The organism is Streptomyces tagetis (assembly GCF_018069565.1).
GTDB lineage: Bacteria > Actinomycetota > Actinomycetes > Streptomycetales > Streptomycetaceae > Streptomyces > Streptomyces tagetis.
In genome coordinates this window covers 57,672-115,342 of record NZ_JAGPNL010000012.1, presented here as the reverse complement: position 1 = coordinate 115,342, position 57,671 = coordinate 57,672, and the positions used below count along the sequence as shown (strand labels likewise).

At 73.3% G+C, this 57,671-nt stretch carries 47 protein-coding genes and 2 tRNA genes (2 of these 49 cut by a window edge); 41 read left to right on the top strand and 8 right to left on the bottom strand.

The window, feature by feature from the left end:
- The 5 genes from J5Y05_RS30455 to obgE all read left to right on the top strand — a co-directional run.
- Nucleotides 1–2,010, top strand: part of the annotated coding region (locus J5Y05_RS30455; RefSeq protein ID WP_210876529.1) for an Rne/Rng family ribonuclease (this coding region is incomplete at its 5' end). Its footprint begins 1,524 nt before the window's first position; 2,010 of its 3,534 annotated nt are in view.
- 201 nt (nt 2,011–2,211) lie between these two features.
- Nucleotides 2,212–3,297, top strand: coding sequence for an iron-containing alcohol dehydrogenase family protein (locus J5Y05_RS30450; protein ID WP_210876528.1), 1,086 nt, complete (start codon nt 2,212–2,214; stop codon nt 3,295–3,297).
- 173 nt (nt 3,298–3,470) lie between these two features.
- Entirely contained in the window at nt 3,471–3,791 is a 321-nt protein-coding gene (rplU, locus tag J5Y05_RS30445) for a 50S ribosomal protein L21 (RefSeq protein WP_004931419.1), read from the top strand.
- 14 nt (nt 3,792–3,805) lie between these two features.
- Nucleotides 3,806–4,060, top strand: coding sequence for a 50S ribosomal protein L27 (gene rpmA, locus J5Y05_RS30440; RefSeq protein WP_006132816.1), 255 nt, complete (start codon nt 3,806–3,808; stop codon nt 4,058–4,060).
- A 132-nt stretch (nt 4,061–4,192) separates the two neighbouring features.
- The gene (obgE, locus tag J5Y05_RS30435) at nt 4,193–5,629 is read left to right on the top strand and encodes a GTPase ObgE (protein ID WP_210876527.1); all 1,437 of its coding nucleotides are present in this window, start codon (nt 4,193–4,195) and stop codon (nt 5,627–5,629) included.
- 389 nt (nt 5,630–6,018) lie between these two features.
- Here obgE and J5Y05_RS30430 read toward each other — a convergent pair whose 3' ends face one another.
- Nucleotides 6,019–8,229: a bifunctional glycosyltransferase/CDP-glycerol:glycerophosphate glycerophosphotransferase gene (locus tag J5Y05_RS30430; RefSeq protein ID WP_210876526.1), complete on the bottom strand. Its 2,211-nt coding sequence runs from the start codon at nt 8,227–8,229 to the stop codon at nt 6,019–6,021.
- A 528-nt stretch (nt 8,230–8,757) separates the two neighbouring features.
- Entirely contained in the window at nt 8,758–9,747 is a 990-nt protein-coding gene (gene rfbB, locus J5Y05_RS30425; RefSeq protein WP_210876525.1) for a dTDP-glucose 4,6-dehydratase, read from the bottom strand.
- A gap of 195 nt (nt 9,748–9,942) precedes the next feature.
- On the opposite strand from rfbB, the gene proB reads away from it, so the two are divergent.
- The 5 genes from proB to J5Y05_RS30400 all read left to right on the top strand — a co-directional run bounded on the left by proB (nt 9,943) and on the right by J5Y05_RS30400 (nt 15,132).
- On the top strand, nt 9,943–11,049 hold the full coding sequence (gene proB / locus J5Y05_RS30420) for a glutamate 5-kinase (RefSeq protein ID WP_210876537.1): 1,107 nt from the start codon (nt 9,943–9,945) through the stop codon (nt 11,047–11,049).
- 133 nt (nt 11,050–11,182) lie between these two features.
- Nucleotides 11,183–11,707: a DUF8830 family protein gene (locus J5Y05_RS30415; protein ID WP_307854162.1), complete on the top strand. Its 525-nt coding sequence runs from the start codon at nt 11,183–11,185 to the stop codon at nt 11,705–11,707.
- A gap of 275 nt (nt 11,708–11,982) precedes the next feature.
- A complete protein-coding gene (locus J5Y05_RS30410; protein ID WP_210876523.1) occupies nt 11,983–13,269 on the top strand; it encodes a glutamate-5-semialdehyde dehydrogenase in 1,287 nt (428 codons plus the stop codon).
- A 133-nt stretch (nt 13,270–13,402) separates the two neighbouring features.
- On the top strand, nt 13,403–13,978 hold the full coding sequence (locus J5Y05_RS30405) for an SCO2584 family spore wall biosynthesis protein (protein ID WP_210876522.1): 576 nt from the start codon (nt 13,403–13,405) through the stop codon (nt 13,976–13,978).
- 86 nt (nt 13,979–14,064) lie between these two features.
- Entirely contained in the window at nt 14,065–15,132 is a 1,068-nt protein-coding gene (locus J5Y05_RS30400) for an SCO2583 family membrane protein (RefSeq protein WP_210876521.1), read from the top strand.
- A 509-nt stretch (nt 15,133–15,641) separates the two neighbouring features.
- Here J5Y05_RS30400 and J5Y05_RS30395 read toward each other — a convergent pair.
- Entirely contained in the window at nt 15,642–16,796 is a 1,155-nt protein-coding gene (locus J5Y05_RS30395) for a M48 family metallopeptidase (protein ID WP_210876520.1), read from the bottom strand.
- Nucleotides 16,797–16,939: 143 nt separating this feature from the next.
- On the opposite strand from J5Y05_RS30395, the gene J5Y05_RS30390 reads away from it, so the two are divergent.
- The 10 genes from J5Y05_RS30390 to J5Y05_RS30345 all read left to right on the top strand — a co-directional run bounded on the left by J5Y05_RS30390 (nt 16,940) and on the right by J5Y05_RS30345 (nt 22,337).
- Complete coding sequence (locus J5Y05_RS30390; RefSeq protein WP_210876519.1) at nt 16,940–17,101, top strand: hypothetical protein; 162 nt, start codon at nt 16,940–16,942, stop codon at nt 17,099–17,101.
- Between the two features lie 144 nt (nt 17,102–17,245).
- Nucleotides 17,246–17,401 carry a hypothetical protein gene (locus J5Y05_RS30385; protein ID WP_210876518.1) on the top strand — a complete coding sequence of 52 codons (156 nt, stop codon included), beginning with the start codon at nt 17,246–17,248 and terminating at the stop codon, nt 17,399–17,401.
- 96 nt (nt 17,402–17,497) lie between these two features.
- The gene (nadD, locus tag J5Y05_RS30380) at nt 17,498–18,187 is read left to right on the top strand and encodes a nicotinate-nucleotide adenylyltransferase (protein ID WP_210876517.1); all 690 of its coding nucleotides are present in this window, start codon (nt 17,498–17,500) and stop codon (nt 18,185–18,187) included.
- Between the two features lie 17 nt (nt 18,188–18,204).
- Nucleotides 18,205–20,043 (top strand): LCP family protein, encoded by a 1,839-nt coding sequence (locus J5Y05_RS30375; protein WP_210876516.1) that lies wholly within the window; start codon nt 18,205–18,207, stop codon nt 20,041–20,043.
- 104 nt (nt 20,044–20,147) lie between these two features.
- Nucleotides 20,148–20,594, top strand: coding sequence for a ribosome silencing factor (gene rsfS, locus J5Y05_RS30370; RefSeq protein WP_210876515.1), 447 nt, complete (start codon nt 20,148–20,150; stop codon nt 20,592–20,594).
- Nucleotides 20,591–21,262, top strand: a complete 672-nt coding sequence (locus J5Y05_RS30365) for a histidine phosphatase family protein (RefSeq protein WP_210876514.1) — start codon at nt 20,591–20,593, stop codon at nt 21,260–21,262. Before rsfS ends, J5Y05_RS30365 begins: the two co-directional genes overlap by 4 nt.
- Before the next feature lie 123 nt (nt 21,263–21,385).
- Nucleotides 21,386–21,458, top strand: a tRNA-Ala gene (locus tag J5Y05_RS30360).
- A 199-nt stretch (nt 21,459–21,657) separates the two neighbouring features.
- Complete coding sequence (locus tag J5Y05_RS30355; protein ID WP_210876513.1) at nt 21,658–21,831, top strand: hypothetical protein; 174 nt, start codon at nt 21,658–21,660, stop codon at nt 21,829–21,831.
- A 3-nt stretch (nt 21,832–21,834) separates the two neighbouring features.
- A complete protein-coding gene (locus J5Y05_RS30350; protein WP_019523121.1) occupies nt 21,835–22,068 on the top strand; it encodes a hypothetical protein in 234 nt (77 codons plus the stop codon).
- Between the two features lie 196 nt (nt 22,069–22,264).
- Nucleotides 22,265–22,337: transfer RNA gene (locus tag J5Y05_RS30345), tRNA-Ala, on the top strand.
- A gap of 65 nt (nt 22,338–22,402) precedes the next feature.
- On the opposite strand, the gene J5Y05_RS30340 is transcribed toward J5Y05_RS30345, so the two are convergent.
- Both J5Y05_RS30340 and J5Y05_RS30335 read right to left on the bottom strand, forming a co-directional pair.
- A complete protein-coding gene (locus J5Y05_RS30340) occupies nt 22,403–24,016 on the bottom strand; it encodes an NADH-quinone oxidoreductase subunit NuoF family protein (RefSeq protein WP_210876512.1) in 1,614 nt (537 codons plus the stop codon).
- Nucleotides 24,013–25,260: a ferric reductase-like transmembrane domain-containing protein gene (locus J5Y05_RS30335; protein WP_210876511.1), complete on the bottom strand. Its 1,248-nt coding sequence runs from the start codon at nt 25,258–25,260 to the stop codon at nt 24,013–24,015. Before J5Y05_RS30335 ends, J5Y05_RS30340 begins: the two co-directional genes overlap by 4 nt.
- 577 nt (nt 25,261–25,837) lie before the next feature.
- Between J5Y05_RS30335 and leuS the strand changes: the two genes are divergently transcribed.
- The 11 genes from leuS to holA all read left to right on the top strand — a co-directional run bounded on the left by leuS (nt 25,838) and on the right by holA (nt 40,327).
- Entirely contained in the window at nt 25,838–28,726 is a 2,889-nt protein-coding gene (gene leuS / locus J5Y05_RS30330; RefSeq protein ID WP_210876510.1) for a leucine--tRNA ligase, read from the top strand.
- Between the two features lie 236 nt (nt 28,727–28,962).
- Nucleotides 28,963–29,715 (top strand): hypothetical protein, encoded by a 753-nt coding sequence (locus tag J5Y05_RS30325; protein ID WP_210876509.1) that lies wholly within the window; start codon nt 28,963–28,965, stop codon nt 29,713–29,715.
- A gap of 72 nt (nt 29,716–29,787) precedes the next feature.
- Nucleotides 29,788–30,633: a DegV family protein gene (locus tag J5Y05_RS30320; RefSeq protein WP_210876508.1), complete on the top strand. Its 846-nt coding sequence runs from the start codon at nt 29,788–29,790 to the stop codon at nt 30,631–30,633.
- Between the two features lie 951 nt (nt 30,634–31,584).
- The gene (locus J5Y05_RS32080; protein ID WP_372450541.1) at nt 31,585–32,334 is read left to right on the top strand and encodes a ComEA family DNA-binding protein; all 750 of its coding nucleotides are present in this window, start codon (nt 31,585–31,587) and stop codon (nt 32,332–32,334) included.
- Between the two features lie 332 nt (nt 32,335–32,666).
- On the top strand, nt 32,667–35,276 hold the full coding sequence (locus J5Y05_RS30310) for a ComEC/Rec2 family competence protein (protein WP_210876535.1): 2,610 nt from the start codon (nt 32,667–32,669) through the stop codon (nt 35,274–35,276).
- Between the two features lie 449 nt (nt 35,277–35,725).
- On the top strand, nt 35,726–36,910 hold the full coding sequence (locus tag J5Y05_RS30305; RefSeq protein ID WP_210876507.1) for a helix-turn-helix domain-containing protein: 1,185 nt from the start codon (nt 35,726–35,728) through the stop codon (nt 36,908–36,910).
- A 158-nt stretch (nt 36,911–37,068) separates the two neighbouring features.
- Complete coding sequence (locus J5Y05_RS30300; RefSeq protein WP_210876506.1) at nt 37,069–37,263, top strand: hypothetical protein; 195 nt, start codon at nt 37,069–37,071, stop codon at nt 37,261–37,263.
- A gap of 5 nt (nt 37,264–37,268) precedes the next feature.
- Complete coding sequence (locus tag J5Y05_RS30295) at nt 37,269–37,679, top strand: DUF6415 family natural product biosynthesis protein (protein WP_210876505.1); 411 nt, start codon at nt 37,269–37,271, stop codon at nt 37,677–37,679.
- A 334-nt stretch (nt 37,680–38,013) separates the two neighbouring features.
- The gene (locus J5Y05_RS30290; protein WP_210876534.1) at nt 38,014–38,895 is read left to right on the top strand and encodes a YceI family protein; all 882 of its coding nucleotides are present in this window, start codon (nt 38,014–38,016) and stop codon (nt 38,893–38,895) included.
- Nucleotides 38,896–38,937: 42 nt separating this feature from the next.
- The gene (locus tag J5Y05_RS30285; RefSeq protein WP_210876504.1) at nt 38,938–39,183 is read left to right on the top strand and encodes a hypothetical protein; all 246 of its coding nucleotides are present in this window, start codon (nt 38,938–38,940) and stop codon (nt 39,181–39,183) included.
- A gap of 154 nt (nt 39,184–39,337) precedes the next feature.
- A complete protein-coding gene (holA, locus tag J5Y05_RS30280) occupies nt 39,338–40,327 on the top strand; it encodes a DNA polymerase III subunit delta (RefSeq protein WP_210876503.1) in 990 nt (329 codons plus the stop codon).
- Between the two features lie 376 nt (nt 40,328–40,703).
- Here holA and rpsT read toward each other — a convergent pair whose 3' ends face one another.
- Nucleotides 40,704–40,970, bottom strand: a complete 267-nt coding sequence (gene rpsT, locus J5Y05_RS30275; protein WP_210876502.1) for a 30S ribosomal protein S20 — start codon at nt 40,968–40,970, stop codon at nt 40,704–40,706.
- A 232-nt stretch (nt 40,971–41,202) separates the two neighbouring features.
- On the opposite strand from rpsT, the gene lepA reads away from it, so the two are divergent.
- The 4 genes from lepA to hemW all read left to right on the top strand — a co-directional run bounded on the left by lepA (nt 41,203) and on the right by hemW (nt 49,005).
- On the top strand, nt 41,203–43,071 hold the full coding sequence (lepA, locus tag J5Y05_RS30270) for a translation elongation factor 4 (protein ID WP_210876501.1): 1,869 nt from the start codon (nt 41,203–41,205) through the stop codon (nt 43,069–43,071).
- A gap of 318 nt (nt 43,072–43,389) precedes the next feature.
- The gene (locus tag J5Y05_RS30265; RefSeq protein WP_210876500.1) at nt 43,390–45,270 is read left to right on the top strand and encodes an AMP-dependent synthetase/ligase; all 1,881 of its coding nucleotides are present in this window, start codon (nt 43,390–43,392) and stop codon (nt 45,268–45,270) included.
- A gap of 285 nt (nt 45,271–45,555) precedes the next feature.
- Nucleotides 45,556–47,745: a SpoIIE family protein phosphatase gene (locus J5Y05_RS30260; protein ID WP_210876499.1), complete on the top strand. Its 2,190-nt coding sequence runs from the start codon at nt 45,556–45,558 to the stop codon at nt 47,743–47,745.
- Nucleotides 47,746–47,772: 27 nt separating this feature from the next.
- Nucleotides 47,773–49,005 carry a radical SAM family heme chaperone HemW gene (hemW, locus tag J5Y05_RS30255; protein ID WP_210876498.1) on the top strand — a complete coding sequence of 411 codons (1,233 nt, stop codon included), beginning with the start codon at nt 47,773–47,775 and terminating at the stop codon, nt 49,003–49,005.
- 101 nt (nt 49,006–49,106) lie between these two features.
- Here hemW and J5Y05_RS30250 read toward each other — a convergent pair whose 3' ends face one another.
- Both J5Y05_RS30250 and J5Y05_RS30245 read right to left on the bottom strand, forming a co-directional pair.
- Nucleotides 49,107–49,907, bottom strand: a complete 801-nt coding sequence (locus J5Y05_RS30250) for a DUF3097 domain-containing protein (protein WP_210876497.1) — start codon at nt 49,905–49,907, stop codon at nt 49,107–49,109.
- A gap of 34 nt (nt 49,908–49,941) precedes the next feature.
- A complete protein-coding gene (locus J5Y05_RS30245; protein WP_210876496.1) occupies nt 49,942–50,667 on the bottom strand; it encodes an MBL fold metallo-hydrolase in 726 nt (241 codons plus the stop codon).
- Between the two features lie 162 nt (nt 50,668–50,829).
- Between J5Y05_RS30245 and hrcA the strand changes: the two genes are divergently transcribed.
- From hrcA to J5Y05_RS30215, 6 genes are all read left to right on the top strand, one after another.
- The gene (gene hrcA, locus J5Y05_RS30240; protein ID WP_210876495.1) at nt 50,830–51,846 is read left to right on the top strand and encodes a heat-inducible transcriptional repressor HrcA; all 1,017 of its coding nucleotides are present in this window, start codon (nt 50,830–50,832) and stop codon (nt 51,844–51,846) included.
- Nucleotides 51,847–52,986 (top strand): molecular chaperone DnaJ, encoded by a 1,140-nt coding sequence (gene dnaJ / locus J5Y05_RS30235; protein ID WP_210876494.1) that lies wholly within the window; start codon nt 51,847–51,849, stop codon nt 52,984–52,986.
- Between the two features lie 95 nt (nt 52,987–53,081).
- Entirely contained in the window at nt 53,082–54,167 is a 1,086-nt protein-coding gene (locus tag J5Y05_RS30230; protein WP_210876493.1) for a nitronate monooxygenase, read from the top strand.
- The gene (locus J5Y05_RS30225; protein WP_210876492.1) at nt 54,164–54,916 is read left to right on the top strand and encodes a 16S rRNA (uracil(1498)-N(3))-methyltransferase; all 753 of its coding nucleotides are present in this window, start codon (nt 54,164–54,166) and stop codon (nt 54,914–54,916) included. Before J5Y05_RS30230 ends, J5Y05_RS30225 begins: the two co-directional genes overlap by 4 nt.
- A 657-nt stretch (nt 54,917–55,573) precedes the next feature.
- Nucleotides 55,574–56,290: a hypothetical protein gene (locus J5Y05_RS32520; RefSeq protein ID WP_210876491.1), complete on the top strand. Its 717-nt coding sequence runs from the start codon at nt 55,574–55,576 to the stop codon at nt 56,288–56,290.
- Nucleotides 56,287–57,671, top strand: partial view of a S41 family peptidase gene (locus J5Y05_RS30215; protein WP_210876490.1) — the 5' end (the start) only. 1,819 nt of this gene lie beyond the right edge of the window; only the first 1,385 of its 3,204 coding nucleotides appear in the window; it begins with the start codon at nt 56,287–56,289; the stop codon falls past the right edge of the window. Before J5Y05_RS32520 ends, J5Y05_RS30215 begins: the two co-directional genes overlap by 4 nt.

Sequence of the window (57,671 nt, the reverse complement as noted above, 5' to 3'; positions counted from 1 at the left end):
GGCGTCATCGTGCGCACCGCCGCCGAGGGCGCCAGCGAGGACGAACTGCGCCGCGACGTCGAACGCCTCCAGGCGCAGTGGGAGGAGATCCGCAAGAAGGCCAAGGGCGGCAACGCCCCGACGCTGCTCTACGGCGAGCCGGACATGACCGTCCGGGTCGTGCGGGACATCTTCAACGAGGACTTCTCCAAGGTCGTCGTCAGCGGCGACGAAGCCTGGCAGACCATCCACGGATACGTCTCCCACGTCGCGCCGGACCTCGCCGAGCGGCTCTCCCGCTGGACCTCCGAGGTCGACGTCTTCGCCACGTACCGGATCGACGAGCAGCTCGCCAAGGCGCTGGACCGCAAGGTCTGGCTGCCCAGCGGCGGTTCGCTGGTGATCGACCGGACCGAGGCGATGGTCGTCATCGACGTCAACACCGGCAAGTTCACCGGCCAGGGCGGCAACCTGGAGGAGACGGTCACCAGGAACAACCTGGAGGCGGCCGAGGAGATCGTGCGCCAGCTCCGGCTGCGCGACCTCGGCGGCATCATCGTCATCGACTTCATCGACATGGTGCTGGAGTCCAACCGGGACCTGGTGCTGCGGCGCCTGCTGGAGTGCCTGGGCCGCGACCGCACCAAGCACCAGGTCGCCGAGGTCACCTCGCTGGGCCTGGTGCAGATGACCCGCAAGCGGGTCGGCCAGGGCCTGCTGGAGTCCTTCTCGGAGACCTGCGTCCACTGCAACGGCCGGGGTGTCATCGTCCACCTCGACCAGCCCTCCGCCGCGGGCGGCGGCAAGCGCCGCAAGCGGGCCCGTGCCGGGGCGGCCGAGCAGCCGCACGAGCACGAGGCCGTGGCCGGCGTCGAGACCGGCCCGACCGCGGAGCAGGAGGCGGAGAGCGAGGCCGAGCCGGCCGCCGAGGCGGCCGAACCGGTCGCCCTGCCGGCGCCCGACTTCAGCGCGGACGAGGAGCTGTACAACAGCGCCGCCGAGGCGGAGGCCGCCGCGACCCGCGGTCGTGGCCGGCGCCGGGCGAGCCGGCGCGCGTCGGCCCCGGCGGGCACCCCCGCCCGGGAGGCGGCGGCGCGGGCGGAGCGCCCGACCGCGCAGGACGTCACGGCCGCCGAGGAGGCGGAGCGTCCCGTCCGGCAGGAGCCCGCCGCCGAGGCGCTGGCCGAGCCGGCCGCCGTCGAGGACGCGGTCGTCGAGGCGCCCGCCCCCGAGGCCCCTGAGGCTCCCGAGGCTCCGGCCGCCGAGGCCGCCCCGAAGGGCCGTACCCGGCGCCGGGCCACCCGGAAGGCCACCGCGCCGGCCGGTTCGCCCGCCGGGTCCGAGGCCGCCGTGGTGACCGTCGCCGAGACGCCGCAGGCCCCGGCCGAGCCGGAGGAGGCCCCCGCGGCGTCCGAGGCCCCGGCCGAGCCCGCCGAGGAGGCTGCCCCGGCCGCCCCGGAGGCGTCCGAGCCGGCCGAGAGCGCGGCCCCGGCCCGCCCGCGGCGCCGGGCGGTGCGCAAGCCCACCACCTCCACCGCGTCCGAGGAGGCGGCCGTCGTGGTCGTCCCGTCGGCCGCCACCCCGGAGGCGGAGACCGAGGCGGCGGCCCCGGCCGCCCAGGCCCCCGCCGAGCCTGCGGAGGCCCCCGAGGCCGCCGCCGAGCCCGCGGAGCCCGCTGCCGAGGAGGCCACCGGGGCCGAGGAGGCCGCCGGGGCCGAGGAGCCCGCTGCCGAGGAGGCGCCGCCCGCCAAGAAGGCGGCGGCCCGCAAGACGGCCAAGAAGGCCACCGCGAAGAAGGCCGCCACCAAGAAGACGACCGCCACCAAGACGGCGGCCAAGAAGACCGCGGCGAAGAAGGCCACGGCCAAGAAGGCGGCGAAGACGACGACGGCCAAGACCACGGCCGCCAAGACGACGCCCGCCAAGACCGCCACCAAGAAGGCCACCACCAAGAAGACGGCCGCCAAGAAGACCGCGGCGGCCGAGAGCCAGGCACCGGCCACGGTCACCGCCACCGCCGACGAGGGCTGACCCGCCCCGCAGGCACCACCGTGTGGCCCCGTCCTCCCGAGGACGGGGCCACACGCCTTCCCGGACAACTTCCCGTGCCTTCCCGGCCACCCCCGCACCCGGACGGGGTCCCCCACGCCCGCGAGCGGCCATGATGACCCCTTTGGCGCCGGCGCCCGGCCGACGCCGCACGCGGGCGAGACGCCCCGGGACGGAGGCGCGGTGCCGGTCCTGTCACGGCTCATCCCCTCACCGGTCGCCGTGCACATCCGCCGCGGCGCCCTCGACGACCTCCCCGACCTCCTCGTCGACCAGCGCATCGCCCCCTCCGGCCGGGTCGCCGTCGCCGTCAGCGGCGGCTCCGGCACCGCCCTGCGCCGCCGGCTCGCGCCCGCGCTGCCCGGCGCCGCCTGGTTCGAGACCGGCGGCGCCGGCCTCGACGACGCCGTACGCCTCGCCGACCGCACCCGCGCCGGCCACCACGACGCCATCGTCGGCATCGGCGGCGGCCGGGTCATCGACTGCGCCAAATTCGCCGCCGCCCGCCTCGGACTGCCCATGGTCACCGTCGCCACCAGCCTCTCCCACGACGGGATCTGCTCCCCGGTCTCCGTCCTCGCCAACGACGCCGGACACGGCTCCTACGGGGTGCCCGCGCCCGTCGCCCTCCTCGTCGACCTCGCCGTGGTCCGCCAGGCCCCGCCCCGCTACGTGCGCTCCGGCATCGGCGACGCCCTCTCCAACCTCAGCGCCGTCGCCGACTGGGAACTCGCCCACCGGGTCCGCGGCGAACGCGTCGACGGCCTCGCCGCCGCCCTCGCCCGCCAGGCCGGCGAAAGCGTCCTGCGCCACCCCGGCGACTGCGACGACGACGCCTTCCTCACCGTGCTCGCCGAGGGACTGGTGCTCTCCGGCATCGCCATGACCACCGCCGGCCACAGCAGACCCGCCTCCGGCGCCTGCCACGAGATCGGCCACGCCCTCGACCTGCTCCACCCGCGCCGCCCCGCCTGCCACGGGGAGCAGGTCGGCATGGCCGCGGCCTTCGCCACCCACCTGCGCGGCGAAACCGGCCGCGCCCGGCTGATCGCCCGCACCCTGCGCCGCCACGGGCTGCCCGTACTCGCCCGGGAACTGGGCCTCGGCGACGACGAGTTCGTCCGCGCCGTCGCCTTCGCGCCGCGCACCCGGCCCGGCCGGTACACGATCCTGGAGCACCTGGACCTGCCGCCCGAGCGGATCGCCCGCGCGTACGCCGAATACGCCGAGCGCATTGCCTCCGTCGGCGGGCCGCCGGGGCCGGTTTGACCCCCGTCCGGCGGGCCCGTAATCTTGAGCGTCGGCGTGTCGACAGACGCGTCACATCCCCGTAAACCCTTTTCCTCCCGGACGCGGGCCGCGACCGGGAGAGGCCGTACGCGTCTGCCGCGGGGCGGCTGGACTGCGGGGGTGCCGTTCCCGAGCGAGAGAGTGAGATCCGCGTGTACGCCATCGTGCGCAGCGGTGGCCGCCAGCACAAGGTTGCTGTCGGCGACATCGTCGAGGTTGACAAGATTTCCACCGCCAAGGTCGGCGACACGGTCGAGCTCTCGACCCTGCTCGTCGTCGACGGCGACGCTGTGACCAGCGACCCGTGGGTGCTGGCCGGCATCAAGGTCCAGGCCGAGGTCGTGGACCACCACAAGGGCCAGAAGATCGACATTCTGCGCTACAAGAACAAGACCGGCTACCGTCGTCGTCAGGGCCACCGCCAGCAGTACACGGCGATCAAGGTCACTGAGATCCCCGCCGCCGCGAAGTAAGGGACTGAGAACTCATGGCACACAAGAAGGGCGCATCGTCCACCCGGAACGGGCGCGACTCCAATGCCCAGCGGCTCGGCGTGAAGCGCTTCGGCGGTCAGGTCGTCAACGCTGGTGAGATCCTGGTCCGTCAGCGCGGCACCCACTTCCACCCGGGCGCGGGCGTCGGCCGCGGCGGCGACGACACCCTGTTCGCGCTGCAGGCCGGCTCGGTGCAGTTCGGCACCAGCCGCGGCCGCAAGGTCGTCAACATCGTTCCGGTCGCCTGACCCTTCCCAGGGCACGGCTTCCGTACCGAGCGATGCGGCGAGGGCGGACCTCACTTCCCGGCACGGGAAGCAGGTCCGCCCTTTCCGCGTTACAGCTACACCCACCCCGTACGTCTCTGGAGGCACCACACCATGACCACCTTCGTGGACCGCGTCGAGCTGCACGTCGCCGCGGGTAACGGAGGCCACGGCTGTGCCTCCGTCCACCGTGAGAAGTTCAAGCCGCTGGGCGGCCCGGACGGCGGCAACGGCGGCCGGGGCGGCGACGTCGTCCTCACCGTCGACCAGTCCGTGACCACGCTCCTCGACTACCACCACTCCCCGCACCGCAAGGCCACCAACGGCAAGCCCGGCGAAGGCGGGCACCGCTCCGGCAAGGACGGGCAGGACCTGATCCTCCCCGTCCCCGACGGCACCGTCGTCCTCGCCGCGGACGGCACCGTCCTCGCCGACCTCGTCGGCCACGGCACCTCCTACGTCGCCGCCCAGGGCGGCCGGGGCGGCCTCGGCAACGCCGCACTGGCCTCCGCCCGCCGCAAGGCCCCCGGCTTTGCGCTGCTCGGCGTGCCCGGAGACCTCCGCGACGTCCACCTGGAGCTGAAGACCGTCGCCGACGTGGCACTCGTCGGCTACCCGAGCGCCGGCAAGTCCTCCCTGATCTCCGTGCTCAGCGCCGCCAAGCCGAAGATCGCCGACTACCCGTTCACCACGCTCGTCCCCAACCTCGGCGTGGTGACCGCCGGCGCCACCGTCTACACCATCGCCGACGTGCCCGGACTGATCCCCGGCGCCAGCCAGGGCCGGGGCCTCGGCCTGGAGTTCCTGCGCCACGTGGAGAGGTGCAGCGTCCTCGTGCACGTCCTCGACACGGCCACCCTGGAGTCCGACCGCGACCCGCTCAGCGACCTCGACGTCATCGAGGCGGAACTGCGCGCCTACGGCGGACTGGACGACCGGCCCCGCATCGTCGTCCTCAACAAGATCGACGTGCCCGACGGCAAGGACCTCGCCGAGATGGTCCGGCCCGACCTGGAGTCCCGCGGCTACCGCGTCTTCGAGGTGTCCGCCGTGGCCCGCACCGGACTGCGCGAACTCTCCTTCGCCCTCGCCGAACTGGTGGCAGCATCCCGCGCCGCTCGCCCCGCCGAGGAGTCCACCCGCATCGTCATCCGGCCCAAGGCCGTCGACGACGCCGGTTTCACCGTCACCCGCGAGGACGACGGACTCTTCCGGGTACGCGGCGAGAAGCCCGAACGCTGGGTCCGCCAGACCGACTTCAACAACGACGAGGCCGTCGGCTACCTCGCCGACCGGCTCAACCGCCTCGGCGTCGAGGACCGGCTGCTCAAGGCCGGCGCCCGCCCCGGCGACGGCGTCGCCATCGGCCCCGAGGAGAACGCGGTCGTCTTCGACTGGGAACCGTCCGTGACCGCCGGCGCCGAGATGCTCGGCCGCCGCGGCGAGGACCACCGCTTCGAGGCCCCGCGCCCCGCCGCCCAGCGCCGCCGCGAACGCGAGGCCCGCCGCGACGACTCCCAGCGCGAATACGACGGCTTCGAGCCCTTCTGACCGGGGCGCGGGCGCGCGGCCGGGTGCGGACCTGCCGGTGGCCTGCCCGCCGGGCCCGGCGTGTCGGAGGTGCCGACACGCCGGTTTCCGACGGGAGGGGGCGCCCCGACACGCCGGGTTCCGACACGGGGGTGTCCCCGACACGCCGGGTTTCCGGGCGGTAGGGGCGCCGACACGCCGGTCATGTCACGGGCGGCGAGGCCCGCGACATGACACGCCGGCACCCGCCATACGGAGCCCCCGACACGCCGGACCCCCGCCGTACGGAAGCCCGACACGCCGAGCCGGACGCACCGAGCCCGACACACCGAGGGGCCCTCCCGTATCGACACCATGCGACACCATGCGATACGAGAGGGCCCCTCGGCGTGTCCCGGGCCGGCCCCGCGTCAGCCGCGCGCCGACCGCCGCGGGCGGCCCTCCGGCAGCTCGACCGGAGGCACCTCCTGCCCCAGGAAGACCCGCCGCACCACCCGCTCGGCGGCCCGGCCGTCGTCGAACTCGCAGAACAGCCTGCGGAACTCCGTCCGCGCCTTCGCCGAGGTGTCGTCGCACCAGCGGCCCGACAGGAAGACGTCCAGGAGATCGCCCTCGGTGTCCACCACGTGGCCCGGCGGCTCGTCGTGGATGTCGAAGTACGTGCCCCGCGTGGCCCGGTAGACCTCCCAGTCGTTCGCGTAGACCACGATCGGCCGGTCCAGGAGCGCGTAGTCGAACATCAGCGACGAATAGTCCGTCAGCAGACAGTCCGCCGCCAGATACAGCTCCTCCACGCTCGGATGCCCGCTCACGTCCACGACACCCGCCCCCGCGAGCGCGCCCGAGCCGGACCCCAGGTTGAAGTAGTGCACCCGCGACAGCACCGTGAACTCCTCGCCCAGTCGCTCCGCGAAGTGCTCGACGTCCAGCAGCGGGCGCGGCGCCGCGTGGTAGTCACGGTGCGTCGGCGCGTACAGCACGACCGTCGTGCCGGGGGCGATACCGAGCGCCTCACGGACCCGTACCCGGTCCGCCTCGGTGGCGTTCACCAGGACGTCGTTACGCGGATAGCCGTAGTCCAGGGACGTGTACTCGGCCGGATAGGCACGGTCCCAGACAGCCGTGGAGAAACTGTTGGAGGAGACGCTGTAGTCCCAGCGGTCCACCCGCTCCATCAGCGACGTCATCTCCAACGTGCCCTGGCCCACCGGGAACTCGATCAGGTCGACACCCATCCGCTTGAGCGGCGTGCCGTGGTGCGTCTGCACGTGGACCTGGCCCGGCCGCTTCACCACGGCGGTCGGGAAGTTGACGTTGTTGACGAAGTACTTCCCCCGGGCCATCGCCCGCCAGAACCCGAACGACCCCGGACGGACCACGGTCGTGCCCTCGGGCGGACGGTTACGAGTGTCCGGCTTCAGCACCCACACCGTCTTCGTCTCCGGGGACAGCTCCAGCAGCTTGCGGTGGACCGCCGCCGGGTTGCACGCGTAGTCCGCGTTCCAGTAGGCGGCGAACACCGCGACGTCCTTCCGCACCGGCAGCACACGCTGCGCCCGGTAGTACGCGGCCAGCACCGACGCCCGCAGCGCCTTCCTGACCCGGCCCGGCACCCGCCGTACCCGGCGCGCGAGGGCACGCAACGGCGCCGGCAGCCGCCGCGCGGCCCGCCGGGCGGCCGAACCACCGCCACCGGTCTCCACCCAGCCCGCCGGACGGTACCTGCGCTCCACCTCCACCCGCCGGGCACGGAACTCGGCCCGCGCGTCCTCGGGCAGCCGGCCCGGACTCCGCTCGATCACCCGGAAGTGATGGCTCATCCGCTCGAACATCGCCGGCCGCCACCGGTCGAACCCGGGATGCGCATCGAGGAACGCGAAGACCAGCTCGTACTGGTCGAACACATCGAAGTGCTTACGACTGCGCGAACGCAGGATGCTGCCCTGACGCCGCTGCCGGTAGTGCACGCAGACCCGGTCCAGGACACACACCGACTCCGCCGCCACCAGCACCGGATACGTCCACGGCGTGTCCTCGTAATAGCCCGACGGATACGTGAAGCCCCAGCGCTCCACGAAGTCACGGCGATACGCCTTGTTCCACGCCACCTGGAGCAGCCCCACCAGCTCCGGGTGATCCTCCAGCCGGAAGACCCCCTCCGGGCTCGTGGTGAGCACCTTCCGCTTGGCGTTGGGCGTGATCCGCCCGTCCCAGTGGGTACGCGCGTAGTCGAAGACCAGCAGCTCCGGGTCGCCGTTCTCCTCCAGCCGGCGCGAGATTGCCTGCAACGCGCCCGGCAACAGCGTGTCGTCGCTGTCCAGGAAGACCAGATAGGTGCCGCGGGCCCGGGACATGCCCTCGTTCCGCGCCCGGCCCAGGCCCACGTTTTGTTCGAGCTGGACCGCCACCACACGCGGGTCCTTCGCCGCGTACTCGTCCATGATCAGACCGCAGGCGTCGGGAGAGGCGTCGTTGACCGCGATGACCTCGAAGTCCCGGAAGGACTGGCCGAGTACGGAGTCGAGGCAGTCGCGCAGATAACCCTCGACGCCGTACGCCGGCACGATGATGCTGAAGCGGGGCGCCGCGGCGGTCTGCGCGGCGGCGGGTGTGGCTGTCATGAGGGCGTGGACTTCCGGAGAGGGGCAGGGGGAGGGGGCGGCGCGGACCGGGACGGGCGGTGCCCGTGCGCTCCGCGCGCGGCGTTCATTCGGTTCTGTGCGGTACGTACCGGGGCGGGCGGGGCCGGGCGACGGCCCCCGGCGGCGCCGACCGACGCGCCCGGACGGGACGGGCCCCGCCGGCCGGGGTCAGCATCCACCACGTCACGCCGCGCTCCGGTGTCGATACGACTCAGGGACAGGCCCGACCGCTCTGCCAGGGGTGTACCCGGCGGTGGGCGGCCACCGGCGAAAGCCGCCGTGCCGCACCCACTGTCCACCACAAAGGCCACGAGAAGCCAAAGGCGGCGATCGTCCTATGAGTACACGGGTCGGCAGCCTACACGAGCCCCGATCCCACCCACCTGCGGGTGTCACCCCCCGCCCGCGGGGTGGCACGCTCCGCCGACACGCCGACACGCCGACACGCCGACACGCCGACACGCCGACACGCCGACACGCCGTTCACCGCGGTCCCGCCCCCACGCCTCACACCGGGAGCGCCGCCCTCCCCTTGAGCGGCTCCCACCAGGAACGGTGCTCCCGGTACCAGCGCACCGTGTCCGCCAGCCCCTCCTGGAAACCGACCAGCGGCTCGTATCCCAGCTCCTCCCGGATCTTCTCGAACGACAGGGAGTAGCGCAGATCGTGCCCCTTGCGGTCCGGAACGTGCTCCACCCGGTCCGGACCGGCCCCGCACGCCCGCAACAGCAGCCCGGTCAGCTCCCGGTTGGACAGCTCCGTACCGCCGCCGATGTGGTAGACCTCCCCGGCCCGCCCGCCGCGCAGCACCAGGTCGATGCCCCGGCAGTGGTCCAGCACGTGCAGCCAGTCCCGCACCTGGCGCCCGTCCCCGTACAGAGGCACCTTCCGGCCGTCCAGCAGGTTCGTCGTGAACAGCGGGATCATCTTCTCCGGGAAGTGGTAAGGCCCGTAATTGTTGGAGCAGCGCGTCACCACCACGTCCATCCCGTGCGTGCGGTGGTACGACAGCGCCAGCAGGTCCGCACCCGCCTTGGACGCCGCGTACGGCGAGTTCGGCGCCGGCGGGCTCCCCTCCGTCCAGGAGCCCGCCGCGATCGACCCGTACACCTCGTCCGTCGACACCTGCACGAAACGGCCCACCCCGTGGCGCCGCGCCGCCTCCAGCAGCACCTGGGTGCCCAGCACGTTCGTCGCCACGAACGGCGCCGCGTCCGCGATCGACCGGTCCACGTGCGACTCCGCGGCGAAGTGCACCACCGCGTCCTGGCCGCGCACCACCTCGTCCACCACCACCGGGTCCCGGACGTCGCCCCGCACGAACGCGTACCCCTCCCGGCCCGCCACCGGCGAAAGGTTCGCCTCGTTGCCCGCATACGTCAGGCTGTCGAGCACCGTGACCCGCGCCCCGGCCCCCGAGGCGAGCCGCCCCAGGAGCAGCGCCCGCACGAACTGCGAACCGACGAACCCCGCTCCGCCGGTGACGAGAATCCTCATGCCCGCCAGCATTCCACGGGCCCCGCACCCGCCCGCGACACCCCGGCCCCCTCCCTCCGGCCCCCTGTCCATCCCACGGAATGGACGCGCGGCCGTCCGCCGTCCTCCCGTAGATTGGCGCCGCCGCCACCGGACACGGCGGGGCGCGAGGACGGCCGAGTGAGGACGACGCAGGTGACAGTGGCAAGGCAGGACGTGAGCGAAGCGCGCAGGATCGTCGTGAAAGTCGGCTCCTCCTCGCTGACCACCGCCTCCGGCGGACTCGACGCCGACCGCGTCGACGCCCTCGTCGACGTCCTCGCCAAGGTCCGCAGCGGCGGAGAACGCGAGATCGTGCTCGTCTCCTCCGGCGCCATCGCCGCCGGACTCGCCCCCCTCGGCCTGCGCCGCCGCCCCCGCGACCTCGCCCGCCAGCAGGCCGCCGCCAGCGTCGGACAGGGCCTCCTCGTCGCCCGCTACACCGCCTCCCTCGCCCGCTACGGCGTCCGCGTCGGCCAGGTGCTGCTGACCTCCGACGACATGAGCCGCCGCTCCCAGCACCGCAACGCCTCCCGCACCCTCGACAAACTGCTCGCCATGGGCGCCCTCCCCGTCGTCAACGAGAACGACACCGTCGCCACCGACGAGATCCGCTTCGGCGACAACGACCGCCTCGCCGCCCTCGTCGCCCACCTCGTCCGCGCCGACCTCCTGGTGCTCCTCTCCGACGTGGACGGCGTCTACGACGGCGACCCCAGCCGCCCCGGCACCTCCCGTCTCGCCGAGATCCGCGGCCCCGCCGACCTGGCCGGCGTCGAGATCGGCAGCGCCGGCAAGGCCGGCGTCGGCACCGGCGGCATGGTCACCAAGGTCGAGGCGGCCCGCATCGCCGCCGCCGCCGGCATCCCCGTCGTCCTCACCAGTGCCGTCCACGCCGCCGACGCCCTCACCGGCGGCGACACCGGCACCTACTTCCACGCCACCGGCAAACGCTCCACCGACCGCCTCCTGTGGCTCCAGCACGCCTCCACCCCGCGCGGCGCCCTCGTCCTCGACGACGGAGCCGTCCGGGCCGTCGTCCAGGGCCGCAAATCACTCCTCCCGGCCGGCATCGCCGCCGTCGAGGGCGAATTCGGTGCCGGCGACCCCGTCGAACTCCGCGACCCCGCTGGACACGCCGTCGCCCGCGGACTCGTCGGATTCGACGCCAAGGAGATCCCCCGCCTCATCGGCCGCTCCACCCGGGAACTTGCGCGCGAACTCGGACCGGCGTACGAACGGGAAGTCGTACACAGGGACGATCTGGTGATCCTGCACCCGTAATGGGTCGAAACGTCCCCGAATCGGCGGTGGACGTTCCGCAAAACCGCCCCGCGATCTCCCGCGGCCTGCTCAACTTTCCTGAGGGATGGGCCCGGCCGACCACCGGGCCGGACCATGTGCGGAGGAGGCCGTCGTGAGCAGAGTGCGCCCTGGGACGCCGGCGTCCCGCTCCGGTACGTCCTCCAGGGGCGCCGCCGGAGCGCGCGGCGGCACAACGGCGCGTACCACCGGTGCCCGCGCCACCCGCGCCGGTGAGGATCGCGCCCTGACCAGCGTCGCCGCCGGCGACCGCTTCCGCGGCGACGAACCCGAACACACCCCCCGCCTGTGGCACGTCACCCTCAGCGTCTCCGGCGCCCGCGCCCCGCTGTCCGAGGTCCGCCGCGCGCTGGAACAGCTCGCCCACGACCACCCCTTCCTGCTGACCAGCAGATACGCCGACGACCACGCCGAGATCCGCTACTGGGAGGAGGCCCGCGACCTGCACGACGCCGCCGCCGTCGCCCTCCGCCTGTGGGGCGAGCACCGGCAGACCGCCGGCCTGCCGCCCTGGGAGATCGTCGGCCTGGAGGTCATCGACCGGGCCACCTACCACCAGCGCATCGCCGCCGGCTACGGCCCGGCCCCCGCCACACCTGTCGGCGTCCATCCGTTCTGAGACCCGGGTTTCCGGGGTCCGGGGTCCGGGTTTCTGGGCCTCTCGGGCTCCGGAATTTCCGGGGCTTCCTGGGTTTCCGGGGCCCGGGAAAGGCCCGTCCGCCGATTCCGCGGGTGCAGGCTGCCGGGCGCCGGAGCCGGGTGCCAGATGTCGGTTACCGGCGCGCCCGGCGAATCCCCGGGGACCGCGCCGCCCGGCGTTTCCACCGCAAAACAGACGTCTCGGGGTGTGGGACAGGCCCCGGACGCCCCGCTCCGGCGCACTACCCTGCCCCCATGACCACGCTCTCGCCGTACGACTCGATGTCCCCGGTCACCCAGGCCGCCTACCGGGCCAAGGCCGCCGCCGCCGACCTCGCGCCGCTGCCCCGAGCCCTCAAGGACGACGCGCTGCTCGCCGTGGCCGACGCCCTGGAGGTCCGCACCGGCGAGATCGTCGAGGCCAACGCCCAGGACGTGGCCAAGGCCCGTGCCGCCGGCACCGCCGACGCCATGATCGACCGGCTCACCCTCACCCCCGAGCGGGTCCGCGCCATCGCCTCCGACGTCCGCGACGTCGTCGCCCTCCCCGACCCCGTCGGCGAGGTCGTCCGCGGCTCCACCCTCCCCAACGGCATCGACCTGCGCCAGGTCCGCGTCCCCCTCGGCGTCGTCGGCATCATCTACGAAGGCCGCCCCAACGTCACCGTCGACGCCGCCGCCCTCTGCCTCAAGTCCGGCAACGCCGTCCTCCTGCGCGGCTCCTCCTCCGCCTACCGGTCCAACACCGCCCTCGTCCGCGTCGTCCGCGACGCCGTCGGCGGCGCCGGACTGCCCGCCGACGCCGTCCAGCTCGTACCCGGCGAGAGCCGCGAGAGCGTCCGCGAGCTGATGCGCGCCCGCGGCCTCGTCGACGTCCTCATCCCGCGCGGCGGCGCCTCCCTCATCCGGACCGTCATCCAGGAATCCACCGTCCCCGTCATCGAGACCGGCACCGGCAACTGCCACGTCTACGTCGACGCCCACGCCGACCTCGACACGGCCGTCGACATCCTCGTCAACTCCAAGGCGCACCGCGTCAGCGTCTGCAACGCCGCCGAGACCCTCCTCGTCCACCAGGACATCGCCCCCACGTTCCTGCCCCGCGCCCTGGACGCCCTCGCCGACGCCGGCATCACCGTCCACGCCGACGAACGCGTCCTCGCCCACGCCAAGGAGACCCGCGCCACCCTCGTCGAGGCCACCCCCGAGGACTGGGAGACCGAATACCTCTCCCACGACATCGCCGCCGCCGTCGTCGACTCCCTCGACAAGGCCGTCGAACACATCCGCCTGTGGACCTCCGGCCACACCGAGGCCATCGTCACCACCTCCCAGCAGGCGGCCCGCCGCTTCACCCAACTGGTCGACTCCACCACCGTCGCCGTCAACGCCTCCACCCGCTTCACCGACGGCGGCCAGTTCGGCTTCGGCGCCGAGATCGGCATCTCCACCCAGAAGCTGCACGCCCGCGGCCCCATGGGCCTGCCCGAGCTGACCAGCACCAAGTACATCGTCACCGGCGACGGACACGTACGCCGCTGAGGCGCACGCCGGGGGCATATGTCCCCGGCGTGCTCCGGCGCGTGCGCCATAGCGCCGAACGGGGCATCTCACCCAGCGGATGAATTTCCCCACCGTCTGCCCAAAACGACCCCCCGCCACTACTCTGGGAAGCGTGCCGGAGGACGTGGGGGGCACGCCGTTCCCGGACGGCTGGGAGCCCGACGACGACCACGACCACGGGGTGACGGACGAAGAGTTCGCCTCCGTGGTCTTCGACGAGGACTTCGTCCGCGCCGCGGCGATCCACGAGCCATCCGCCGTGGAACGCCTGCTCGCCGCAGCCGAGGCCAGAGCCGAAGCCTCCGAAGCGGAGGCCGCCCGCCGCACCCGCGCCCGCGGCGAACGCCACGACGACCCGTACACCGGATACGGCCACACCCCCGGCACCGACGACCCCGGCGACGACCTCGACCCGCTCGACCGCCCCTACGGCGCCCCCGGCGCCTACGGCCGGCAGGTCCGCTGGCACCGCCCCGTCGCCTGGGTCCTCGCCGTCGTCATGGGCGTCGGCATGGTCGCCCTCGCCTTCGCCGCCGTCTACCGCGGCTCCTCCTCCGGCTCCGGCAGCCCCCAGCAGGCCCCGCCCCCCGCCTCCACCGGCCCGGAACAGGGCGGCGACCGCACCGACCCCTCCGCCTCCGCCGACTACTCCACGCCCGCCGTCCCCGTCATCCCGCACGGCCCCTGACCAGGACCGCCCACCCGGCCGTCACCGCCCCAACTTGACGCACACGGGCGCGTTTACGCGGCCCCCCGCAGACCAACCCTGGAAGTATGGGAGCGCCCGGCGATCCGCCCGACGGGACACCCGAGGGTGCCCCCGGAGGCGGCGATGACGAATACCGGTCCGTCGTCTTCGACGAATCGTTCATCCGCGCTGCCCGCCTCCAGGAGTACTCCGCCGAGGAACGCGTCACCGACCACGCCCCCGCCGTCCGCCGCAGACCCCGCCGCCGCCGCGGACTGCCCCACCAGGCGCTCATCCTCGTCATGCTGGTCGCCGTCGCCTTCGGCACCGCCATCTACATGGGCGTACGCCACCCCTACCAAGGCCCCGCGGCCCAGCATTCCGGCGAACCCGCCCGGATGAGCGTCGTCCCCCTCGCCCCCCGCCACCCCGTCCCCGGCGCCGACGACCCCGACCGGCTCTACGCCCACAGCCCCGCCGCCCGCTTCCGCACCGGCGCCGACGGCATCACCCTCCCCGGCGGACGCCGCACCGCCCACTTCTCCGACGACCAGGTCCTCAGCGCCCTCGCCATCTCCAAGGACTACATCGTCCGCTCCTCCCTCGACCCCGACGTCCTCTCCGGCGGCCCCGTCCGCACCGTCCGCGTCCTCCTCGACCCCGACCAGCACGACCAGTTCGACCGCAGCTTCAGCCACCCCGCCGCCGACGGCCGCAACACCCCCACCGGATGGCTCGTGCGCTTCGACCCCGCCCGCGCCCGCCTCGCCGACGACCGGACCCGCGTCCAGGGCCACCTCACCATCAGCGAGAGCGACTCCTCCACCCTTGAGGTCACCGCCGACCACACCCTCGTCTACGCCCTGCGCCCCGGCGACGACCCACACGGCAAGGTCTCCCTCTTCACCGTCCGGCGCGAACTGCTGTTCCGCTTCGACCGCGAAGACCTGCGCCTGCACCGCACCCGCCTCGTCACCTCCTCCGTACGCGCCGGGCCCCTCTCCTGCGCCGAGAACCCCGCCGACCTCCTCCGCCCCCTCCTCGCCGGCCAGACCCCCAAGGACGGCACCCCCGCCGACACCGACCCCTACACCCCCGACGGCATCACCCACCTCTGCGGCACCCTCGCGGACCGGGCTCAGCCGACGGGGTGAGGCGGGCGGGCGGGTGTGTCGGGGCGTGGCGGGGGAGGGCGTGCGTGCGGGGAGGGGACGGGGGCGGGGGCGTGGGCGGGGTCGATACGGCGGTGGGGAGCCGCGAGAACGCCTCGGGCATGTCGCTCAGGCACCGCCGGGCGGTACGGATGTGCCATCGGCGTGTCGTGGCGCAGCGGGGAGGCGCGAAGAGACCCCGGGCGTGTCGCGCCCGGTCGCCGGGAGCCGTAGGCCACGCCGGGGGCTGTCGTGCCGGCCGTAGGGAGCCTTCAGGCCGCCTCGGGCGTGTCGCCCCGGTCGCGGGGCGCTCCGCAGCCGCCCTGAGCGCGCCGTGTCGGCCGCACGGAACCGTCAGAACACCCCGGGCGTGTCACATCGCCCCACCGCGCCCCTCCGGCGTGTCGCGCCCGCCCTGGGGCGTCTCCGAGGCGGCTCGGGCGTGTCACGGCTCGGCAAGCCGCCCCGCGCGGGGCCGGTACCCTCGCGCGGGGCGGCCGCATACGCCCAGCTCAGCCGTTCTCGCGCGGCGGCCCGTCGCCCGGCGCCTCCGGGTCCTCCGGCCGGTCACGGCCCTCCGCCGTCCCGCCACCCGGTCCCGCCCCGTCCTTCGGCGGCCTCGGAGCGGAGGACGTGAAACCGCCGAAACCCCGCCGCACCCGCTCCCCGAGATCCCCCGCACCACCGGCGATGTCGTTCACCAGCTTCATCAGCGGGTCCTTGGAACCGCGCACATGGCCGGCGTAGTGGGACGCCGACTCGCGGAAGGAGTCCCGCACGGACGCGTCCCCGTCCTCCTCGCGCCGCGGATAGTGCCCGTCCATGATCCGCTGGTAGTCGCGCGAAGCGGTCCACTTCCGCAGCTCGGCCGCGCGCACCGTGGTGAACGGGTGCGACCGGGGCAGCACATTCATGATCTTCAGTACGGAATCGCGCAGATCGCCGCCGGACTCGTACTCGTCGGCCTGCTCCAGGAACGCGTCCACGTTCATCTCGTGCAGATGATTACCACCGGCGATCTTCATCAGGCCCCGCATCGACGCCTGCGGGTCCTGACCGACCAGCAGACCCGCCCGGTCGGCCGACAGCTCCGACTTGCGGAACCACTCGCGCAGACCCGTGACGATCGCCATGATCGCCAAGTTGCCCAGCGGAATCCACGCCACCCGGACCGCGAGACTCGTCAGGAACAGCAACACGGTCCGGTACACCGAGTGACCGGACAGCGCGTGCCCGACCTCGTGCCCGACGACCGCGCGCATCTCCTCCTCGTCCAGCAGCTCGACGAGCCCCGTCGTCACCACGATGATCGGCTCGTCCAGACCGATGCACATCGCGTTCGGCACCGGGTCCTGCGTCACGTACATCGGCGGGACCTTCTCCAGGTCCAGGATGTAGCAGGCGTCCCGCAGCATCACGTTCAGATGCGCGAACTGCCGGTCCGAGACCCGCACCGAGTCCGACAGGAACAACAACCGGAGACTCCGCTCCGGCAACAGACCGCTCAACGCCTTGAAAACCGTGTCGAAACCGCTCAGCTTCCGCAATGCCACCAGAGCACTGCGATCCGCCGGATGCTCGTACGCCCGCGAGGAGATCCCGGGAAAACGCCGCCGTTGCCGGCCCGGCACCCGCTCCCGCCCGCTGTCGTCGTGGCCGTCGGACATGTCTTCCCCCAGGTACTCGAGCGGGCCCGCGCATCACCACGGCCCGGTGCGTAACCCACGCGCGTCGCGCGCGCATCCCCGAAGCAAGGCCCAGCCTAGGCGGAGATACCGTTGACGGGCAGTACAGCGAAGGAGCCCGCGCCATGGAGTACAGCCCCCACACCGTCCGGCTCGCCCAGGCCGTGACCGCCGCCGAACCCCAAGGGCCCGGAAACATGCTCCGGATCATCCTCCTCGTGATGATCGTGGGCTGCGCCCTGACCGCCTGGTTCCTCCTGCGGGGATACAAGCGCAAGGACGACTGAACCGGCCGAACGGTTCCCCTCCCGACCGCCGTCCGGCACGCGCGCGTGCCCAACGGCGGAGTCGGCGTGATCGCCCTCGGCGGCCCCGCATACGATGAGCCGGACGTCCATGTCCCGCCCACACGTGAATAGGTCCTGCCGAAGATGAGCATCCAGAGCACTGCTGCCCAGTTGGTCACCCTCGCTGCCGAGGGCGGAGGCAACCACGAAAGCCTCGAACCGATCCTCGTCGGAGGCGGCGCCCTGGCCGCCCTGCTGCTCCTGCTGTGGATCACCACACGCTTCAACCGCGACCGCTAGAACCCGGGAGGATCGTGGGGGTTCCTCCCGCTCCGCGAAGCCGCGGAACCGGAGGGGAGCCAGGGCTCCGCGACCGGGCCGGTAGGGTCTGCACGCATGGGAGAGCAGGACATGCCTACCGGCCCGGCGCACGACACCGGAGGCGGCACGACGCACCGTCCGGTGCCCGCCGGCCCCGGCAACGGCCCCTCACGGACGGGCAAACGCCGACTCGGCGTCATGGGCGGCACATTCGACCCGATCCACCACGGACACCTCGTGGCGGCCAGCGAAGTCGCCTCACAGTTCCACCTCGACGAAGTGGTCTTCGTCCCCACCGGGCAGCCCTGGCAGAAAAGCCACCGCACCGTCTCCGCGGCAGAGGACCGGTACCTGATGACCGTCGTCGCCACCGTCGAGAACCCGCAGTTCTCCGTCAGCCGCATCGACATCGACCGCGGCGGACCCACCTACACCGTGGACACCCTGCGCGACCTGAGCGCCCTCAACCCGGACACGGACCTGTTCTTCATCACCGGCGCCGACGCCCTCGCCCAGATCCTCACCTGGCGCGACAGTGAGGAACTGTTCTCCCTCGCCCACTTCATCGGCGTCACCCGGCCCGGCCACCACCTGACCGACGACGGACTCCCCGAAGGCGGCGTCTCGCTCGTCGAGGTTCCCGCCCTCGCCATCTCCTCGACGGACTGCCGGGCCAGAGTCGCCCAGGACGAACCCGTCTGGTACCTGGTGCCGGACGGCGTCGTGCGCTACATCGACAAACGTCAGCTGTACCGCGGCCAGTGAGCCGAGAGGGGCACCCGGTGAACGACCGATACGACGCGGGGTACGGGCCCGAACCGTACGAGCTGGTCGGCTACGACGACTACGGCCGGCCTGTCTACCGCCAGGCCCAGCCCCCGGCCGACCCCGCCCAGCAGCAGACGTACGACCCGTACGCACAGCACGAGGGACACTCCCAGGGCTACGCCTACGACCCGTACGGCACAGGCACGGACCGGCAGCAGCCCGCCCAGACCTACGACGCCTACGGCAACCCGACCGGCTACGACCCCGGCTACGGCACGTACGACACCCCCGGCACACCGAGGGGGCAACAGACGTACGACACGCGGCCCCCCGGCGTGTCGGGCCGGCAGACGTACGACACGCACACCCCCGGCACGCCGGGCGGACCACAGACGTACGACACGCCCAGCCCCGCCCCGCCGGACGGCCGGCAGACGTACGACACGCACGCCGAGTCCGCCCCCGGCCGCGGCACGACCCGCTCCCGGGTCGCCGAACAGACCGCCCACATCCCCCAGCAGGCCGGCCCGCCCGAGGAAACCGCGGCACCCGCCGACGACACCGACGGCGAGGCCGCGCCCGACTACCGCACCGAACAGTTCGCCTTCGTCGAAGAGCCCACCGACGACTCCGAAGACGTCATCGACTGGCTCACCTTCACCGAGAACCGCACCGAACGCCGCGAAGAGGCCCGCCGCCGCGCCCGCACCCGCCTCATCGCGCTGACCGTCGTCCTCGCCCTCCTCGCCGTCGGTGGCGTCGGCTACCTCTGGTACGCCGGAAAACTCCCCGGCATGTCCTCCTCCGACGGCGCAAACGGCGCCACCACCGCGACCGGCGCCCAGAAACGCGAGGTCATCGCCGTCCACCTGCACGACACCAAGAAGGGCACGACCTCCACCGTCCTCCTCGTCGACAACACCACCACCAAGCGCGGCACATCCGTCCTGCTCCCCAACGCGCTCGCCCTCAGCGCCGAGGACGGCAGCACCACCACGCTCGCCAAATCCGTCGACGACGCCGGCCCCGACACCACCCGTTCCGCCCTCGACTCCGTCCTCGGCACCGACATCGAAGGCACCTGGCGCCTGGACACCCCCTACCTCCAGATCCTCGTCGACCTCGTCGGCAACATCGAGATCGACACCGACACGGACGTGCCCGACCCCGACGCCGAGGACAAGGGCGAGGCCCCCCTCGTCCGCAAGGGAGAGGGCCAGACCCTCAGCGGCAAGATGGCCGTCGCCTACGCCACCCACACCGCCCCCGGCGAGACCGCCGACACCCAGCTCCAGCGCTTCGGACAGGTCGTGCAGGCAACCCTGCGCAAACTCTCCTCCGACCCGAAGGCCGCCACGCTCACCGTCCAGACCCTCGGCATGATCCTCGACCCGCCGCTCACCGAGAGCGACCTCGGCAGCTTCCTCGCCGGACTCGCCGACCGCGCCAAGGACGGCGACTTCTCGACCGTCCTCCTGCCCGTCCAGGCCGGCGGCCGACTCGGAGCCGAGGACGCCGACGGCATCGTCAAGGACATCCTCGGCGGCACCGCCAAGAGCCCCGACAAGGACGCCGCCGTCAGCGTCTCCGTCCGCGACGCCACCGGCGAGGACCGCGCCTCCAAGGCCCGCGTCACCCTCCTCAACGGCGGCTTCACCTACCTCGACGGAGGCACCGCCGCCGGCACCGCCTCCACCTCAGAGGTCCTCTACGCCGACGCCGCCGACAAGGAGAACGCCGTCGAGGTCGCCAAGACCCTCGGCCTGCCCGACAGCGCCGTCATCCAGGGCAAGGTCGCCGCCAACGCCGGCGTCTCCGTCCTCCTCGGCCGCGACTACACACCCCAGTCCTGACGGGAAGGGTCCCCCGGGCGGCACCGGGGGACCCGACCGGGCGAGCCGCCACCAGCGGCCGTGAGACCCTTGAAGTCAGCCCACCACCGACCGAAAGCCACGCAGTGACCGCGACCGACCGCTCCATCGAACTCATCACCACGGCCGCCCAGGCTGCCGCCGACAAGCTCGCGCACGACATCGTCGCCTACGACGTCAGCGACGTGCTGTCGATCACGGACGCCTTCCTGCTGGCCTCCGCGCCCAACGACCGCCAGGTCAAGTCCATCGTCGACGAGATCGAGGAACGCCTCGCCCGCGAACTCGGCGCCAAGCCCGTCCGCCGCGAAGGCGACCGCGAGGCCCGCTGGGTCCTCCTCGACTACGTCGACATCGTCGTCCACGTCCAGCACAGCGAGGAGCGCGTCTTCTACGCCCTGGAGCGGCTGTGGAAGGACTGCCCCGAGCTGGACCTGCCCGCCGACGCCGTGGCCACCCGCGGCAAGGCCGAGGAGCACGCCCGGCAGCAGACCGCCGACGACGCCGCCGGCACCGCCGGGGAACCTCGATGAGCACCACCGGCGAGGTGACCGCCGGACGCGCCGACCGCGGCCGGCGCGTCATCCTCTGGCGGCACGGCCAGACCGCCTGGAACGTGGAACGCCGCTTCCAGGGCTCCACCGACGTCCCCCTCACCGACACCGGCGTCGCCCAGGCCCGCCGCGCCGCCAAGCTGCTCGCCGGACTGCGGCCGGACGCGATCGTCTCCTCCGACCTCGCCCGCGCCGCCCACACCGCCGCCGAGCTGGCCACCCTCACCGGACTGCACGTGACCCCGGAGGAGGGCCTGCGGGAGACCTACGCGGGCGTCTGGCAGGGACTGACCCACGACGAGATCATCGCCCGCCACGGCGAGGAGTACGCGGCCTGGAAACGCGGCGAGCCCGTCCGCCGCGGCGGAGGCGAACTGGAGACCGAGGTCGCCGACCGCGCCGCCCCCGTCGTACTCCGCCACGCGGAGAAGCTCCCCGAGGACGGCACCCTCGTCGTCGTCAGCCACGGTGGCACGATCCGCACCACCATCGGCCGCCTCCTCGGCCTGGAACCGCCCACCTGGGAGAGCCTCGGCGGGCTCACCAACTGCTGCTGGTCCGTGCTGGGCGAGGGCGCGCGCGGCTGGCGCCTGCTGGAGCACAACGCCGGTACGCTGCCGGAACCGGTCCTCGGCGACGACGTCTGAACGGCCCGCGGGCGGCCCCGGACCCGGATTTCACTTTCCGGCAGGTCGCAGGCTAAAGTTCTTCTTGTTCGCCCCGCCGAGCGGGACCGGACGGAAACCATACGACCCGGTCGTGTGGCACCAGGGGCTATAGCTCAGTTGGTAGAGCGCCTGCATGGCATGCAGGAGGTCAGGAGTTCAATTCTCCTTAGCTCCACAGCACACGGACGAATCCCGTCCCCTCCGGGGGGCGGGATTTTTCGTCGCCTCGGCTTGAGCGGGGGAGCCCCGGCAGTCGTATACCCCTGTGAGGCTCCGTGTCCGGACTGGTACTGAGGCGTCGCTGACCGTGTCGGTCCGGTCGTGGCAGAATCAAACGACCGGAAGGGGGCGCGGCCCGACGGGAGGGAGAGACGATGCCTGGGAGCATCCTCGGGGAGGCCGGTGGCCTCTTCGGCGGAGCGGTGACACGGAAAACGGCCACCCGTCTCGACTGCCCTTCCTGTGGTTCGGCCCACGTGGCCCAGGTCCTCGGCGACAACGGCGGGATCTCGTACGTGTGCACCGCCTGCGGCCATAGCTGGAGCTGAACAATGGGTGCACACAGGCGAAAGTGCGACTGGTGCGGCAGCGGCACCCCCATCGTGCGCGACATGGAGCCGCTCAACCCCGACTACCAGTACTGGTGCGAGGAATGCGCGCGGGCGCTGATCATAAAAGGCGACCCCATCGAGACCTACCGGGAGCTGGAGGGGGAGCCGATCTACGGCCGGCTGCTGGAGGAGCACTGCACCCTCAAACGGTTCTACTCCTTCGTCACCGCCTGAGACACCTTCCCGGCCCGCCGGGGCACGTGATGGAGGTGCGGTCCGGGCCGCCGTCCCGGCGTGTCGGCCCGTAGACGACGTCACACCGGGCGCGACGGAATCGATTTGGTGTTGGACCCCGTCGACCGTGTAATGTTGGCGTCGCCGCCAGGGAAACCGGGCGGTGAGGAAGCGCGGAACACCGCGTGACCGGCCTGGGGCTATAGCTCAGTTGGTAGAGCGCCTGCATGGCATGCAGGAGGTCAGGAGTTCAATTCTCCTTAGCTCCACAGGGAAATCCCCCCGGATCATCAGATCCGGGGGGATTCTTCGTCATACCGGGCGAGCGGCCCGCTCAGCGGCCGAGCGCACGACGCCCCCGGCCCTGCGACAGCACGGGCAGGTTCGTCCGCGACGACGGCGACTGGCCCCGCGTGTCCTCCTCGATGCGCAGTGCCAGCGCCGGGCAACGACGCACCGCCCGCACCGCCTTGGCCTCCGCCAACCGCGGCACGTCCGCTTGCGCCACCGTCGGGAAACCGTCCGCGCCGAGCTGGAAGACCTCCGGCAGGAGATCCGCGCACAGCCCGTGGCCCCGGCACAGCGTCCAGTCGACGTAGATGCGCTGCCGGCTCGGGCCCTCCTCCTGGCCGCCACCGCCGGGGATGCCCGTCGGTGCCTTGCCGCCCTCGAAGAGCGGCAGTACGCCCTCCACGGGGCGTCCGCAGCCGTTGCCGAGGACATGGGCGGCCAGGTCGTCCGTGAACGCCTTCACGGTCGACTCCAGGAACATCGCCGAACCGTCCGGGTGCGAACAGGCGCCCCGCCGCTTCACGTTCTTGGCGACCTGCTTGACCGCCTCCAGGGCGGCCGGACCGCCCCCGTTGAGGATGTCCTCCATGCCGCGCGCGGCGGCCGGCAGACCGAGGTAGCACGGACCGCACTGGCCCGCGCTCTCCTCCGCCAGCCACTGCGCCACCCGCAGTGACTCGCCCAGCGGGCACGTCTCCTGACTGATCGGCAGGATCGCGCCCGCGCCGAGCGCGCCCCCCACCTGCTGGAGCGAGTTCCGGGAGATGATCGCCTCGTCGACGGTGGCCGAGTCGATCCACTTGCCGTGGTAGCCGCCGGTCAGCACACCCTGCGGCACCGGCGGGGCGCCCGCGAGCTGTAGCACGTAGCGCAGCGGCACCCCCGTCGGCACCTCGATCACCATCGGGCGGGCGACCGCGCCGGAGACCGTGAGCATGACGGTGCCCGGCTCGTCGTACAGGCCCGTGTTGCCGTAGCGCTCCGGGCCGATCCGGGCGGCGATCGCGAGCTGCGCGAACGTCTCGGCGTTCGACAGCAGGGTCGGTGCGCCGCCCACGCCGCTCCTGGAGGCGCTGACCTTGCGGCCCGGCGGGATCGCCGGGCCGCCGTCGATGGAACGGATCAGCGAGGCCGCCGCGCCGGTGACCATGCGCACCGGGTTGCGCTGTACGCGGGCGCGCAGTGCGGAGCGGCGCCCGTTGTTCAGCCCGCGTTCGGCGAGGGCGGCCTCCATGGAGCGCTGCGTGGACTCCCGGGTGACGCCGATGACCAGTGTGCGGGCGCCCATCGCCTCGGCGCACAGCAGGGCGCCGTCCAGGATGAGGTGCGGCGCACGGTTGATCAGCACCGTGTCCTTGCGGCAGGCCGGCTCGTCCTCGCTGCCGTTGACCACGACGACGGGCCGTACGCCGCGTTTGATCGCCGCTTCGGCGACCGAGCGCAGCTTCTTGTGGAAGGGGAAACCCGCGCCGCCGCGGCCTCTGAGGTTGATGCGTTCCGAGAGCTGGGCGAGTTGTTCGCCGCCCAGTGGTTCGAGCGGACCGTGCACCTTGAGGTGCATGGGCAGATCGAGTCGTTCGACAAGGTCGAAGCCCGACGTGAGCTGCGGAAGGCCGACCACGCGGACTTCTGGGACGTCGGGCAGGGCCTCGTTCACTTAAAGCCTCCGGAAGGCGTGTTCCAAGGTTCGCCCGAACCCGGTGCGCCGAAGTCGTAGGACACACCGGGGGTTGTTTCTGTGGCGGGACCGCTGTTGTACGTGTCGTTCGGGTTGTACGGGGCGTAGGCGCCGTTCGTCTCACCGGTGTCGTACACGTCACTCGGGCCCTGGGGCTGCGTGCCCGGATTGCCGTAGGCGGGGATGTTGTATCCCGTGTCGTTGAGCGGGTCGTACGCCGAGGGGGGCGCCTCGCCGACCGGCGGCGGGGACGGTATCGGCCAGTTTCCGGAGGTGCTGCCGCCCGTGTCGACGACGGGCATCGCCTCGGTGGGCCGCATGTCCGGCGGCATCTGCGCCGGCATGCCCTGGGGGGCTCCGGCCTGCTGCGGGGCGCGTGGGGGTGAGGAGACGGCGCGGTAGGCCGCCGCGAATCCGTCGGCGGGCTGTTCCGGCATGGGCGGGGCGACCCGCTCCGCGGTCTCGTACCGGGGCTGCGCGGCGGTGGGGGCCGCGGCGGGTGCGGCGGCGCGGGTCGCGGTGACGTCCTCGTAGCCGGGGAGCGCGGAGGAGCCGCCGGAGCGTCCGCGCTTCTCGCGGGGGGCCTCGCGGCCATCGGGGTCGCCGGTGCCGAGGAGGCGGGTGATGGCTTCGGCGGCCTGGCGCTTGACCCGCTGGGGCGCGACGCGCAGGGCGAGGGCGCCCATGACGCCGAGGAGGGACAGTCCGTACAGGATCAGGAAGATCGGCTTCGCGGCTCGACCCGCGTAGAGCCCGTGGATGAGGGCGGCGCACCAGGCCGGGTAGGCCAGCATGTGCATGGCCCGCCAGCGGGCGGCGACGGGGGCGGGCGAGGCGAATCGGTTGCGCAGGATGCCGGTGACGCCCACGAAGATCATGAGCAGGCTGGCGACGGTACCGAGGCCGATGAGGAAGCCCCGGCCGCCGAACGCCTCGTCCTCCGTGGCCAGCAGTCCGAACGGGATCACCGCGGCGACCCAGGTGGTGTGGTCCAGCACCAGTTTGATCGTGATGTGCACCAGGAGGAACACGATCGAGGCGACGGCGGTGCTCCGGTGCACCGCCTGGGCCATGATCCGCCGGCGGGTGTCGAGCACGACCCGGTCCTGGGCGACGAGGCCCCAGATCACCGAGCAACTGAGGAAGACCAGGGAGAGGACACCCGCGCCGAAGTTGAGGAACTCCGCGAAGGTGTCGCCCGCCGTGCTGCTGTCCGTCGTCACGGCGCCATCCCTCCCCACGTCGGGGCGGGGGCGGGGGTGGTGGTGACGGGGGTGGGCGTGGCGGCCCGGCGTGTCGGGGTGGCCGCGGGGGCGCCGGATATCGCGTCCGGGCGTGTCGTGGCCGGGGGAACGGCAGGTGGTGAGGACGCAGAGTGACTGCGCGGGTGGATCAGGGGAGGGTTCATGGGGGCAACTCCGAGCGGTTCGGGAAGGCGGTCCCGCAGCCGCACTCTAAGTGGCGCCATACCCATGGGTACCAGATTCGAGTTATTGCGCTGTTATGAAAGGACCATCTGTCCGTTGTGATGTCCCATAGTGGTCGTTACGCGAAGTAAACTTTGACCAAGATTCAGGTTTGGCGGGCTCGGAAGCGCGTCGCAGCGGTCTCGACGGCTGCGGTACCCTGACGCCATGCGTGCCGTACGCCTTCTGCTTAGCGAGCCGCGCTGATCAGTCCCGACCGCCGGTCGCAGTCCGGTGGCGGAATCGGCGCGGCGTCCCCTCCTGTGCGAGGGGATTTTTCGTTTTCCGGATGTCGCAGCCGCTGGCGAAGACGATCGATGGAGCTTTGAGGATCATGAGCGAGACGAACCCCGCGGCGACCGCCCCCGTGACGGCGGACGCCGCGCCGCACCGCTACACGGCCGCCCTGGCCGCCGAGATCGAGGCACGCTGGCAGGACTTCTGGGACGCCGAGGGCACGTACGACGCGCCGAACCCCTCGGGCGACCTGGCGGGCGACCCCGAGCTGGTCGCCCGGCCCAAGAAGTTCATCATGGACATGTTCCCGTATCCGTCCGGTGCGGGACTGCACGTCGGCCACCCCCTCGGCTACATCGCCACCGACGTCTACGCCCGTTTCCAGCGCATGACCGGCCACAACGTCCTGCACACCCTCGGCTTCGACGCCTTCGGTCTGCCCGCCGAGCAGTACGCCGTGCAGACCGGCACGCACCCGCGCGTGTCCACCGAGGCCAACATCAAGAACATGCAGATCCAGCTCCGCCGGCTGGGCCTGGGACACGACAGGCGCCGGTCGTTCGCCACGATCGACCCCGCGTACTACAAGTGGACCCAGTGGATCTTCCTGCAGATCTTCAACTCCTGGTACGACGACGAGGCCGGTAAGGCCCGCCCCATCGCCGAACTGATCGAGCGGTTCGCCTCCGGCGAGCGCGACGTACCGGGCCACACGCGCGCGTGGAGCGAGCTGACCGAAGCCGAGCGCGCCGACGTCCTCGGTGAATACCGCCTGGCCTACGCCTCCGACGCGCCCGTCAACTGGTGCCCCGGACTCGGCACCGTCCTGGCCAACGAGGAAGTCACCGCCGACGGCCGCTCCGAACGCGGGAACTTCCCCGTCTTCAAGTCCAAGCTGCGCCAGTGGAACATGCGCATCACCGCCTACGCCGACCGGCTGCTGGAGGACCTGGACGAGCTGGACTGGCCCGAGGCCATCAAGCTTCAGCAGCGCAACTGGATCGGCCGCTCCGAAGGCGCCCGCGTCGACTTCCCCATCGACGGCGAACGCATCACCGTCTTCACCACGCGCCCCGACACCCTCTTCGGAGCCACCTACATGGTGCTCGCCCCGGAACACCCCCTGGTGGAGAAGTTCACCGCGGACGCCTGGCCCGAGGGCACCCGCCCGGCCTGGACCGGCGGCCACGCCACCCCCGCCGAGGCCGTCGCCGCCTACCGCGCGCAGGCCGCCTCCAAGTCCGACGTCGAGCGCCAGGCCGAGGCCAAGGACAAGACCGGCGTCTTCATCGGCGCCCACGCCACCAACCCGGTCAACGGCGAGCAGATCCCCGTCTTCATCGCCGACTACGTGCTGATGGGCTACGGCACCGGCGCCATCATGGCCGTCCCCGCCGGCGACCAGCGCGACTTCGAGTTCGCCCGCGCCTTCGACCTGCCCGTCCACTGCATCGTCGAACCGACCGACGGACGCGGCACCGACACCGCCACCTGGGAGGACGCCTTCGCCTCCCACGACGCCAGGATCATCAACTCGTCCAACGACGACGTCAGCCTGGACGGCCTGGACGTCACCGACGCCAAGACCCGCATCACCGAATGGCTGGAACGCCGCGGCGTCGGCGAGGGCACCGTCAACTTCCGCCTCCGCGACTGGCTGTTCAGCCGCCAGCGCTACTGGGGCGAGCCCTTCCCGATCGTCTACGACGAGGACGGCATCGCCCACGCCCTGCCCGAGTCGATGCTCCCCCTGGAACTGCCCGAGGTCGAGGACTACTCCCCGCGCACCTTCGACCCCGACGACGCCGACACGCACCCGGAGACCCCCCTCTCCCGCAACGAGGACTGGGTCGACGTCACCCTGGACCTCGGCGACGGCCGCGGCCCGCGCCGCTACCGCCGCGAGACCAACACCATGCCCAACTGGGCCGGCTCCTGCTGGTACGAACTGCGCTACCTGGACCCGCACAACGACCGGCAACTCGTCGACCCGGAGATCGAGCGGTACTGGATGGGCCCCCGCGAGGGCCTGCCCCACGGCGGCGTCGACCTGTACGTCGGTGGCGCCGAACACGCCGTGCTCCACCTCCTGTACGCCCGCTTCTGGTCCAAGGTCCTCTTCGACCTGGGCCACGTCTCCTCCGCCGAGCCGTTCCACAAGCTGTTCAACCAGGGAATGATCCAGGCGTACGTCTACCGGGACGCCCGCGGCATCGCCGTACCCGCCGCCGAGGTCGAGGAACGCGACGGCGTCTACTACCACCAGGGCGAAAAGGTCTCCCGGCTGCTCGGCAAGATGGGCAAGTCCCTGAAGAACGCCGTCACCCCGGACGAGATCTGCGCCGAGTACGGTGCCGACACGCTGCGCCTGTACGAGATGGCGATGGGCCCGCTGGACGTCTCCCGGCCGTGGGACACGCGCGCGGTGGTGGGCCAGTTCAGGCTGCTCCAGCGGCTGTGGCGCAACATCGTCGACGAGGACAGCGGCGAGGTGACCGTCACCGACGCCGAGCCCGACGACGAGACCCTGCGCGCGCTGCACAAGGCCGTCGACGGGGTCCGCCAGGACCTGGAGGCCATGCGGTTCAACACCGCCATCGCCAAGGTCACCGAGCTGAACAACCACCTGACCAAGAGCGGCGGCGGCGTGCCGCGCGCGGTCGCCGAGCCGCTGGTGCTGCTGGCCGCCCCGCTCGCCCCGCACGTCGCCGAGGAACTGTGGCGCAAGCTCGGGCACACCGACTCCGTCGTCCACCGGGACTTCCCCGTCGCCGACCCTGCCTACGTCGTCGACGAGACCATCACCTGCGTCGTCCAGATCAAGGGCAAGGTGCGGGCCCGCCTGGAGGTCGCCCCGGGCATCTCCGACGAGGAGCTGGAGAAGGCCGCCCTGGCCGACGAGAAGGTCGTGGCGGCCCTGGACGGCGCCGGCATCCGCAAGGTCATCGTCCGCGCGCCGAAGCTGGTGAACATCGTCCCCGCCTGACCCGGCGGCCTCACAGGGGGGCACCCGCCCCGGGTGTCCCCCTTCCCATCCCCTAGGGGACGCGTACGGCAGGACCGGGGTCGAATGCGGGCCGGTTCCGGGTCCCGGAGGAACCACCGGCCCGCCCGCAGCGTTTACCGTTGAAGGGTGGCGCCCGGACACCGCGCACCGTCGACCCGATCCTGTCGGCGGCCCGACGTCCGAACCGCCCGCCCGACGCCCGGAAGAGGAGCTTCGTGGAAGCAGTGATCACCGTTTTCGCCGTGCTCTTCCTGCTCGCCGTCGTGGTCGGCGTCTACGCCACCGTCAAGGTGGTCGGCGCCGCCAAGCGCAGTGTGGACCGCGGCATCTCCCAGGCCCGCCGCACCGTCGAGGACCACACCCTGCGCGCCAAGTCCATCGTCCAGCCCGGACCGGCCGGCGAACTGGCCGAACTGCGGCTCTCCCTGCGCACCTCCATGCGTGCCACTCAGGACACGCTCCACGCGCGCGTGGCCGAGGACCACTCCCTCAAGGAATCCCTCGCCCTCTTCGAACGGCTCAGCGCCCACGGCTTGGAACTCGACGCCGAGCTGAGGCGGCTGGAGGCCGAACCCGACCGGACCAGGATCGCCGAGCTGCTGCCCGCGTTCCGCGCCCGCACCGAGCGCATCACCCGCTCGGCGGAGGAACTGCGCTGGGCCGCGCACGACCGCGCCCACCACTTGGTCGACGACGACCTGGAAGCACTCAGCGCCGAGATCGACGTCGAGGCCGGCGCACTGCGCCACTGGGCCCCCGTCGACCCCGCCACGACCCCGCAGCCCCCGCCGGCCACGCACTCCGGCAGGCAGCCCGGTTCCCGCTCCGGTGCCCCGGCCGAAGGACACCGCCGGCCGCAGCGCCCGTCGTCCAACGCCGACCCGCGCACGCCGCCCGCCATCACCCCGCCCGGCGTACGCCCCGCGTACCCGTGGCAGAAGAAGGCCCGCCCGGAGAACACGACCTGACCGCCGCGCCCGTCACCACCGGTCCCGGGGCCGGGCTGCCGTATGGGCACTACGCCAGGTAACCTCCAGCTCATGTCCCGCCATGTCGCGATCGTCACGGATTCAACGGCCTACCTACCGGACCGGACGATGGAACGGCACGGCATCATCGCGGTGCCCCTGACCGTGGTCCTCGGTGACCAGGCCCTGCGCGAGGGGACCGAGATCTCCACCCGCTCCCTCGCCCAGGCCCTCCAGAAGCGGCACCCCGTCACCACCTCCCGCCCCAGCCCCGCCCTCTTCGCCGAGACCTACCGCGATCTCGCAGCCGCCGGAGCCCAGAGCATCGTCTCCCTCCACCTGTCGTCCGAGCTGTCCGGCACGTACGACGCCGCCGTCGTCGCCGCCCGCGAGGCACCTGTCCCGGTACACGTCGTCGACACCGGCATGATCGCCATGGCCCTCGGCTTCTGCGCCCTCGCCGCCGCCGAGACCGCCGAGGCCGGCGGAACCGTCGACGAGGCCGTCGCCGCCGCCGAAAAACGCTCCTCGAACACCTCCGCCTACTTCTACGTCGACACCCTCGACTACCTGCGCCGCGGCGGCCGGATCGGCGCGGCCCAGGCGCTGCTCGGCTCCGCCCTCGCGGTGAAGCCGCTGCTCCAGCTCAGCGACGGCCGCATCGAACCGCTGGAGAAGGTGCGCACGGCGTCCAAGGCCATCGCCCGGCTGGAGGAGATCGTCGCCGACCGGGCGGGCAACGCCCCCGTCGACATCGCCGTCCACCACCTCGCCGCCCCCGAGCGGGCCTCGGCCCTCGCGGAACGGCTCCGCGAACGGGTGCCGGGGCTGGCCGACCTGCACGTGAGCGAGGTCGGCGCGGTGATCGGGGCCCACACGGGCCCGGGGCTGCTGGGGGCGGTGGTGTCACCCCGGTGAGGGGTGGGGCGATCGGGGCTGATGGTGCCGTCGGGGCTGGCAGACGGGGTGGCGTAGGCGGCGAGCGTGGGGCGTAGTCGGGGATACCGGGTGGCCGGAGTCCAGGCTGTGATGGCCACGTCCCTCGTGTGGGTGACGGAGATATCCACAACCGGGCAGTAATCCCCGGGAATCCACCATGATCATCGCGGAGACGGGGGAATGCCCCATCCTCGCCGCATGACTCTTCGATCACGTTTTCGCACAGTCTCCGCGAGCAGCGGACCGGGCCGGGCCCCGGGCTCCGACGGACGGACCCGACGGCACCGCAGGCCACCCGAGCGCGGCCGGTCCCGGCCGCCCCGGGCACCGGCCGAGGAATCCCTCCGCCGTGCCGAGACACTCCTCGCCCAACGCCCCGGGCCCGGAAGGGAGTCCGGCAAGGTCCCGCCCACCGGTGCGGCTACGGGGACGGCCTCCGGGCCGACCACGGGGTTGCCCCCGGCGTGGCGCGCGGCGGCCGGGCGCGCGGCCGGCCGGGCGGTGTACGGCGCCGGCATCGCGGGCGGACTGTGGAGCCGGCGGACGGCGGGCCCCTCCGGTGCCGGGCGGCCCGCGGCTTCCGTCGCCGGGCGCCCTGTGGCGGCGGGCGGCGGGCGGCACGCTCGCCCCGGGGTGTCGGCTCCGCATACGCGGTCGGGTCCTGTGGGGAACGGTGGTCCTGTCACCGTTCCGTACGCGGGTGGCGGTAACGGGCCGGGCACCGCTTTGTACGCGGGCTCGGGCATCGGTGCCGGCACGGCTCCCCACGGCGGGCCGGGCGCCGCTCGTCACGGCCGGTCCTCGGCCGGTGCTCCCGACCTGGTCGCCCCTCCCGGGGCGACCGGTGGTGTCGGCTTGCCCGGTGTTCCCCGCCCGACTGGCGCTCCCGGCCTGGCCGTTGGTGCTGAGAGGGTCCTGCGGAAGGAGACGTTGGCGGGGGTCGCCTCCGTGGGGGTGGTCTGGCGGGGGAGGGTCGGGTCGGCGCTGCGGGAGCGGATGCCGCTGTGGTTGCAGAACAGGTGTGGGCTGGAGCGGCGCGGGGTGGTCGCGCTCACCGTCGTGCTCGCGGTGGCGACGGCGTTCGCCGTGCACCACTTCAGGTCGGGTCGTGCCGAGTCGGTCGCGGCGCCCGAAGTGGTCCGGGAGGCGGCGGCGTTCGGCGCGGACGGGCGGAGCGAGGCGGAGGAGGGCAGCGGGGCGGGGGACCGGGGCGAGCAGGCGGGCGTACCTCGGGCCGGGGCGCCGACGGCCGGGGCCGAGATCGTGGTCGACGTGGGCGGCAAGGTGCGCCGTCCCGGCGTCCACCGGCTGCCGCCCGGCTCGCGCGTCGCGGACGCCCTGCACGCGGCCGGTGGAGTACGGCCCGGCACGGACACGGACACGCTCAACCGGGCCCGCTTCCTCGTGGACGGCGAACAGATCGTCGTCGGCGCCCCGGCCCCCGCCCCCGGCCCGGACGGCAGCGTGCCAGCGGGAGGGACGCCCGGCGGCCTGGTCTCCCTGAACACGGCGACCGCCGAGCAACTCGACACCCTGCCAGGCGTCGGCCCCGTGCTGGCCCGGCACATCATCGACTACCGCACCCGGCACGGCGGCTTCCGCTCGGTGGACGAGTTACGGGAGGTCAACGGCATCGGCGAGCGCCGCTTCGCCGACCTCCGCGACCTGGTACGACCATGACCCGGCGCCACGGCCCCCGGCCCATCCGCAGCGGGCCGGAACTCCCGATCACCCAGGGGACCGGGAACCCACCGGACACCTCCACCCTTCTCGGCACGGGGACGCCCTCAGCCTTCTCCGTAGTCCCCGGTCACGGCGGTGGCGCCGGCCACACCCCGGCAGTCACGGCGCCCACGCCCACCATCCTCACCGCCCCGACATCCCCCGACCACCCGGACGCGACGCGCCCTCTCCCCGAGCATCAACTCGGCGCCACGCGCCCCCGGCACGAGGGCCCCGTGGACCTGCGGTTGGTGGCGCCCGCGCTGGCGGCCTGGGTCACGGCGGCGCTGATGCTGCACGCCTCGCCGGGATGGGCCGCCGTCGTGGCGGTCGGGTGCCTCGCGGCGGGCGGCGCCCTGCTGCTGCCGGCGGCGGTCCGCCGTACCGGACGATGCGACCGGCCACGGCCTGCCGGTGGGTCCCGGCGGCCAGGGTCCACCGGAGGGCCCCAAGGTCCACGGCCCATCACAGGGCCCCGACGGCCGCGACCCGCCATAGAGCCTCCAGGACCACGGCCCACCGCAGAGCCTCCAGGACCACGGCCCACCGGAGAGCCCCCAGGACCACTCCCCGCCGGGCGGCCCCACAGGCCCCGGCGGCGTATGGCACTGCGGGTGTCGGTGGCCGCCGTACTGCTCTGCGTCGCCGCGTCCACCGCCTCGGCGGCGCTGCACGGGGCGGATCTGCGGCGGGGCCCGGTGCCTGAGCTGGCGGGTCGGTACGCCACGGTGACCGCCGAGGTGGAGGTGACCGCCGACCCGCGGGTGAGCCGTCCCCGGGTCCGGGGCAACCACGCGGCTTCGCCGACGGCCGTGATCCGGGCCGATGTGCGCCGGGTGGAGGAGGCGGGGAGGAGCACGGCGACGCGGACGCCGGTGCTGCTGCTCGTCGACCTGGCCGCCGGGCCGGTGCCCCGGGGCCCACCGGGCGGTGGCGGGGACGCCGGGGTGGCGGGCGAGGGGCCGGACACCTCGCCCTGGCTGGGGCTGCTGCCCAGTACGCGGCTGCGGGTCACCGCGCGGTCGGCGCCCGCGCGGGAGAGCGGGGACCGGGTCGCCGCCGTACTGCGGGTACGTGGCCAGGGGGCGCCGGAGGTGGTGAAGGGGCCGTCGGCTCCGCAGCGGCTGGCCGGGAGGCTGCGCGCGGGGCTGAGGGAGGCCACCGACGGCCTGCCCGCGGACGCGCGGGCGCTGTTGCCGGGCCTGGTCGTCGGGGACACCTCCCGGCTGACGCCGGAGCTGGACGAGGCGTTCAAGGCGACCGACCTCGCGCACACCCTCGCCGTGTCCGGTGCCAACCTCACCATCATGATCGCGTTGCTGCTCGGGCCGCCGGGGCTGGCCCAGCACAGCGGACGCCGGGGACTGGCCCCGCGCCTCGGTCTCTCGCTGCGGACGACCGCGTTGCTCGGTGGCGGGCTGGCGCTGGCCTTCGTGATCGTGTGCCGGCCCGATCCGAGTGTGCTGCGGGCGGCGGCCTGCGGGGCGATCGCTTTGCTCGCGCTGGCCACCGGACGCCGTAGATCGCTGCTGCCGGCCCTGGCCGCGGCGGTGCTCCTGCTGGTGCTCTACGACCCGTGGCTGGCGCGGAGTTACGGTTTCCTGCTCTCGGTGCTGGCCACCGGCGCCCTGCTGACCCTCGCCCCCCGGTGGAGCGGGGCACTGCTCCGGCGCGGGGTCCCGCCCCGGCTCGCGGAGGCGCTGGCGGCGGCGGGGGCCGCGCAGGCCGTGTGCGCGCCGGTCGTGGCCGTGTTGTCGTCCCGGGTGAGTCTGGTGGCGGTGCCGTGCAACCTGCTGGTGGAGTTCGCGGTCGCGCCGGCGACGGTGCTGGGGTTCGCGGTGCTGGCGGCGGCGCCGGTCGCGATGCCGGTGGCCGAGGCGCTGGCGTGGTGCGCGGGGTGGCCGGCCGGGTGGATCGCGGTGATCGCCCGTACCGGCGCGGCGTTGCCGGGCGCGGGGGTGGACTGGCCGGGCTCGTGGACGGGGGCGGCGCTGCTCGCCCTGCTGACGGTGGGGGTGCTGCTGGTCGGCCGGCGGCTGCTCGCGCATCCGTGGTGGTGCGGTGCCTGTGCGGTGCTGCTGGTGGTGGCGGTGGTGCGACCGGTGCCGTTGGCGCGGGTGGTCACGGGGTGGCCGCCGCCGGGCTGGCGGATGGTGATGTGTGACGTGGGGCAGGGGGACGCGCTGGTGCTGGCGGCGGGGTCGGGGGCCGGTGTGGTGGTGGACGCCGGGCCTGATCCGGTGCTGGTCGACCGTTGTCTGCGCTCGCTCGGGATCACCAGTGTCCCGCTGGTGCTGCTGACCCACTTCCATGCCGATCACGTGGCCGGGCTGCCCGGGGTGTTGCGGGGCCGCCGGGTGGGTGTGATCGAGACGACCGGGCTGGACGAGCCCGCCGACCAGGCGGAGTCAGTCCGCCGTCAGGCGAAGGCGCGGGGCGTTCCGGTGCGGCGGGCCCTCGCCGGGGAGGAGCGGCGCACCGGGGAGCTGTCCTGGCGGGTGCTGTGGCCGCCACCGGGGCCGGTGTCCGCCGCCGCCGGACCCAACGACGCGAGTGTCACCCTGCTGGTGCGGACGGCGGGCCTGCGGCTGCTGCTGCTCGGCGATCTCGAACCCCCGGCACAGCGGGAGCTGGACAGATCGCAGGCGGCGCTCCTGGCCGAGGTCGATGTGCTCAAGGTGGCCCACCACGGCTCGGCGCACCAGGACGCCGGACTCCTCCGCACGGCGTCGCCCCGGCTCGCCCTGGTCAGTTGCGGTGATCCGAACCCGTATGGGCACCCGTCCCCGGCGACGGTGGAGGCACTGCGTGCCCAGGGGGCGAGGGTCCTGCGCACGGACCGGGAGGGGGCCCTGGCGGTGACCGGTACGGCCACCGGCCTGCACGTGGCGACGGACTGACCTGTGACGGAGCACGGCCGGTCACGGCGGACGGACGGCCGGGACGGGACGAGACGAGACAGCACCGGCATCCCGGCCGTCAGCGCGGGCGCCGCCGCGAGTTCGTCGGGACGACGGACACCGGGCCACGGCCGCGTCACGGTCCCGCGCCACGGTCCCGCGCCACGGCTGGGCCACGGTTACGAGTTGTGGTTCCGAGCCACGGTTCCGGGCTGCGACCGGGCCGCAACCGGAATGCGTCCGGGAGGTGGGGACGGGACGGCGCGCACCACCGCGCACTGCGCCCCGTCCGCCGGGGACCACCTGTTCGACAAGGCATTTCCGGCCAGGGGAAGGGTCGGCGGGCCGTGTGAAATCGCCACGGAGGAAAGGAGCGAGCGTTGCTGAACGGAGTCCGGAGGGGGTGCGTGGGTAGCGTTCTGATGCCGAGTGCAGAACGGAGACCAGCTATGCCCCCGTCCCCCGAAGAGCACACGGGCGCGCGCATCAGGCACGCCCGTAAGATCCGCCGGCTGACACAGCGTGAGCTGGCAGACAGGTCGCACGTCTCCTACAGCACACTGACCAAGGTCGAGCAGGGCGCCATGCCCGCGAGCCCGTCCGTCATCGGGGCACTCGCCCGCGCCCTCTCCGTCCCCGTCGCCGAACTCCACGGGCAGCCCTACCTGGAGGAACTGCGGCAGGACCAGCTCGACGGCCTGATCAACCCCATCCGGGAGGCGCTGAACGTCTACGACCTCGGCCCTGACCCCGACGTCGTGCCGCGCCCGGTCGGGGAGTTGGAGCGGCACGCCGAGGAACTGTGCGCGCTGGTGCGGGTCACCAACATCAAGCAGGTCGCCGCCGACCTGCCCGGCCTGATCCGGGAGGCCACGTCGACGGTGCACACCGTGCCGTCCGGGCGGAGCTGGCGGCTGCTGGCCAGCACGTACCGGACCGCGTACGACGTGACGACGAAGCTCGGTTACCCGGATCTGTGCACGGTCGCGCTGGACCGGCTGGACTGGGCGGCGCAGAAGGCGTCCGATCCGGTGCTCGCCGGGATGCGCCAGTATCTGAGGGCGCTGGCGTATCTGCGGGCCAGCGACTACAAGACGGGGCGGCGGCTCATCGGTCTGGGCATGGCCACGTTGGAGCAGGCGGAGCCGGGGCGGGTGCTCGACGTGGTCACCGGGCAGATGCACCTGGGCGCTGCGGTGGTGGCCGGGCGGGACAAGGATCAGGACACGGCGCGGGAGCACCTCGACGAGGCGGCCCGTATCGCCAAGGTGACGGGGCCGGCGGAGAAGGTGCACTGGCTGTCGTTCGGGCCGACCAATGTCGGGGTGCACCGGGTCAGTGTCCTGACCGAGCTGGACCAGTACGCGAAGGCGGTGGACGAGGCGCGGCACCTCGTCGTCCCGGACGACTGGCCGCCGTCGCGGCTCGCCCACCACCATGCCGAGGTGGCGCGGGCGTATCTGTGGACGGGCCGGACGGACGCGGCGTTCAAGAGTCTCCTGACGGCGCGCAGGCTCGCGCCGCAGCAGACGAAGTACCACCCCACGGTACGGGAGACGTACACGGCGCTGGAGTCGGCGAAGCGGCGTATGCCGGACACGTTCACCAACTACGGTGCCTGGCTGGGCGGATGAGAGGTGACGCGTTGTGACATCGTGGGGCGGGACTATCAGTGAGGACTGATACTTCCGGCCCTGTGGGGTCGGCACTCTGAGAGGGGACAGGACCCTCGTAACCGCATGCCGGCCGGTTCGGGGGCGTGGCCCACGCTGGTCGAGGGAGCGCCGACGTCATGGAACCCACCGCCCGGGGAAAGCCCGGCGTCAAGATGACTCTGCGTGTGTACCGGATGGCCCGGGACGGCACGGTCACGGAGGACCGGGGCACCGTGCAGGTGCCGGAGGGCGAGGTGCCGCCGACGGCGCTCGACCCGTTGCCGCCGTGCGCGTGTCCGGTCCACCGGGCGGGGCGGGAGGCGGGGAGGTGAACGCGGTGGAGCGGGGTGAGGCGACGGAACCTCTGGACCTGGTGCTGATGCGGCGGACGGTGGCGATCCTGCTCGATCCGGACGCGGTGGCGGAGGCGTTGCCGCCGGCCGGCGCCGAACTGAACGCCGTGACCGGGTTGCTGCGCGGGCAGCTCCAGCTTCTCGTCCCGGAGGTCGAGCGGCTGGCGGGGCGGCTGCCGGGGGAGAGCGTGCCCCGGTACTGCGCGCTCGCCTGCGTCGGGGAGGCCCGCGACAGGCTGCGGGCCCGGCCGGCTCCGCGTCACGGCGGGCCTCTCGGCCGTGCCCGCCGTCTGGCCCGTACGTTGAACGCCCTCTGCGACCACTACGAGGCCCTGACCGGTTCCAGGACCGGTTCCAGGACCGGCTCCAGGACCGGCTCCAGGACTGGCTCCTGACCGGCCGCCGCCACCGGTCCGCCACCTGTCCCGGCCCCCCGCCCCGCCAGGTCCCCCCGCCCGGTCTCTCCCCCCAGCCAGGTCCCTTCCCCCGCCCAGTCCCTCCTCCCGGCCCGCGCCTCCCCCCAGCCCATCCCGTCCCCAACCCCTGGGTCGGGCGCTGTGAGAAATCACACCCGGATCGGTCAATGCGGGTCACTCGGGTCACTCGGGAGTTCCCCCTGCACATGGGCCTCTTTGGCGTGATGTGTGCTCAGGTTGCCTCGAAAGCCTCATTGGTGATCGAATGTTTCTTCGGTAATCAATGGTGCGCAGGGTGCGGAGGGTGTCGCGGATGATTGGCCGCTGGCTGGGAAACCGAACGAAGCGGATACAGCGGACGGGTCCTCTCGCGGCGGTGCACACCCCGCCGAGCGCCGGGGTGCTGAGCTGCCGCGTCCTCGACCCGGTCAGCGAACCGGTGCCGCACGCGGAACTGGCCGTCAGTGACGCCATGGGCCGCAAGGTGGTCGTCGGTGGCACCGACCCCTACGGTTCGTTCGTGGCGGCCGTGCCTGCCGGGGAGTACCGGCTCGCCGTCTCCGCCGAGGGCTACACCCCCTACCGGGCCATCGCGACGGTCACCGAGGACTCCCTCGCCTCGCTGGGCGACGTGACCCTCCAGCCGGCGCAGCCGCCGCAGTTGCCCGCCGTGGGCGACTGGGAGATCGAACCGGCCCACTCCTCCATCGGCTTCACCGCGCGCCACATCGGGCTGGCCCGTGTCCACGGCCGGTTCAACTCCTTCGCGGGCGTCGTGCGTATCGCCGACGACGTCGAACGCTCCGCGATGCACGTGGTGATCGACGCCGCGTCCATCGACACCAACGTGCGGATGCGCGACGACCATCTGCGGTCGGCGGACTTCCTGGACGTGGAGCGGTACCCGACCCTGGAGTTCTACAGCGACCGCTTCAGCCACCGCGGCGGCAACCGCTGGGCCGTCACCGGCGCCCTCTCCCTGCACGGCGTCACCCGCACCGTCACCCTGGACACCGAGTACTTCGGACTGGGCAACGGCATCGAGGGCGAGGTCCGCGCCGCCTGCCGGGCCACCACCGAACTCCACCGCGACGACTTCACGGTGAGCTGGCAGACCATGCTGGCCCGCGGCATCGCCGTCGTCGGCCCCAGCATCGGCATCGACCTGGACGTGCAGATCGTCCCCAAGGGCTGACCCGTCCGCGGCCCCCTCGCCCCGGTACCGCAGAATTGCCCCGTGAACGACGTGAGACACGTGCTGGTGCTGCCCGACCGCGACGCCGCGGAAGAGGCCGCCGAAGCACTCGGGGAACGCTTCGGGCTCGACGAGGAACCCCAGCTCGTACGGGACGCCCTGGCGGGTGAGGACGACGCGGAGGACGCCCAGTGGCTCCTCGTCGTGCGCGACGGCACCGACCGCCTGGACCCCCGGGAACTGGACGCGTTCGCCGGCGAGTGGGACGGCTGGCGCGAGGAGCCTTAGGCCGTGCCCGCCGGGCGCGCCGTGCCGCTGTGCTTGTCGCGCCGCCGCCGTGCCTGCCGGGCCGCCGTGCTTGTCGCCGTGCCTGCCGGGTCGCCGTGTCCGCCGGGCGTCCGGCGGAGGGCGTTGTCGGTGGTGCGTGCGATGCTTGTCGACGATGGCCAGGAAGAGTGCGAACGACGACGTCCTCGCCCCGGTGACCCTCGCCGTGGGCCAGGAGGACCTGCTGCTGGACCGTGCCGTGCAGGAGGTGGTGGCCGCCGCGCGCGCCGCCGACGCCGACACGGACGTGCGTGATCTGACCCCCGACCAGGTGCAGCCCGGCACCCTCGCCGAGCTGACCAGCCCCTCGCTCTTCGCCGAGCGCAAGGTCGTCGTGGTCCGGGACTCCCAGGACCTGAGCGCCGACACGGTCAAGGACGTCAAGTCCTACCTCGCCGCGCCCGCCGAGGAGATCACCCTCGTCCTGCTGCACGCGGGCGGCGCCAAGGGCAAGGGCCTGCTGGACGCCGCGCGCAAGGCGGGGGCGCGGGAGGTGGCCTGCCCGAAGATGACCAAGCCGGCCGACCGGCTGGCGTTCGTGCGGGCCGAGTTCCGTGCCGTCGGCCGCTCCGCCACCCCGGAGGCGTGCCAGACCCTGGTCGACGCGATCGGCAGCGACCTGCGCGAGCTGGCCTCGGCGGTCTCCCAGCTCACCGCCGACGTCGAGGGCACCATCGACGAGGCCGTCGTCGGCCGGTACTACACGGGGCGTGCCGAGGCGTCGAGCTTCACCGTCGCCGACCGGGCGGTCGAGGGCCGGACCGCGGAGGCCCTGGAGGCGCTGCGCTGGTCGCTGGCGACCGGGGTGGCGCCCGTACTGATCACCAGCGCCCTGGCACAGGGCGTACGGGCCATCGGGAAGCTGTCCTCCGCGCGCGGGGGGCGCCCCGCCGACCTGGCGCGGGAGCTGGGCATGCCGCCGTGGAAGATCGACCGGGTGCGGCAGCAGATGCGCGGCTGGACGCCGGACGGCGTCTCGGTGGCGCTGCGCGCCGTGGCCGAGGCGGACGCCGGGGTGAAGGGCGGGGGCGACGATCCCGAGTACGCCCTGGAGAAGGCGGTGGTGACCATCGCCGCGGCGGCCCGTTCACGGGGCCGGGCCTGAGCGCGTGGAGCGCGAGCGCGCCGGGGCGGGCCGTCCCGGGGGCCGGGCGTCCACCGACGCCCGCCTCCACACCCGTACCGGCCGGCGTCCGCCTCCACCCGTACCCCGGTCGGCGCCCGCCTCCACACCCGTACCCCGGTCGGCGCCCGCCTCCACACTCGTACCCGTACCCGGACCCCCGTCGGCCCCCGCCCGCACTCATGCCGAAGACCCCGGCGTCCGTCCCGGGGAGGGACGGGGGCCGGGGTCTTCGGATCGTGCTGGGGACCCATGCCCGCGTGGCGAACGCAGGCCGCGCATGGATCGTGGGTGCCGGTCGGGGGCGGATGAGAGAGGGCCCGCCCGGGTCCTTCCGGCGAGGTGGACCAGATGCGGGTCAGGCCTTGACGGCGGCGACCTTCTGAGCCAGGGCCGACTTCTTGTTGGCGGCCTGGTTCTTGTGGATGACGCCCTTGGAGACGGCCTTGTCGAGCTGACGCGCGGCGACGCGCTGGTACTCGGTGGCCTTCTCGGCGTCGCCCGCGGCGGCGGCCTCGCGAGCCTTGCGGATCGCGGTCTTCAGAGAGGACTTGACGGCCTTGTTGCGCAGCCGGGCCTTCTCGTTGGTCTTGTTCCGCTTGATCTGGGACTTGATGTTCGCCACGAATGAGCCTTTGCAGGTTCAGGCACGAGACCGCGAGGGGTCCCGTGCCGGTGAGTTCTTGTCTGGTGTGCCTCGCGCTGAGAGGGCAAGAGACACAGCCACCCACAGTAGCAGCGGCCCGCGGAGTGGCCCAAACCCGTCCCGGCTCTCCATACGTGGGACGATGGAAGCTGCGTAACGATCCGACCCGAGACCGCAGACACTGCGGACGCCTCAAGAATCAGGACCCTGCGTGCCCGCGATCCCTAGCCATGTGCCCGAGCCGAGCCGTACCGACCCGGCTCTGATCCGCAACTTCTGCATCATCGCGCACATCGACCACGGCAAGTCCACGCTCGCCGACCGGATGCTCCAGTTGACCGGTGTGGTGGAGCAGCGGCAGATGCGCGCCCAGTACCTCGACCGCATGGACATCGAGCGCGAGCGTGGCATCACGATCAAGTCCCAGGCGGTGCGTCTGCCGTGGGCGCCCACGCACGACGACAGCAACACGCACATCCTCAACATGATCGACACCCCGGGGCACGTCGACTTCACGTACGAGGTGTCGCGGTCGCTCGCGGCGTGCGAGGGCTGCATCCTCCTCGTCGACGCGGCCCAGGGCATCGAGGCGCAGACCCTCGCCAACCTCTACCTGGCGATGGAGAACGACCTCACGATCATCCCGGTGCTGAACAAGATCGACCTGCCGGCGGCGCAGCCGGAGAAGTTCGCCGGGGAGCTGGCGAACCTCATCGGCTGCGACCCCGCCGACGTGCTGCGCGTCTCCGCGAAGACCGGGCTCGGTGTCGAGGCGCTGCTGGACCGTGTCGTCGAGCGGGTCCCGGCGCCGGTCGGCAACGCGGACGCCCCCGCCCGCGCGATGATCTTCGACTCGGTGTACGACTCCTACCGGGGCGTCGTCACCTACGTCCGGGTCGTCGACGGCCAGCTCAACAAGCGCGAGCGCATCCGCATGATGTCCACGGGCGCCACGCACGAGCTGCTGGAGATCGGCACCAACTCGCCGGAGATGCTCTCCTCGGACGGACTGGGCGTCGGCGAGGTCGGCTACCTCATCACCGGGGTGAAGGACGTCCGCCAGTCCAAGGTCGGTGACACCGTCACCAGCCAGCACAAGGGCGCCGACGACGCGCTGGGCGGCTACAAGGAACCCAAGCCGATGGTGTTCTCGGGTCTGTACCCGCTGGACGGCTCGGACTACCCGGAGCTGCGCGAGGCGCTGGACAAGCTCCAGCTCAACGATGCCGCGCTGGTCTACGAGCCGGAGACCTCGGCGGCGCTCGGCTTCGGTTTCCGCGTCGGCTTCCTCGGGCTGCTGCACCTCGACGTGATCCGGGAGCGGCTGGAGCGCGAGTTCGGGCTCGACCTGATCGCCACCGCGCCGAACGTGGTCTACCGCGTGATCATGGAGGACGGCACCGAGGTCACCGTCACCAACCCGAGCGAGTTCCCCGAGGGCAAGCTCGACGAGGTCTTCGAGCCGGTCGTGCGGGCCACGATCCTGGCGCCCACGGAGTTCATCGGCGCGATCATGGAGCTGTGCCAGACGCGGCGCGGTTCGCTGCTCGGCATGGACTACCTGTCCGAGGACCGGGTCGAGATCCGTTACACGCTGCCCCTCGCGGAGATCGTCTTCGACTTCTTCGACCAGCTCAAGTCGAAGACGCGCGGTTACGCGTCCCTCGACTACGAGCCCACCGGCGAGCAGAGCAGCTCCCTGGTGAAGGTGGACATCCTCCTGCACGGCGACAAGGTGGACGCCTTCTCGGCGATCACCCACAAGGACCAGGCGTACGCGTACGGCGTGCGGCTCGTCGCCAAGCTGCGCGAGCTGATCCCGCGGCAGAACTTCGAGGTGCCGGTGCAGGCCGCGATCGGCTCCCGGGTGATCGCCCGCGAGACCATCCGCGCCATCCGCAAGGACGTCCTCGCCAAGTGCTACGGCGGTGACATCTCCCGTAAGCGGAAGCTGCTGGAGAAGCAGAAGGAGGGCAAGAAGCGGATGAAGATGGTGGGTTCGGTGGAGGTCCCCCAGGAGGCGTTCATCGCGGTGCTCTCCAGCGACGACGGCTCGGGCACGGCCAAGGGCAAGAAGTAGCGCGGAGGCGTCCCGGCCGTCCGCCGGCGAAACGGACACGAGGGGGCCTGTCGTACGGGAGTGCGGCGGGCCCCCTCGCGTCCCGGCGGCGGGCCCCCTCGCGTCCCGGCGGCGGGCCTCCTGGTGTCCCGGCGGCGGGCCTCCGCGCGACCCGGCGGCGGCGCCCGGCGGAAGTGGGCGGGCGCGGGCTCTTACGCGCGGGCCGATCGCCCCTTACCCTGATGCCTGCCCCATAGTTACTCATGAGTTAAACAACGTCCGAGAGCGAAAACCAGCCGCACCTGAGCCAGCCGCACCGTCGCGGGCCCGGAGGATGTCGTGAGCGACACACAGACCCTGATCGAGAATCGTCCGCCCTCCGTGGCGGGACTCTTCCTGGAGCGCGTGGCGGCCACGCCGGACGCCGAGGCATACCGCTACCCCGTACCACCCGCCTCGGGGGAGGGCCCCGACGACTGGAAGTCGCTGACCTGGGCGCAGGCCGCCGAGCGGGTCCACGCCATCGCCGCCGGACTGATCGAGCTCGGCGTCCGCCCCGAGGAGCGCGTCGCCCTCGCCTCCGCCACCCGGCTGGAGTGGATTCTCTGCGACCTCGGCATCATGTGCGCCGGCGCCGCCACGACCACGGTGTACCCGCAGACCAACGAGGAGGAGTCGGCGTACATCCTCTCCGACTCCGAGAGCCGGGTCCTCGTCGCCGAGGACGCCGCCCAGCTTGCCAAGGCCCGCGCCCGGCGCGCGGAGCTGCCCGACCTCACCCACGTGGTGCTGATCGACCCGGCCGGCGCCGACACCGGTGACGACGGCTGGGTGCTCACCCTCGACGAGCTGGAGCGCCGGGGCGCCGCCCGGCTGGAACGGGAACCGGGGCTGATCAAGGAGCGGGTCGGCGCGCTCACCAAGGAGCAGCTCGCCACCCTCATCTACACCTCCGGCACCACCGGCCGGCCCAAGGGCGTGCGCCTGCCGCACGACTGCTGGTCGTACATGGCGAAGGCGATCGCCGCGACCGGGCTGTGCACCGGCGAGGACGTGCAGTACCTGTGGCTGCCGCTCGCGCACGTCTTCGGCAAGGTGCTCACCTCCGGCCAGATCGAGGTCGGGCACGTCACCGCCGTCGACGGCCGCGTCGACAAGATCATCGAGAATCTGCCGGTCGTCCGGCCGACCTACATGGCGGCCGTGCCCCGGATCTTCGAGAAGGTCTACAACGGCGTCGCCGCCAAGGCCCGCGCGGGCGGCGCCGCCAAGTACAAGATCTTCCAGTGGGCGGCCGGGGTGGCCCGCGAGTACGCCAAGGCCACCCAGGACTCCTTCCGGCGCACCGGCGTCGCGAAGGCCCCCCTCGGCCTCGCCGCGAAGCACAGGGCCGCCGACGCCCTCGTCTACGCCAAGATCCGCGAGGCGTTCGGCGGGCGGCTGCGCGCCTGCGTCTCCGGCAGCGCGGCCCTCGCCCCCGAGATCGGCTACTTCTTCGCCGGCGCCGGCGTCCACATCCTGGAGGGCTACGGCCTCACCGAGTCCTCCGCCGCCTCCTTCGTCAACCCGGGCGAGGCGTACCGCACCGGCACGGTCGGCAAGCCGCTGCCCGGCACCGAGGTGCGCATCGCCGACGACGGGGAGATCCTGCTGCGCGGCCCCGGCATCATGGAGGGCTACCACAAGCTGCCCGAGCAGACCGCCGAGGTGCTGGAGGCCGACGGCTGGCTGCACACCGGCGACATCGGCGAACTCTCGCCCGACGGCTACCTGCGCATCACCGACCGCAAGAAGGACCTGATCAAGACCTCGGGCGGCAAGTACATCGCCCCGGCCGAGGTCGAGGGACGGTTCAAGGCGGTCTGCCCCTACGTCTCCAACATCCTGGTCCACGGCGCCGACCGGAACTACTGCACCGCCCTCATCGCCCTCGACGAGATCTCCCTGCGGGAGTGGGCCAGGGACAACGGCCTGGAGGGCCGGACGTACGCGGAGACCGTCGCGGCGCCGGCCACCGTCGAGATGATCGGCGGCTACGTCGAGCAGCTCAACGAGGGGCTCCAGCGCTGGCAGACGATCAAGAAGTTCCGCCTGCTCCCGCGCGACCTCGACGTGGAGCACGGCGAGATCACCCCGAGCCTCAAACTGAAGCGCCCGGTGGTGGAACGGCAGTACAAGCACCTGATCGACGAGATGTACGCGGGCGCGCGGGAGTCGTAGCCGCACGCGCGGCGGGGCGGCCCGCGCCGTCCCGCCGCGCGGGGGCACTCCCGGAAGCGCGGCGGTGGCCCGTCCGGGGCGGTGGCCGGTCACGGAAGGACGACCGGCCGCTCGCGCAGGTGTGCTCGAATCTGTCTGATTTTCGACCTTGTTCGGACGTCCGTGGGCCACGGTTCCACTCATGACGGCCTACTTCGGTAACTCCGTGCTGCGGTACGGGGTCGTTCTGCCACCCTGTCGGCAAACGACCGCGCGCGACCGCACGAACTGCCCGGGGAGCCGTCCATGGGGGCCATTCCTACGCAACGGGAGAACGCCTCCCGTGCCCTTGAGGCGCCCGCGCCCGCGGGTCAGGCCCCGGCATGGGAGTGCGCGCGGGCGCACACCACGCTGCTCGGAAGCTCCCTCGCGCCCGGCGCCGCCCGCGCACTGGTCCGGACGGCCCTCGCCGACTGGTCCGGCAGCGGACTGCCCGGCACCGAGCTGTTGACCGACCGCCTCGCCGCCGACGCCCTGGTGGTCGCCAGCGAACTGGTCACCAACGCCGTCGTGCACGCCGGCACCGACGTGGAGCTGGTCTGCCGGCTGGAGGAGACGGGCGCGATCGTTATCGAGGCCACCGACCGCCACCCCGCCCGCGCCCCGAGGGGCGGCGACGCCGAACCGCCGCCGGAGACCCCGGAGTACGGGCGCGGCCTGCGGCTCGTCGCCACCCTCTCCGAAGCGTGGGGCATCACCTACCGCACGGGCGCCAAGACCGTGTGGGCACGGCTGCCCGCCACCGGGAACGCCGGGCCCGCGGGGGCGTACGCCACGGGTGCCGGGTTACCGGACGGCGCGGAGGTGCCCGTCCCGCGGTCGCGGGCCGACGCCGACGCCGACGGCCGTCGGGTGCCGGGGGCGGGGGAACCGGCGGGTGCCTCCGGGCCCGGACCTGAGGTCGCCGGGGAGAGTGCCTTACCCGTGGGACCTGGGGGACCGGCGGCACCTGCGGCGGCACCCGCCGCGGCCGACCGACCGCCTCCGGCGCCCGGCCCGGACGGGGACACGGACCCGGACACCCCCACCGACGCCGACGCCGACGCGTACGCCCACATGCCCACGGAAACCGGCCCCGACCCCGCCCGGCTCGACCACCGCCCGCCCGTCGGCCGGGACCGCGAGTGGCTCGGCCGGGGCGCGCTCTCCTTCCTCGCCGAAGCCTCCGACCTGCTGGCCGGGCAGCTCGACGAGGACCTCATCGCCTCCCTCACCGGGCAACTGATCGTCCCCCGCCTCGCCGACTGGTGCGCGGTCTGGCTGGAGGACGAGTCGCTGGGCCGGGGCGCCTGGAGCGACGACACCGGCGCCACCGTCGGCGCCCGGCTGGCCCGCGTCTGGCACGGCAGCGAGCACCACGTCGAGGAACTGCGCCTGGCCCTGGAGAAGGAACCGCCGCGCGCCCGCGAACCCTGGCGTTCCGGCCCCGCCGAGCACCCCTGGCCGGCCGGCGCCCTCGGCCCGCGCGGCACGTACGGCACGGCGCTCGCCTACCGCCTCGTGGCCGGCGGCCGGCCCCTCGGCACCCTGGTCATCGGCCGCTGCGGCGCCGGCCGCTTCCCCGACGAGATCAGCGGCCTCGTCGAGGACCTCAGCCGCCGGGTCGCGCTCGCCATCGGCACCGCCCGCCAGTACGCGCGCCAGGCCACCATCAGCGCCGTCCTCCAGCGCGGGCTGCTGCCCGGCGCCGTCGCCGAGATCCCCGGCATGCGCAGCGCCCTCGTCTACGAACCCTGGGACAAGGGCGGCCCCAGCGGCGACTTCTACGACCTCTTCCCGGCCGGCGCGGGACGCTGGTGCTTCGCCGTCGGCGACGTCCAGGGCAAGGGCCCCGAGGCCGCCGTCGTCATCGGCCTCGCCCGGCCCTGGCTGCGCCTGCTCGCCCGCGAGGGCTACGACGTCCCGGACGTCCTCGACCGCCTCAACCAGCTCCTCCTGGACGACGCCACCGAGGCCGCCGACGCCGCCGCCCGCGCGCTGGTGGCCGTCGGCGGTCCACCGGTTGCCCCGGGCGACGGACCGCAGACCCGCTTCCTCTCCCTCCTCTACGGCGAACTCGTCCCCGTGGAGGACGGCGTCCGCTGCACCCTCGCCTCCGCCGGGCACCCGCTGCCGCTGCTCCTCGGCCCCGACGGCGGCGTCCGCGTGGTCGCCCGGCCGCAGACCCTGCTCGGCGTCGTCGAGGACGCCACGTACACCAGCGAGACCTTCGAGCTGCGCCGCGGCGAGACGCTGCTGTGCGTCACCGACGGGGTCACCGAGCGGCGCTCCGGCAGCCGCCAGTTCGACGACGGGGACGGTCTCGCCGCCGCCCTCGCCGGGTGCGCCGGGCTGGACGCCGCCGGGATCGCCGAGCGCATCAGACGCCTGGTGCACGAGTTCGGCGACCGCCCGCCCGAGGACGACCTGGCGCTCCTGGTGCTCCAGGCCGAGTGACGGCCGGCGTGCGGGACAATGGAGGACATGCCCTCCGCACTCCCCGACGGCGACCCCGTCCCCGCCGACGGCGCCCTGCCCGCGTCCGCGCTCGCCGGGGCCGCCGACCGCCCCCTCGGCTTCTACCTGCACGTCCCGTACTGCGCGACCCGCTGCGGCTACTGCGACTTCAACACCTACACCGCGTCCGAGCTGCGCGGCACCGGCGGCGTCCTCGCCTCCCGCGACACCTACGCCGCGACCCTCACCGACGAGGTCCGCCTCGCCCGCAAGGTCCTCGGCGACGACCCCCGCGAGGTCCGTACCGTCTTCGTCGGCGGCGGCACCCCCACCCTGCTGCCCGCCGCCGACCTCGTCCGCGTGCTGGGCGCGATCCGCGAGGAGTTCGGGCTGGCGGCGGACGCGGAGGTCACCACGGAGGCCAACCCGGAGTCCGTCGGCCCGGCCTACCTGGCCGAGCTGCGGGAGGGCGGCTTCGACCGGATCTCCTTCGGCATGCAGAGCGCCCGCCGGCACGTGCTGAAGGTGCTCGACCGCACCCACACCCCCGGCCGTCCCGAACAGTGCGTGGCCGAGGCCCGCGCGGCCGGTTTCGCGCACGTCAACCTCGACCTGATCTACGGCACCCCCGGCGAGTCCGACGACGACTGGCGGGCCTCGCTGGACGCCGCGCTCGGCGCCGGACCCGACCACGTGTCCGCGTACGCGCTCATCGTCGAGGAGGGCACGCGGCTCGCCCGGCGCATCCGGCGCGGCGAGGTCCCCATGACCGACGACGACGTCCACGCCGACCGGTACCTGATCGCCGAGGAGATGCTGTCGGCGGCCGGATTCGACTGGTACGAGGTGTCCAACTGGGCCACGTCCGAGGCGGGCCGCTGCCGCCACAACGAGCTGTACTGGACGGGCGCCGACTGGTGGGGCGCGGGCCCCGGCGCCCACAGCCACGTCGGCGGGGTCCGCTGGTGGAACGTGAAGCACCCCGCCGCCTACGCCGCCGCCCTCGCCGAGGGCCGCTCGCCCGGCGCCGGCCGCGAGCTGCTCACCGGCGAGGACCGGCGGGTGGAGCGCGTCCTGCTGGAGCTGCGGCTGCGCGAGGGCGTCCCGCTGGACCTGCTGCGGCCGGACGGGCTCGCCGCCGCCCGCCGCGCGCTCGCCGACGGACTCCTGCGGGGCGGCGCGTACGAGGAGGGGCGCGCGGCGCTCACCCTGCGCGGCCGTCTCCTGGCCGACGCGGTCGTCCGTGACCTGGTCGACTGAGCCGGCCGACGCGGGACGGCCGGGACTCCGGCGGCGCGGCCGGCTCGGGCTCGGCGCGCGGGGCGACCCGGTGCGGCCCCGTGGCCGGAAACCGCGGTCGGTCAGGGCGCCGTCACATGGTCGATGAGCCGTTCCACACTGCCCAGCAGAGCCGGCTCCAGGTCCTTGTACGAGCGCACCCGCCCGAGGATCGCCTGCCAGGCCGCGCCCGTGTTCTCCGGCCAGCCCAGGGCCCGGCACACCCCCGTCTTCCAGTCCTGGCCGCGCGGCACCCGGGGCCAGCCGGGGATGCCCAGCGAGGACGGCTTCACCGCCTCCCAGACGTCGACGTACGGGTGGCCCACCACGAGCGCGTGCTCGCTGGTGACCGCCTGCGCGATCCGCCACTCCTTGGTGCCCGGCACCAGGTGGTCCACCAGGACGCCGAGGCGGGCGTCGGGGCCGGGCGCGAAGGCGTCGACGATCGCGGGGAGGTCGTCCACGCCCTCCAGGTACTCCACGACCACGCCCTCGATACGCAGGTCGTCGCCCCAGACCCTCTCGACCAGCTCGGCGTCGTGCCGGCCCTCGACGTAGATGCGGCCGGCCCGCGCGACGCGGGCGCGGGCGCCGGGCACCGCCACCGAGCCGGACGCCGTCCGCGTGGGCCGGGTGGGGCCGGAGGGCGGCCGTACCAGCGTCACCGCCCTGCCCTCCAGCAGGAAGCCGCGCGGCTCCAGCGGGAAGACCCGGCGCTTGCCGAAACGGTCCTCCAGGGTCACCGTGCCCGCCTCGCAGCCGGTCACCGCGCCGCAGAAACCGGTGCCGGGCTCCTCGACCACGAGTCCGGGCTCGGCCGGCACCTCCGGCACGGGCTGCGGCTTCTTCCACGGCGGGGTCAGATCGGCGGAGTACTGGCGCATTCCGCCGACGATACGAGGAGCGGGCCGTACGTGATCACCCCGACACGCCGAACCGTACCGCCAGGGCGTCCCGCTGCGCGCGGACGAACGCCGCGTCCACCACCGCCCCGTGGCCCGGCACGTACCGCGCGTCCTCGCCGCCGAGCGCGAGCAGCCGGTCCAGGGCGGCCGGCCAGCGCGAGGGCACCGCGTCCGGGCCCGCCTGCGGTTCGCCGGACTCCTCGACGAGGTCCCCGCAGAAGACCACCGGCGGATCGCCCGGCACCAGTACCGCCAGGTCGTGGCCGGTGTGCCCCGGGCCCACGGCGGCCAGCACCGCCCGCCGCCCGCCCCCGAGGTCCAGCGTCAGCTCGCCGTCGGTCTCCTCCACGGCCCCCGGCAGCGCGTCGGCCGCCTCGCGCGCCGTGCGCGCGTCCAGACCGTGCGCCACCGCGTCCGCGACCAGTCCCTCCCGGCCCGCGGTCAGCGCCGCGCCCGCCCCCACGGCCCCGTACACCCGCGCGTCCGCGAACGCCGCCGCCCCGAGGACGTGGTCGAAGTGCGCGTGGGTCAGCGCGAGATGCGTCACACGCGCCCCCGCCAGCCGCTCCGCACGCGCCCGTACTCCTGCGCCCTCGGACACCCCGGAGCCCGCGTCCACCACGAGCGCGCCGCCCGCCCCGACGACCAGCCCCGCCGTGCAGTCCCAGCCGGGCAGCCGCAGCCGGCCCACCGCCGCGGTGATCCTCTCCCACCCCGGGTCTTCCCAAGTCACCGTCATGGGGCGACGCTAGCCCTCCGGCCGCCCTCGCGGCGGAGTGGGGCCCGGCCTTGCCCGGGGCGTACCCGACGGCCGTACACTGGGCGCGGGAAGACTGGCACTCGAACACGGTGAGTGCCAGGGGGAACACCGGGCGAAGGCATTCTGGAGGTGTGTTGCGCGATGCTCAGTGAACGCAGGCTCCAGGTGTTGCGCGCCATCGTCCAGGACTACGTGGGCACGGAGGAGCCGGTCGGCTCCAAGGCGCTCACCGAGCGGCACAACCTCGGCGTCTCCCCGGCCACCGTGCGCAACGACATGGCGGCCCTGGAGGACGAGGGGTTCATCGCCCAGCCGCACACCAGCGCCGGTCGCATCCCGACCGACAAGGGCTACCGGCTGTTCGTCGACAAGCTGGCCGGCGTCAAGCCGATGACCGCGCCCGAGCGGCGGGCCATCCAGGGCTTCCTGGACGGCGCCGTCGACCTCGACGACGTGGTGGCCCGCACCGTGCGGCTGCTGGCGCAGCTCACGCGGCAGGTCGCGGTCGTGCAGTACCCGTCCCTGACCCGTTCGACCGTGCGCCACGTGGAACTGCTCGCGATGGCGCCCGCGCGGCTGATGCTCGTGCTGATCACGGACACCGGCCGGGTCGAGCAGCGGATGGTCGACTGCCCGGCGCCCTTCGGGGAGACCTCCCTCGCCGATCTGCGGGCGCGGCTCAACAGCCGGGTCGCGGGCCGCCGGTTCACGGACGTGCCGAGCCTGGTCGAGGATCTGCCCGAGGCGTTCGAGGCCGAGGACCGCGGTACGGTCTCCACCGTGCTCTCCACTCTCCTGGAGACGCTGGTCGAGGAGAACGAGGAGCGGCTCATGATCGGCGGGACCGCCAATCTGACCCGCTTCGGGCACGATTTCCCCCTGGTGATCCGGCCCGTCCTGGAGGCGCTGGAGGAGCAGGTCGTGCTCCTCAAGCTGCTCGGCGAGGCGCAGGAACCGGGCGTCACCGTGCGCATCGGTCACGAGAACGCCCACGAAGGACTCAACTCCACGTCCGTCGTGTCGGTGGGCTACGGTTCGGGCGGCGAGGCGGTTGCCAAGCTCGGCGTGGTCGGTCCGACCCGCATGGACTACCCGGGAACGATGGGAGCGGTACGCGCAGTGGCACGGTACGTCGGACAGATCCTGGCGGAGTCTTAGGTGGCCACGGACTACTACGCCGTACTCGGCGTGCGACGCGACGCGTCCCAGGACGAGATCAAGAAGGCGTTCCGCCGGCTCGCGCGCGAGCTGCACCCGGACGTCAACCCCGATCCGAAGACGCAGGAGCGTTTCAAGGAGATCAACGCCGCCTACGAGGTGTTGTCGGACCCGCAGAAGAAGCAGGTCTACGACCTCGGCGGCGACCCCCTCTCGCAGGCCGGCGGCGCCGGTGGCGCGGGCGGCTTCGGCGCGGGCGGCTTCGGGAACTTCTCGGACATCATGGACGCCTTCTTCGGCACGGCGTCGCAGCGCGGTCCGCGCTCGCGCACCCGCCGCGGCCAGGACGCCATGATCCGTATCGAGGTCGAGCTGGACGAGGCGGCCTTCGGCACGACCAAGGACATCCAGGTCGACACGGCCGTCGTCTGCAACACCTGCAACGGTGAGGGCGCGGCGCCCGGCACCTCCGCGCAGACCTGCGACATGTGCCGCGGGCGGGGCGAGGTCTCCCAGGTCACCCGGTCCTTCCTGGGCCAGGTCATGACCTCGCGGCCCTGCCCGCAGTGCCAGGGGTTCGGCACCGTGGTCCCCACCCCGTGCCCCGAGTGCGCGGGCGACGGCCGCATCCGCTCCCGCCGCACCCTGACGGTGAAGATCCCGGCCGGTGTGGACAACGGCACCCGCATCCAGCTCGCCGGCGAGGGCGAGGTCGGCCCCGGCGGCGGCCCGGCCGGCGACCTGTACGTCGAGATCCACGAGCTGCCGCACCAGACCTTCCAGCGGCGCGGCGACGACCTGCACTGCACGGTCACCATCCCGATGACGGCGGCGGCCCTCGGCACCAAGGTGCCGCTGGAGACCCTGGACGGCCTGGAGGAGGTCGACATCCGGCCCGGCACCCAGTCCGGCCAGTCGATCCCGCTGCACGGCCGCGGCGTCACGCACCTGCGCGGCGGCGGCCGGGGCGACCTCATCGTCCACGTCGAGGTGACCACCCCCACCAAGCTCGACCCCGAACAGGAGCGCCTGCTGCGGGAGTTGTCGAAGCTGCGCGGGGAGGAACGGCCGCAGGGCCAGTTCCAGCCCGGCCAGCAGGGACTCTTCTCCCGGCTCAAGGACGCCTTCAACGGCCGCTGACCCGGGCCGCGCCGCTCCGCCCCGTGGATGACCACGGCATATGCCGACGGAAGGGTGGCTGCGAACCGGCGGGGAGGACGTGACACCATGCCGTCATGTCCTCCGCGCTGACCGGTCTCACCCCTTACCCGATCGTGCAGGCGCCCATGGCCGGCGGCGTCTCGCTGCCGCAGCTCGCCGGCGCGGTCTGCGAGGCGGGCGGACTGGGCTTCCTCGCGGCCGGGTACAAGACCGCGGACGGCATGTACCAGGAGATCAAACAGCTCCGCGGGCTGACCGGCCGTCCCTTCGGCGTCAACCTCTTCATGCCGCAGCCGGAGACCGCCGACCCCGCCGCCGTCGGCGTCTACGCCGACCAGCTCGCCGGTGAGGCCGCCTGGTACGAGACCGAGCTGGGCGACCCCGACAACGGCCGCGACGACAACTACGACGCCAAGCTCGCCGTGCTCCTCGACGATCCCGTCGCCGTCGTCTCCTTCCACTTCGGCGTGCCCGCCCCCGAGGTCCTCGACGCGCTGCGCCGGGCCGGCACCGTCACCCTGGTCTCGGCGACCACCGCCGACGAGGCGCGGGCCGTGGAGGAGGCCGGCGCCGACGCGGTGATCGCCCAGGGCGCCGAGGCCGGCGGCCACCAGGGCACCCACCGGGACAACCCGGAGACCGGCGGCGCCGGGACCGGGCTGCTCTCGCTGGTCGCGCAGGTCCGGGAGGCGGTCGCCCTGCCCGTCGTCGCCGCCGGGGGACTCATGCGGGGCGCCCAGATCGCCGCCGTCCTCGCCGCGGGCGCGAGCGCGGCCCAGCTCGGCACCGCCTTCCTCGCCACCCCCGAGTCCGGCGCCCACCCCCTGCACAAGGCCGCGCTGACCGACCCGCTCTACGTCCGCACCGAGCTGACCCGCGCCTTCTCCGGCCGTCCCGCCCGGGGCCTGGTCAACCGCTTCGTGCGCGAGCACGGCCCCTACGCCCCCGCCGCCTACCCCGAGGTCCACCACCTCACCGCCCCGCTGCGCAAGGCGGCGGCGAAGGCGGGCGACGCGCAGGGCATGGCCCTGTGGTCCGGACAGGGCCACCGCATGGCCCGGGACCTGCCCGCGGGCCGGCTGGTGGAGGTACTGGTGGAGGAACTCGCCTCCGCCCAGGCGGAGCTGACGGAATTCGTGACGGGAGGTTCGGGCCGATGACGGCACCGGTGTTCGTGGTCGACACCCTCGCCCCGGGGGAACCGGGCGGCGGGGAGTACGTCCTCGACGGCCCCGAGGGCCGGCACGCGGTCTCCGTGAAACGGCTGCGGCCCGGCGAGGCCGTCGTCCTCACCGACGGACGCGGACGCTGGACCGAGGGCGTGGTGAGCGCCGCCGAGGGCAAGGACCGCCTCGTCGTCGGGGAGTTGGCGCCCGTGCGCGAGGAGCCCGGCGAGCGGCCCCGCGTCACCGTCGTCCAGGCCCTCCCCAAGGGAGACCGCGGCGAAGTCGCCGTCGAGACCATGACGGAGGTCGGCGTCGACGCGATCGTGCCCTGGGCCGCGTCGCGCTGCGTCACGCAGTGGCGGGGCGACCGCGGCCTGAAGGCCCTCGCCAAGTGGCGGGCCACCGCCCGGGAGGCCGGCAAGCAGTCCCGCCGGGTCCGTTTCCCCGAGGTCGCGGACGCGGCGACGACCAAGGAGGTCGCCGCGCTCCTCGCCGGGGCGGACTTCGCGGGGGTGCTCCACGAGAGCGGGGACGCTCCGCTGGCCGGCGCGGAACTTCCCGAGGCCGGGGAGATCGTCCTGGTCGTGGGGCCCGAGGGCGGGGTGTCGCCGGAGGAACTGGCCCGGTTCGCGGAGGCGGGGGCGCGGCCGTACCGGCTGGGGCGGACGGTCCTGCGTACCTCCACGGCGGGCACGGCGGCGACGGCGGCCCTGTTGACCCGGACGGGGCGGTGGGGCGTGTGAACGGGGTTCACGCGGTGGGGGTATGAGCGGCGTTTACGCGGTGGGGGTATGAGCGGCGTTTACGCGGTGGGGGTGTGAGCGGGGTTCACGCGGCGGGGTTGTGAGCGGGGTTCACGGCGACTTGTGGGTGTGAACGGTGGGCGGTGGGTGCGGCGCATGTGGCGTTGTCGTAGCTGAGGGTGGCTGATGACGCTTCACGTGGGCGGTTTGCCTGTGAGCGCCGCTCACACCGGCAGTGGTCTCGGCCTCGCCCCGCGCGTGACACCACCTCTCTCTCGCCGAGCCTGTGAACTCGATTCACGCCACCACCAGTTCACACCGACCGCCACCGCCCCACCCGTCGCGCCTGTGAGCGCCGCTCACACCTAGCCTCGGCCCACCCCCACCCCCACCCCCGCCCCCACCCCCACCCGCACCCCGGAGCCGGCACGCGCACCCGGCGTGAAGCGGCCCGCCACGCGCGCCCTACCGTCGCGCCCCGCGCCGCTGGCATTCTGTCCTGTCATGAGGGCATTAAGACGGATTCAGTACGCGGCACCTGCGGCACCCGCAGCCCGCCCCCTGCGCCCACCGCGCCCACCGCGCCCACCACACCCCCCGCACCCGACAGCCCCTCAAGAGCCCCCGCGCGGGCTGCGGCACGCACCGGTCGTCGCCGTGCTCTGCGGGGTCGTCGCCGTCACGCTGTCCGCCTGCGACCCCGGCGGGCTCGGCTCGGCCTCCGTCGCGTACACCACCGACCGCACCGTGACCCGTGAACTCGACCGGCAGCAGGCCGACGTGCGGTGGCTGAGCTGCACCGCCACCGCCCAGGACACCACCGCCCAGGACACCATCGCCCAGGACGGCACCGGCGCGAGCACCCCCGCCGGTGAGCGGGCCGCCGCCTCCGTCGACTGCCGGGGCCGGACCGGCGACGGGCGGGACATCACCGTCTCCGGGCAGGTGACCCGCGTGGTCGACGGCGTCTGCGTCCGCGGGGACCTGAGCGCCGAGGTGGGCGGCGAGCGGCTGTTCCGCGTCGCCGGGCTCGGCGACTGCGACGCCACCACCGCCCCACCCGCCCCGCCGGCCCAACAACCCCAGGCCCCACAACCTCCAGCCCAACAACCCCCAGCCCTCACCTGGAGCCCCCCACCCCACCCCACCCCTCGCCTACACCCCCGCCTACACCCCCACCTCCGGCCCTGCCCCAACCCTCACCCCAACTCCAACCCCCACCCCCACCCCCACCGTGACCCGCACCCTCTGGTGCCCCGGGGACCCCCTCTGCCGCCCCGCCGAGGGCAAGTAGCCGACCCCGCCCCGCCCGCCGGGCAAGTGATCCAAACCCCTGTCCGCGAGGCCCCGCCCCTGCGTAGGCTGAAGGCGTGACACAGCCCGCAGCGCCTGCATACCTCCGCTTTCCGCACCCGCACGGCGAGTTGGTCGCCTTCACCGCCGAGGACGATGTCTGGCTGGCCCCGCTCGACGGTGGCCGGGCCTGGCGGGTCAGCGCCGACAACATGCCGGTGAACCACCCCCGGATCGCCCCCGACGGCACCACCGTCGCCTGGACCTCCACCCGGGACGGGGCCCCCGAGGTGCACACCGCACCCGTCGACGGCGGCCCCGCCACCCGCCTCACCCACTGGGGAAGCGCCAAGACCCAGGTCCGCGGCTGGACCCCCGAGGGGGAGGTCCTGGCCCTCAGCTCCCACGGCCAGGCCAGTCTGCGCCGCACCTGGGCGCGGGCCGTCCCGCTCGACGGCGGACCGGCGCGGACCCTTCCGTACGGGCCGGTCGGCGATGTGGTCCACGGTCCGCACACCGTGCTGCTCTCCGTGCCGATGGGCCGGGAGGCCGCCTGGTGGAAGCGGTACCGGGGCGGCACGGCCGGAAAGCTGTGGATCGACGCGCGGGACGACGGCGAGTTCGTCCGGCTGCACGAGGAGATCGACGGGAACATCGAGTACCCCCTCTGGGTGGGGGAGCGGATCGCGTTCCTCTCCGACCACGAGGGCACCGGCGCCCTCTACTCCTCCCTCGCCGACGGCGGCGACCTGCGCCGGCACACGCCGCTCGGCGGTTTCTACGCCCGGCACGCCGCCACCGACGGCACCCGCGTCGTCTACTCCAGCGCCGGCGAACTGTGGACGCTGGACGACCTGGACGGGGCCGAGCCGCGCCGGCTGGAGATCCGGCTCGGCGGGCCGCGGGTCGACCTCCAGCCGTTCCCGGTGAACGCGGCCCGCTGGTTCGGCTCCGCCTCCCCCGACCACACGGCGCGGGGCAGCGCGGTCGCCGTGCGCGGGGGCGTGCACTGGGTCACCCACCGCAACGGGCCCGCCCGCGCGCTCGCCGTGCACCCCGGCGTGCGCGCCCGGCTGCCGCGTACGTTCCGCGCCGACGGCGAGGAGTGGGTGGTGTGGGTGACGGACGCCGAGGGCGAGGACGCCCTGGAGTTCGCGCCCGCCACCGGTCTCGCGCCCGGCGCCACCCCGCGCCGGCTGGCCGTGGGCCGGCTGGGCCGGGTCCTGGCGCTCGCCGTGGCGCCGGACGGCAGCCGGGCCGCGGTCGCCTCGCACGACGGGCGGGTGCTCTTCGTCGAGCGGGAGAGCGGAGAGGTCCGCGAGGTGGACCGCAGTGAGGACGGCGACGTCTCCGGGCTGGTGTTCTCGCCGGACTCGGCGTGGCTCGCCTGGTCCCACCCCGGCCCCGACCCGCTGCGGCAGTTGAAGCTGGCCAACACCACCGACCTGTCGGTGACGGAGGC

Excerpts from the sequence above, each read along its gene's own strand:
- J5Y05_RS30310 (WP_210876535.1), top strand. The coding sequence starts at position 32,667 with ATGCTGCACGCCTCGCCGGGATGGGCCGCCGTCGTGGCGGTCGGGTGC.
- J5Y05_RS30385 (WP_210876518.1), top strand. The coding sequence starts at position 17,246 with ATGAGCATCCAGAGCACTGCTGCCCAGTTGGTCACCCTCGCTGCCGAG.
- J5Y05_RS30290 (WP_210876534.1), top strand. The coding sequence starts at position 38,014 with ATGATTGGCCGCTGGCTGGGAAACCGAACGAAGCGGATACAGCGGACG.
- obgE (WP_210876527.1), top strand. The coding sequence starts at position 4,193 with ATGACCACCTTCGTGGACCGCGTCGAGCTGCACGTCGCCGCGGGTAAC.
- J5Y05_RS30245 (WP_210876496.1), bottom strand. The coding sequence starts at position 50,667 with ATGACGGTGACTTGGGAAGACCCGGGGTGGGAGAGGATCACCGCGGCG.
- J5Y05_RS30430 (WP_210876526.1), bottom strand. The coding sequence starts at position 8,229 with ATGACAGCCACACCCGCCGCCGCGCAGACCGCCGCGGCGCCCCGCTTC.
- rpmA (WP_006132816.1), top strand. The coding sequence starts at position 3,806 with ATGGCACACAAGAAGGGCGCATCGTCCACCCGGAACGGGCGCGACTCC.
- J5Y05_RS30305 (WP_210876507.1), top strand. The coding sequence starts at position 35,726 with ATGCCCCCGTCCCCCGAAGAGCACACGGGCGCGCGCATCAGGCACGCC.
- holA (WP_210876503.1), top strand. The coding sequence starts at position 39,338 with ATGGCCAGGAAGAGTGCGAACGACGACGTCCTCGCCCCGGTGACCCTC.
- J5Y05_RS30225 (WP_210876492.1), top strand. The coding sequence starts at position 54,164 with ATGACGGCACCGGTGTTCGTGGTCGACACCCTCGCCCCGGGGGAACCG.
- J5Y05_RS30230 (WP_210876493.1), top strand. The coding sequence starts at position 53,082 with ATGTCCTCCGCGCTGACCGGTCTCACCCCTTACCCGATCGTGCAGGCG.
- leuS (WP_210876510.1), top strand. The coding sequence starts at position 25,838 with ATGAGCGAGACGAACCCCGCGGCGACCGCCCCCGTGACGGCGGACGCC.
- J5Y05_RS30410 (WP_210876523.1), top strand. The coding sequence starts at position 11,983 with ATGACCACGCTCTCGCCGTACGACTCGATGTCCCCGGTCACCCAGGCC.
- J5Y05_RS30390 (WP_210876519.1), top strand. The coding sequence starts at position 16,940 with ATGGAGTACAGCCCCCACACCGTCCGGCTCGCCCAGGCCGTGACCGCC.
- hrcA (WP_210876495.1), top strand. The coding sequence starts at position 50,830 with ATGCTCAGTGAACGCAGGCTCCAGGTGTTGCGCGCCATCGTCCAGGAC.
- J5Y05_RS30400 (WP_210876521.1), top strand. The coding sequence starts at position 14,065 with ATGGGAGCGCCCGGCGATCCGCCCGACGGGACACCCGAGGGTGCCCCC.
- J5Y05_RS30355 (WP_210876513.1), top strand. The coding sequence starts at position 21,658 with ATGCCTGGGAGCATCCTCGGGGAGGCCGGTGGCCTCTTCGGCGGAGCG.
- J5Y05_RS30260 (WP_210876499.1), top strand. The coding sequence starts at position 45,556 with ATGGGGGCCATTCCTACGCAACGGGAGAACGCCTCCCGTGCCCTTGAG.
- hemW (WP_210876498.1), top strand. The coding sequence starts at position 47,773 with ATGCCCTCCGCACTCCCCGACGGCGACCCCGTCCCCGCCGACGGCGCC.
- J5Y05_RS30320 (WP_210876508.1), top strand. The coding sequence starts at position 29,788 with ATGTCCCGCCATGTCGCGATCGTCACGGATTCAACGGCCTACCTACCG.
- nadD (WP_210876517.1), top strand. The coding sequence starts at position 17,498 with ATGGGAGAGCAGGACATGCCTACCGGCCCGGCGCACGACACCGGAGGC.
- J5Y05_RS30365 (WP_210876514.1), top strand. The coding sequence starts at position 20,591 with ATGAGCACCACCGGCGAGGTGACCGCCGGACGCGCCGACCGCGGCCGG.
- J5Y05_RS30300 (WP_210876506.1), top strand. The coding sequence starts at position 37,069 with ATGGAACCCACCGCCCGGGGAAAGCCCGGCGTCAAGATGACTCTGCGT.
- J5Y05_RS30250 (WP_210876497.1), bottom strand. The coding sequence starts at position 49,907 with ATGCGCCAGTACTCCGCCGATCTGACCCCGCCGTGGAAGAAGCCGCAG.
- J5Y05_RS30350 (WP_019523121.1), top strand. The coding sequence starts at position 21,835 with ATGGGTGCACACAGGCGAAAGTGCGACTGGTGCGGCAGCGGCACCCCC.
- rfbB (WP_210876525.1), bottom strand. The coding sequence starts at position 9,747 with ATGAGGATTCTCGTCACCGGCGGAGCGGGGTTCGTCGGTTCGCAGTTC.
- J5Y05_RS30395 (WP_210876520.1), bottom strand. The coding sequence starts at position 16,796 with ATGTCCGACGGCCACGACGACAGCGGGCGGGAGCGGGTGCCGGGCCGG.